This is a genomic window from Nocardia sp. NPDC004278 (genome assembly GCF_053602975.1).
Map to the genome: position 1 here is coordinate 1 of NZ_JBSGEQ010000025.1, position 57671 is coordinate 57671.

General features: G+C 66.3%; 45 protein-coding genes, 3 pseudogenes and 1 riboswitch (1 of these 49 running past the window's edge). Of the genes and pseudogenes, 27 read left to right on the forward strand and 21 right to left on the reverse strand.

Features of this window, described 5'->3' with window-relative positions; all coding sequences use genetic code 11:
* A partial coding sequence (locus tag ACWEO2_RS30830; protein ID WP_452408646.1) for a beta-ketoacyl synthase N-terminal-like domain-containing protein occupies window positions 1–1136 on the reverse strand: 1136 nt, incomplete at its 3' end.
* A gap of 1982 nt (window positions 1137–3118) precedes the next feature.
* Complete coding sequence (locus ACWEO2_RS30835) at window positions 3119–4051, reverse strand: helix-turn-helix domain-containing protein (protein WP_452408545.1); 933 nt, start codon at window positions 4049–4051, stop codon at window positions 3119–3121.
* A 214-nt stretch (window positions 4052–4265) separates the two neighbouring features.
* Between ACWEO2_RS30835 and ACWEO2_RS30840 the strand changes: the two genes are divergently transcribed.
* Complete coding sequence (locus ACWEO2_RS30840; RefSeq protein WP_452408546.1) at window positions 4266–5324, forward strand: serine hydrolase domain-containing protein; 1059 nt, start codon at window positions 4266–4268, stop codon at window positions 5322–5324.
* Window positions 5325–5617: 293 nt separating this feature from the next.
* Here the strand turns inward: ACWEO2_RS30840 and ACWEO2_RS30845 are convergent, their stop codons facing one another.
* Window positions 5618–6970 carry a TIGR03118 family protein gene (locus ACWEO2_RS30845; protein WP_452408547.1) on the reverse strand — a complete coding sequence of 451 codons (1353 nt, stop codon included), beginning with the start codon at window positions 6968–6970 and terminating at the stop codon, window positions 5618–5620.
* Window positions 6971–7760: 790 nt separating this feature from the next.
* Between ACWEO2_RS30845 and ACWEO2_RS30850 the strand changes: the two genes are divergently transcribed.
* From ACWEO2_RS30850 to ACWEO2_RS30865, 4 genes are all read left to right on the forward strand, one after another.
* A complete protein-coding gene (locus ACWEO2_RS30850; protein WP_452408548.1) occupies window positions 7761–8297 on the forward strand; it encodes a hypothetical protein in 537 nt (178 codons plus the stop codon).
* A complete protein-coding gene (locus ACWEO2_RS30855) occupies window positions 8294–8608 on the forward strand; it encodes a type VII secretion target (protein WP_452408549.1) in 315 nt (104 codons plus the stop codon). Before ACWEO2_RS30850 ends, ACWEO2_RS30855 begins: the two co-directional genes overlap by 4 nt.
* Window positions 8608–9450, forward strand: coding sequence for a hypothetical protein (locus ACWEO2_RS30860; RefSeq protein ID WP_355188156.1), 843 nt, complete (start codon window positions 8608–8610; stop codon window positions 9448–9450). The genes ACWEO2_RS30855 and ACWEO2_RS30860 overlap by 1 nt, the downstream gene beginning before the upstream one ends.
* A gap of 134 nt (window positions 9451–9584) precedes the next feature.
* Window positions 9585–9971: a hypothetical protein gene (locus ACWEO2_RS30865; protein WP_452408550.1), complete on the forward strand. Its 387-nt coding sequence runs from the start codon at window positions 9585–9587 to the stop codon at window positions 9969–9971.
* Window positions 9972–10024: 53 nt separating this feature from the next.
* Here ACWEO2_RS30865 and bioB read toward each other — a convergent pair whose 3' ends face one another.
* Together bioB and ACWEO2_RS30875 are read right to left on the reverse strand one after the other, a co-directional pair.
* Window positions 10025–11041 carry a biotin synthase BioB gene (gene bioB, locus ACWEO2_RS30870; protein WP_452408551.1) on the reverse strand — a complete coding sequence of 339 codons (1017 nt, stop codon included), beginning with the start codon at window positions 11039–11041 and terminating at the stop codon, window positions 10025–10027.
* Between the two features lie 323 nt (window positions 11042–11364).
* Entirely contained in the window at window positions 11365–11964 is a 600-nt protein-coding gene (locus tag ACWEO2_RS30875; RefSeq protein WP_452408552.1) for a TetR family transcriptional regulator, read from the reverse strand.
* 141 nt (window positions 11965–12105) lie between these two features.
* Between ACWEO2_RS30875 and ACWEO2_RS30880 the strand changes: the two genes are divergently transcribed.
* The 3 genes from ACWEO2_RS30880 (at window position 12106) to ACWEO2_RS30890 (ending at window position 14301) form a co-directional block, all read left to right on the forward strand.
* A complete protein-coding gene (locus ACWEO2_RS30880; RefSeq protein ID WP_452408553.1) occupies window positions 12106–12564 on the forward strand; it encodes a nuclear transport factor 2 family protein in 459 nt (152 codons plus the stop codon).
* Window positions 12565–13280: 716 nt separating this feature from the next.
* The gene (locus tag ACWEO2_RS30885; protein WP_452408554.1) at window positions 13281–13703 is read left to right on the forward strand and encodes an SRPBCC family protein; all 423 of its coding nucleotides are present in this window, start codon (window positions 13281–13283) and stop codon (window positions 13701–13703) included.
* A 46-nt stretch (window positions 13704–13749) separates the two neighbouring features.
* Window positions 13750–14301, forward strand: coding sequence for a MarR family winged helix-turn-helix transcriptional regulator (locus ACWEO2_RS30890; protein WP_452408555.1), 552 nt, complete (start codon window positions 13750–13752; stop codon window positions 14299–14301).
* On the opposite strand, the gene ACWEO2_RS30895 is transcribed toward ACWEO2_RS30890, so the two are convergent.
* Entirely contained in the window at window positions 14230–14958 is a 729-nt protein-coding gene (locus ACWEO2_RS30895) for a MerR family transcriptional regulator (protein WP_452408556.1), read from the reverse strand. The genes ACWEO2_RS30890 and ACWEO2_RS30895 overlap by 72 nt on opposite strands.
* Window positions 14959–15020: 62 nt before the next feature.
* Between ACWEO2_RS30895 and ACWEO2_RS30900 the strand changes: the two genes are divergently transcribed.
* From ACWEO2_RS30900 to ACWEO2_RS30915, 4 genes are all read left to right on the forward strand, one after another.
* On the forward strand, window positions 15021–15485 hold the full coding sequence (locus tag ACWEO2_RS30900) for a DUF6194 family protein (protein WP_452408557.1): 465 nt from the start codon (window positions 15021–15023) through the stop codon (window positions 15483–15485).
* Between the two features lie 131 nt (window positions 15486–15616).
* Complete coding sequence (locus ACWEO2_RS30905; protein WP_452408558.1) at window positions 15617–16150, forward strand: PadR family transcriptional regulator; 534 nt, start codon at window positions 15617–15619, stop codon at window positions 16148–16150.
* Window positions 16150–17559, forward strand: a complete 1410-nt coding sequence (locus tag ACWEO2_RS30910; RefSeq protein WP_452408559.1) for a DHA2 family efflux MFS transporter permease subunit — start codon at window positions 16150–16152, stop codon at window positions 17557–17559. The genes ACWEO2_RS30905 and ACWEO2_RS30910 overlap by 1 nt, the downstream gene beginning before the upstream one ends.
* A 117-nt stretch (window positions 17560–17676) precedes the next feature.
* Entirely contained in the window at window positions 17677–19134 is a 1458-nt protein-coding gene (locus tag ACWEO2_RS30915) for an aminotransferase class V-fold PLP-dependent enzyme (RefSeq protein WP_452408560.1), read from the forward strand.
* A 311-nt stretch (window positions 19135–19445) separates the two neighbouring features.
* On the opposite strand, the gene ACWEO2_RS30920 is transcribed toward ACWEO2_RS30915, so the two are convergent.
* Window positions 19446–19964, reverse strand: coding sequence for a DUF4232 domain-containing protein (locus ACWEO2_RS30920; RefSeq protein WP_452408561.1), 519 nt, complete (start codon window positions 19962–19964; stop codon window positions 19446–19448).
* A 464-nt stretch (window positions 19965–20428) separates the two neighbouring features.
* Here ACWEO2_RS30920 and ACWEO2_RS30925 point away from each other — a divergent pair, with 464 nt between their 5' ends.
* From ACWEO2_RS30925 to speB, 4 genes are read left to right on the forward strand one after another with little or no spacing between them, the layout of a single operon-like run.
* Window positions 20429–20686: a hypothetical protein gene (locus ACWEO2_RS30925; protein WP_452408651.1), complete on the forward strand. Its 258-nt coding sequence runs from the start codon at window positions 20429–20431 to the stop codon at window positions 20684–20686.
* Window positions 20687–20729: 43 nt separating this feature from the next.
* On the forward strand, window positions 20730–21095 hold the full coding sequence (locus tag ACWEO2_RS30930) for a hypothetical protein (protein ID WP_452408562.1): 366 nt from the start codon (window positions 20730–20732) through the stop codon (window positions 21093–21095).
* 33 nt (window positions 21096–21128) lie between these two features.
* Window positions 21129–21320 (forward strand): hypothetical protein, encoded by a 192-nt coding sequence (locus ACWEO2_RS30935; protein ID WP_452408563.1) that lies wholly within the window; start codon window positions 21129–21131, stop codon window positions 21318–21320.
* Window positions 21321–21339: 19 nt separating this feature from the next.
* Window positions 21340–22356 (forward strand): agmatinase, encoded by a 1017-nt coding sequence (gene speB / locus ACWEO2_RS30940; protein ID WP_452408564.1) that lies wholly within the window; start codon window positions 21340–21342, stop codon window positions 22354–22356.
* 10 nt (window positions 22357–22366) lie between these two features.
* Here the strand turns inward: speB and ACWEO2_RS30945 are convergent, their stop codons facing one another.
* From ACWEO2_RS30945 to gcvP, 7 genes are all read right to left on the reverse strand, one after another.
* A complete protein-coding gene (locus ACWEO2_RS30945) occupies window positions 22367–23335 on the reverse strand; it encodes a zinc-dependent alcohol dehydrogenase family protein (RefSeq protein ID WP_452408565.1) in 969 nt (322 codons plus the stop codon).
* A gap of 138 nt (window positions 23336–23473) precedes the next feature.
* On the reverse strand, window positions 23474–26533 hold the full coding sequence (locus ACWEO2_RS30950) for a protein kinase domain-containing protein (protein WP_452408566.1): 3060 nt from the start codon (window positions 26531–26533) through the stop codon (window positions 23474–23476).
* A 204-nt stretch (window positions 26534–26737) separates the two neighbouring features.
* Window positions 26738–28120 (reverse strand): L-serine ammonia-lyase, encoded by a 1383-nt coding sequence (locus ACWEO2_RS30955; RefSeq protein ID WP_452408567.1) that lies wholly within the window; start codon window positions 28118–28120, stop codon window positions 26738–26740.
* Between the two features lie 89 nt (window positions 28121–28209).
* Entirely contained in the window at window positions 28210–29478 is a 1269-nt protein-coding gene (gene glyA, locus ACWEO2_RS30960) for a serine hydroxymethyltransferase (RefSeq protein WP_452408568.1), read from the reverse strand.
* Window positions 29475–29879: a glycine cleavage system protein GcvH gene (gene gcvH / locus ACWEO2_RS30965; RefSeq protein WP_452408569.1), complete on the reverse strand. Its 405-nt coding sequence runs from the start codon at window positions 29877–29879 to the stop codon at window positions 29475–29477. The genes glyA and gcvH overlap by 4 nt, the downstream gene beginning before the upstream one ends.
* 81 nt (window positions 29880–29960) lie before the next feature.
* Window positions 29961–31130 (reverse strand): glycine cleavage system aminomethyltransferase GcvT, encoded by a 1170-nt coding sequence (gcvT, locus tag ACWEO2_RS30970; RefSeq protein WP_452408570.1) that lies wholly within the window; start codon window positions 31128–31130, stop codon window positions 29961–29963.
* The gene (gene gcvP, locus ACWEO2_RS30975) at window positions 31127–34096 is read right to left on the reverse strand and encodes an aminomethyl-transferring glycine dehydrogenase (protein ID WP_452408571.1); all 2970 of its coding nucleotides are present in this window, start codon (window positions 34094–34096) and stop codon (window positions 31127–31129) included. The genes gcvT and gcvP overlap by 4 nt, the downstream gene beginning before the upstream one ends.
* A gap of 123 nt (window positions 34097–34219) precedes the next feature.
* Window positions 34220–34327: riboswitch (glycine riboswitch) on the reverse strand.
* 359 nt (window positions 34328–34686) lie between these two features.
* On the opposite strand from gcvP, the pseudogene ACWEO2_RS30980 reads away from it, so the two are divergent.
* Window positions 34687–35166 (forward strand): annotated as a pseudogene (locus ACWEO2_RS30980) (radical SAM protein); the annotation flags it as partial.
* Between the two features lie 89 nt (window positions 35167–35255).
* Complete coding sequence (gene lpdA / locus ACWEO2_RS30985) at window positions 35256–36629, forward strand: dihydrolipoyl dehydrogenase (protein WP_452408572.1); 1374 nt, start codon at window positions 35256–35258, stop codon at window positions 36627–36629.
* Window positions 36630–36701: 72 nt separating this feature from the next.
* On the opposite strand, the gene ACWEO2_RS30990 is transcribed toward lpdA, so the two are convergent.
* The 5 genes from ACWEO2_RS30990 to ACWEO2_RS31010 form a co-directional block, all read right to left on the reverse strand.
* Window positions 36702–38240, reverse strand: a complete 1539-nt coding sequence (locus ACWEO2_RS30990) for a PucR family transcriptional regulator (protein ID WP_452408573.1) — start codon at window positions 38238–38240, stop codon at window positions 36702–36704.
* A gap of 204 nt (window positions 38241–38444) precedes the next feature.
* A complete protein-coding gene (locus ACWEO2_RS30995; RefSeq protein WP_452408574.1) occupies window positions 38445–39947 on the reverse strand; it encodes an aldehyde dehydrogenase family protein in 1503 nt (500 codons plus the stop codon).
* A 237-nt stretch (window positions 39948–40184) separates the two neighbouring features.
* Complete coding sequence (locus tag ACWEO2_RS31000; protein WP_452408575.1) at window positions 40185–41618, reverse strand: purine-cytosine permease family protein; 1434 nt, start codon at window positions 41616–41618, stop codon at window positions 40185–40187.
* A 66-nt stretch (window positions 41619–41684) separates the two neighbouring features.
* Window positions 41685–42077 (reverse strand): gluconate 2-dehydrogenase subunit 3 family protein, encoded by a 393-nt coding sequence (locus tag ACWEO2_RS31005; RefSeq protein ID WP_354952612.1) that lies wholly within the window; start codon window positions 42075–42077, stop codon window positions 41685–41687.
* A 10-nt stretch (window positions 42078–42087) separates the two neighbouring features.
* A complete protein-coding gene (locus tag ACWEO2_RS31010; RefSeq protein WP_452408576.1) occupies window positions 42088–43728 on the reverse strand; it encodes a GMC family oxidoreductase in 1641 nt (546 codons plus the stop codon).
* Window positions 43729–44090: 362 nt separating this feature from the next.
* On the opposite strand from ACWEO2_RS31010, the gene ACWEO2_RS31015 reads away from it, so the two are divergent.
* Window positions 44091–44387 carry a nitroreductase/quinone reductase family protein gene (locus tag ACWEO2_RS31015; RefSeq protein WP_452408577.1) on the forward strand — a complete coding sequence of 99 codons (297 nt, stop codon included), beginning with the start codon at window positions 44091–44093 and terminating at the stop codon, window positions 44385–44387.
* Between the two features lie 82 nt (window positions 44388–44469).
* On the opposite strand, the gene ACWEO2_RS31020 is transcribed toward ACWEO2_RS31015, so the two are convergent.
* Complete coding sequence (locus tag ACWEO2_RS31020; RefSeq protein WP_452408578.1) at window positions 44470–45393, reverse strand: AEC family transporter; 924 nt, start codon at window positions 45391–45393, stop codon at window positions 44470–44472.
* Window positions 45394–45419: 26 nt separating this feature from the next.
* Between ACWEO2_RS31020 and ACWEO2_RS31025 the strand changes: the two genes are divergently transcribed.
* Both ACWEO2_RS31025 and ACWEO2_RS31030 read left to right on the forward strand, forming a co-directional pair.
* Complete coding sequence (locus ACWEO2_RS31025) at window positions 45420–45974, forward strand: CGNR zinc finger domain-containing protein (protein ID WP_452408579.1); 555 nt, start codon at window positions 45420–45422, stop codon at window positions 45972–45974.
* A 438-nt stretch (window positions 45975–46412) separates the two neighbouring features.
* Window positions 46413–47360, forward strand: a pseudogene (locus tag ACWEO2_RS31030) (biotin carboxylase); the annotation flags it as partial.
* Window positions 47361–47483: 123 nt separating this feature from the next.
* On the opposite strand, the gene ACWEO2_RS31035 reads toward ACWEO2_RS31030, so the two are convergent.
* On the reverse strand, window positions 47484–50084 hold the full coding sequence (locus tag ACWEO2_RS31035) for an AAA family ATPase (protein ID WP_452408580.1): 2601 nt from the start codon (window positions 50082–50084) through the stop codon (window positions 47484–47486).
* Window positions 50085–50195: 111 nt separating this feature from the next.
* Between ACWEO2_RS31035 and ACWEO2_RS31040 the strand changes: the two genes are divergently transcribed.
* The 6 genes and pseudogenes from ACWEO2_RS31040 to ACWEO2_RS31065 all read left to right on the forward strand — a co-directional run.
* Window positions 50196–51533 carry an MFS transporter gene (locus tag ACWEO2_RS31040; RefSeq protein ID WP_452408581.1) on the forward strand — a complete coding sequence of 446 codons (1338 nt, stop codon included), beginning with the start codon at window positions 50196–50198 and terminating at the stop codon, window positions 51531–51533.
* Window positions 51458–52795, forward strand: a complete 1338-nt coding sequence (locus tag ACWEO2_RS31045; RefSeq protein WP_452408582.1) for a carotenoid oxygenase family protein — start codon at window positions 51458–51460, stop codon at window positions 52793–52795. Before ACWEO2_RS31040 ends, ACWEO2_RS31045 begins: the two co-directional genes overlap by 76 nt.
* 28 nt (window positions 52796–52823) lie before the next feature.
* The gene (locus ACWEO2_RS31050; protein WP_452408583.1) at window positions 52824–53261 is read left to right on the forward strand and encodes an ester cyclase; all 438 of its coding nucleotides are present in this window, start codon (window positions 52824–52826) and stop codon (window positions 53259–53261) included.
* 943 nt (window positions 53262–54204) lie between these two features.
* Window positions 54205–55476, forward strand: coding sequence for an SGNH/GDSL hydrolase family protein (locus tag ACWEO2_RS31055; RefSeq protein ID WP_452408584.1), 1272 nt, complete (start codon window positions 54205–54207; stop codon window positions 55474–55476).
* A gap of 526 nt (window positions 55477–56002) precedes the next feature.
* A complete protein-coding gene (locus tag ACWEO2_RS31060) occupies window positions 56003–56452 on the forward strand; it encodes a hypothetical protein (protein ID WP_452408585.1) in 450 nt (149 codons plus the stop codon).
* Window positions 56453–56461: 9 nt separating this feature from the next.
* Window positions 56462–57671: pseudogene (locus ACWEO2_RS31065) on the forward strand (HAD-IC family P-type ATPase); its annotated part runs 3065 nt beyond the window's last position; the annotation flags it as partial.

Genomic DNA, 57671 nt, shown 5'->3' on the forward strand with positions numbered 1-57671 from the left:
CCCGCAGCCGCCTGCGAATGCCCGATATTCGACTTCAACGAACCGATCCGCAACGGCTCCGCACGGCCCTGCCCATACGCCGCGATCAACGCCTGTGCCTCGATCGGATCACCCAGCGTCGTACCGGTGCCGTGCGCCTCGACCGCGTCCACATCCGCCGGACTCAAGCCCGCGGCCTGCAATGCTGCCGCGATCACGCGCTCCTGTGACGGACCGTTCGGCGCCGACAACCCATTCGAAGCGCCGTCCTGATTCACCGCCGAACCCCGGATCACGGCAAGCACGTTGTGTCCCAACCGCTTCGCATCCGAGAGCCGCTCCAACACCAGCACACCGACACCCTCGGCCCAGCCCACACCATCGGCCGACGCCGAAAACGCCTTACACCGCCCATCCCGCGACAACCCACGCTGCCGGGAGAACTCGATGAACAGGAACGGGGTCGACATCACCGTCACCCCACCCGCCAGCACCAGCGACGTTTCCCCGCGCCGCAGCGCCTGACAGGCCAGATGGATCGCGACCAGCGACGACGAACATGCCGTATCCACCGTCACCGCAGGGCCTTCCAGACCCAACGTGTACGACACCCGGCCCGAGACGACACTGCCCGCCGAACCGGTACCGGCGTAGCCCTCGGCCACCGGACCCGCCGCTCTGGCCGTGTGCTCGTAGTCCGCGTACATCACTCCGGCCATGACGCCGGTGTCGCTGCCCCGCAGTGTCGCCGGATCGATTCCCGCGTCCTCCAACGCTTCCCACGACGCCTCCAGCAGCAACCGCTGCTGCGGATCCATCGCCGACGCCTCACGCGGACCGATACCGAAGAACCCGGCATCGAAATCCCCGACACCGCGCAGGAAGCCGCCCTCGCGCGTGTAAACCTTCCCGAACCGGTCGGGGTCGGGATCGAACAGCCCTGCCACGTCCCAACCCCGGTCCAGCGGAAACTCACCGACGGCATCCGCACCCGAGGCGACCAGATCCCACAGCTGTTCCGGCGATTCGATACCGCCCGGGTAGCGACAGCTCATGCCCACGATGGCAATCGGCTCGTCGATCTTCTCCCGCAGCTGCGTCAGATCGTCGCGCGTCGTCATGAGCTCGACAGTGACCTTTTTCAGGTACTCCAACATGCGATCGGATGAATCGCCAGTGCTTTTGTCCACGTGTCACATCCAGGTATTTCGGGGTTGACGAAGGAGCCCGGTGTCGCGAGCGGCGACACGGGCGCAGTGCGCTACCGTCAGGTTTCGGTCAGGGGTCGGTGCGGACGCGGCGACTCAACGAGTCGGCCAGCGAGAGCCAGTTCGCTGCGTAATGTCTCGTCAGCTCGGCCACCGCGGGCGCGCAGCGTGTCGGCAGACTTTCGGCCATCGATAGCCGGTCGACCGTGTCGGGTCCAGAGAACTCTCGTGTCGAGGATTCACTCCCGCAGACCGGACGGTGCCCGATACGCGACGCCCTTCGGTAGCGAGCTCTGTTACTTCCGACAGTCCGTGGTGGACGACGGCTCGAAAGCGCGTCTCAGCAGGCACGCGGTGCTCGATGGCTACCGAAACGTAGTCCATGCGAACGCTTCCCTCTACCGCGGTGAAAGGTAAGCCCGCGACGACACCGTCGGTATCAGCACACTCGACACCCGCGACCAGCGGCATACATCCCCCGCCCCGACACTGAAATCAGTACTCACTCGACATCTCTTCTCGCTAGGCCGGCCCTCGAATTGCTTCGAGTAGCCGCCGAGCAACTCGCTCAGCCAGTAGCCTGCCAGCCTTGTCGGGTTCTCGCAACCGATGGGCGATCTTTTTGTTGACGCTTCTTCTATCGGCTATATTTGGCGGGAAGATGGCCGTTGGGCAGGCCGAAAGATCTGCCGTCGTCAACCCGGAAACAGCGTCGCGCTCACACCAGGCATCAGCATCGTCGATGCAAATCCGGTTGCACTGCCAATCGTTGCAACATGAATGCACGCCGAAACGTCACTCGTCACCAGGAAGAACAGCGATCCACTCTAGGCGGCGTTGTTACCAGGCATTATCCGTCGAATCGGCGTCCATCGCCCTCTTTCGGCGCATTCTATACAACCGTTTCCGACGAACGGATGAACCTCCAGATCCAGCGCCTGGCGGGTCGAATATAATGTCGCGGTGGGAACGACCGCCACCGATGAACGCGATATTAACGCAAACATCACGATACTTTTGGAATTGTAACCGTGAGATGATCGAGCAGATCTGCAGTCATTCCGAAACGGCAATTCCATCTTGCTATCCCAGCGAATCGATAGCATATCGCCATCACCATTATTCGCCTGGTTGCCGGAACAGTACTCCGAGTACCTATTTCTGGCCCCGGCACGAATTTGATAGACTTTCGCGAACCAACTGGGGACCTCGGGCGCAGGTGCACCGATGAGCTGTCGACCGTTGTTGTATTCGGCGGCCGAGACGGGGTGATGGACGATTCCGCTCGGAGAGGGCCGGATCAGGCTCGAGACGGCGTCACGGCAGGGTCCGCGGCCTCTCATGGCGGGACGGTTTCGGACCAGTAGGCGGAGTTGTGATCATGCGGCCCCAAGCTCTGGCGGGATTCGGTGTGCGTGTGGAGGTTTCGGCCCGTGGGTGTCGAGCTTCGACCGGTATACCGGAGGCTATGACGTGGCATGTATCGAAACATCCGCCATACGAGACCGGAATATCCGCATATTCGCCAAGGCTGTGCTCGACATGGTGTGCCTCGCGCCGCCGAACCCCACTCGGAATCGCCGACGCGCTGGCCACCGGCCCCCGCGACTCACCGGTTTCGGAATCCGCCGGCCCGGCAGATGCGTTCGCGCACTGGTGAGGCCGAGGAATCCGGCTGAACGCGACTTTCCCATAGCCAGTACTTCCGGTGCTGGGCAGTCATCGCTACACCCCCACCGGCCGCGAATCCGCTATGCCCTGGTGTGGAATCCGGCCGATTCATTCGCCGCGCGATACCGCGAGATCGCCGCAGACCTGGTGGCTGCGGATCCACCACACACCCATCCGGTATTGCCTCGTGGACAGCGAGTGCGTCAGCGGCGAACGGCACCCAGACCAATCCGTCGCCCCCAGGACCTCGTCACCGCGGTCTACGACGTGTTCCCGCTGAGGCTTCGGCGCTGGGCCGTGGTGAGGCGATCGGTCCGTGCGACCACATAGTAGGCTCCGGCCTCGTTGCCGCGCACGGCGACTGGGTCCGCGAGGTCGGGGTGGCGGCGGGCGTCGTGCAGCGCCGAAGTCACCCGGTCGAGGGGCCAATCCAGCGCGGCGGCAAGCCGCTCCGGGGTGAGCGGCGTGCCCGCGTGCACGAGCGCGGCGATGACGGTGAGCGCGTGCTCGCCCGCCGCGGTATCGACGGGACCACCCGCGATATCGCGTCCGAGTCGGGCGAAGAACAGGCCCATATGTTCGAGTCGCACACCGACCGGCGTTGTCGCGCCGAAGATTTCGGCTCCGCGCTCGGCGGCCTGCGCCCACCGGTTGGTCGTGCGGGCGCTGTCGGACCATGCCTCGAACCACACCTCGTCGTCGACGACGTAGCGTTCGCGCCGCCCCTCCCGGGCACGGCGGATCACCCCGAGCCCGTCGAGGTAGGCGACGGCCTTCGAAATCGACGCGGGACTCACCCGCAACCGTTGGGCGAGTTCGGCCGCCGTTGCGCCGCCCGAATCGGTGGTGAACAGCAACGCCAGCACGCGGGCCGCCATCCGCGGTAGGCCGGAATCGACCATCAATGCCGCGAACTGTTCAGCGAATTCACGCACTGTCTCGTCGTCACGCCCGAAGGCTGCCTCCGAAAGTGGCTGCGGCGCAGTCGCTATGCGTCGGCGGGCTCGCCGTCGAGTGGCTCGCTGCGCAAGGTCGGCCCGGTAGCCGCCCGGTCCACCGTTGCGCGCCACTTCGCGGGTGACGGTCGACGTGGGTCTGCCCATCCGCCGGGCGATCTCGGCGTAATCGAGTCCGGCCGCGAGTCCGGAGGCGATATGCCTGCGGTCCTGCTCGGTCAGCCTGCCTCCGGGCATCGGTGCGTCCTTCCTTCCGGATCGGGGTCGGGTTCAGTGTGCGTTAACCCTCCCAGTCATTGCAACGAGTCGTTGCGTTTCTGGTCACCGCTATTGCAATGATTCGCGAATGATCACAGGTGAAAGGGTGTAAAGCCACTCGCGCACACTTGATGACCTGGGAAACGCGACGTAGCTTTCGTGACGGCGCGCAGACGAACGAGAAGGAATGGATATGACGAAAACGAAGGCTCCCATCGCCATCCAAGACATGCTCGATCGGGCGGTGACCGAAGGCGGTGTGCCCGGGATCCTCATAGAGGTACGCGACGGTGAACGGCAATGGTTCGGCACAGCGGGTGTCGCCGACACCGCCACCGGGCGACCGCGCCTGCCGCAGCACCGGTTTCGTATCGGCAGCACCACCAAAACCTTCGTGGCCACCATGCTGCTGCAGCTCGCGGGCGAGGGCCTCCTGAGCCTCGACGACACCGTGCACCGGTGGCTGCCGAATGTGGTGCGAGGCAACAGCAATGACGGTGACGCGATCACCGTCCGGCAGTTGCTGAACCACACCAGCGGCCTGTTCAACTACACCGACGACCGAGAAGCGTTGAACCGCTACGAAACCCACTCCCCGGCGGTACTCGTCGATATCGCTGTCGCGCACCCGCCCACCTTCACGGTGGGCATGGATTGGGGTTATAGCAACACCAACTACATCCTTGCCGGACTGCTCATCGAGGCGGCGACCGGCGCATCCTTACACGACGAGCTCCGTCGCCGCATCATCGAGCCGCTTGCCCTCACCGCGACCTCCCTGCCCCACGGCAGCGACCCCGCCATCGAGGGACCCCACTCCCGCCACTACACAAAGCTGTTCGACTCGAGCCCCGACGCCGCGATCCACGACGCGACCGAGCTGGATGTCTCCATGTTCGGCGCGGCGGGCGGCATGATCTCCACCGTCGGTGACCTGCACCGCTTCTTCGCGGCACTGCTCGGCGGCCAGCTCCTCCGCCCCGCCGAACAGGCCCAGATGTTCCGAACCGTCCCCACCAAGAATTGGATCGCGCACACCGGCTACGGCCTCGGCATCTCCTCGGTGACCCTGCCCTCCGGCGTCACGTTATGGGGTATGGGTGGCGCGCTGTTCGGTTCGTGGACGTACACATACGGCACCCGCGAGGGCCGCCACGTCCTCGTCGCCAATGTCAACGCCGACTGGGCTCACGGCGACTGGCACGATCCGATCGGGGTGTTCACCGATCTGCTCCAGGCCGAATTCGACTGACCCTGCAAATGCGGGCCTACTCGGCGTTGCGGGCCTGACCGCCGCCGCCGCTGGATACACGAGTCAGCAGTACTCCAGTACCGGCCCCTGGCAGCACCAGACCCGAATTTCCTGGCCGGGCGCGGGGGCGGTGTCGGATCAGTTCGTCGCTGCCGTGGTGCACGTACCGCAGGTGCAAAGGCTGCCACCGCTGGTGGACCCATGAACAGACCCGCCACGTTGGTGCTGCCGGAGCGGCTGATGCTGGCCCCGAGCCGGAATCGACTCGGGGCCATACATATTGACGGGGCGGACTACTTCAGACGGAGGCTGCCGAACAGGCCGTTCTTCTCGTCATCCGGGCCGGCGGTGAAGTAGAGGGCGTCGGCGTCGCCGAGGCTCTCGCCGTTGCCGAACATCAGGCCCCACAGGCCGTCGATCTCGGCGGGCTTGCCGTCGGCGTCGCGCAGGTAGTCGACGAATTTGCCGGAGGTGTCGTCGAGGGCGAGGATGTGGCCCGCGCCGCCGAAGTTGCCGATCAGGAGCTTGCCGCTGAGCGGGCCGAAGCCGGGTGGGGCGATGGTGACGGCCCAGGGGGCGTTGAGGCGGCCGTCGGCGTCGAAGGTTCGGATCAGCTTGCCGTCCTTGTCGAACTCGGCGACCTGGCCCTTCTCGGCCTTGTTGGCGGCCTTCTTCTCCTGATCCTTGTCGAGCTTGTCCTCTTCGCCCGCGCGGATCTTGGTCTTGTTGTTCTCATCGGCCTGGGTGACGGCGTAGGTGATGAAGACGCGGTTGCCGATGGTGGCCACGTTGAACGGGGCCGGGTCGCCGATCTTGACCTTCTTACCCTTCGATGCGTCGGCCGGGTCGACAGCGTCACCGGTGGCGAAGGGGTTGACGAAACCGGTGGTGGGCACCAGCTTCCAGTCCTTGTCGAAGGTGCGCACCTGCGGGTCGGAGCCGAAGTCGGCGGCCAGCAGCTTGGCGCCGGACGGGTCCAGGGCGATGCCCTTGAACTTCATGCCCTGTGCGGTGCCGTCGAATTCGAGGATGGCCGGGCCGTCGTGGCGCACGATCTCACCGCCCGCGCCCTGCTCGGTCCAGGCGGAGATCTTTCCCGAGTCGGCGGCGAAGATGAATCGCGAAGAGCCGGTGAGCTTCTGCTCCTTGCCATCGACCGTGACGGGCTGGTCCTTCACCACGAAGATGTCGGAGGTGATGGGCGCGGGGTTGAAGACAACGCCGGTGGTCTTGCCTTCGCTGTCGTCGCCGTCCTCGTCCGGAATGGAGTCCGCACCGGGGATCTTCACCAGCTTGAGCGGATCCTGGAACATCTTCTGGTACTTGGCATCCGGCGACTTGGTGACGTCACCGACGAACTGGTAGGAGTTGCCGCCCGCGCCGACCCAGAAGTGGCCGCCGGCGCCCTTCGGACGATCGGCGATGCCCCAGGCGTTGATGAAATCGGGAAAGGTGAACTGCGCCTTGTCCGCCGCCTTGTTGGAGGCGATATTTATCTGGGCGAAGTGATTGCCGTCGAGCGCCTTGACGTCGTCATCGTCCGACTTCGTATTGCTGCACGCCGCCGCGACCACCAGCGCCGCGCCGAGAGCCGACACACGCAGCAGTGTCTTACGCGTCGGCATGCTGCCAAAGCGTCCGTTCATCACAGGTCCTTCCGGCTAAACGCCCAGATGCGGCGTTAGGTGATGCTAACCATAGCCGGAAGCATCCAAAGTGTTATCAGGGGACACTAAGTTGCCGGTGATAGGTGCGTGAACACTAGGGCGGACACGAAGGTGCCGGGGCTCGGTCGCCGCAGCTGGTCTGCCCCAGTAACTGCGGCAATTCGCAGGCCGGCCCATGATCCGTGAACCCCGCCCTGGCCGTGTCGTCCGGCGGTGCCGTCAGGGTTGCTGCACCGCCAGACGGTGGCTGGTCATCGTTGGCACATCCGCATCTGGGTCGCATGCTGGGGCTCGGCACCCGCATCGGAGCGGACCGGCCTTGCATAGTGATTCTTGCTGCCCCTGCGCGAATCGCGCCTATTGCGAAATCCTTTGCCGTATACGCGAGATCTGCTGTCCCACAGCCGGTTTGTTTACAGAGCTTTCTCAGCGGCCGGTGGGCATAGCCGGCGAACTCGAGGTCTACCACACTACGGTTGCCCGTGGCGTGCCGAACCGTAGTTCAGCACCCCGGCCCGGCTGAATGCGGAGCTCCGCTCGTTGTGTGATGAACCCGGATCTGAGGGTGGAGGTTCGAAATGGAATCCGTTGCGTCCGTTGGAGCGTCCGGTTAGGGTCAGGAGTCCGCGAAACGCGGGCATACACTGCCCGTCGGGGGGTCCGCGCGTCAGGTTTGTCAGGTCTGCGGGTTGGGTAACTGCCGCGGGTCCGGTAACTGCAAGGAAGCGAACACATGTCTCATCATGTGATCGGGGCGGGGCTATTCGAGATGACTCTTGATGATGGGCGCCTTCCCGTTCAAGTCCAAGTCAGCGGGAATCTGTGGAGCCGACTCGATCCGAGCGAGGTCTCGGCCGCCGCGATGACGGGATACTGGGTGGCGGCGCTCTACCACGACGCCCCCATCACCCGCACCGGCAACTACACCGCACTCACCGCGCGCCTGCCACGGCGCGCGGAGCTGATCACCCTGCTGAACGCCAGGTCGCTCGCCGAGTACGAGGCACTGGAACGAGTGCTGTACTGGCACGAGGAATTCACGGCACACGGACCCGTAACCGACTTCGGATTCCCCTCGATGTCGGTCACCGCGGGACTCGGCCGCATCTCGGCGATCACCATCGATCCGCGCTGGGCGGCGAGGACCGAGCCGTCCTATATCGGGTACGACATCATCGCCTGCGCCGACCGGATTCGGCAGTGGCGGCCAAAGGTCCCGGACGAAGGTTCGTGGGCCCACCGCACCGATGACGAACTGGCCCAAGAGGTTCGCGAGTACTACGCATCTCTGACGAGGAACCGATGACGAACTTCCAGGTCGATCTGGCTCAACTGCGTGACACGGCGAAGGCGTGGTCGACGGCGAGCGACGATCTTACGACTGCCGTCACCAAGGCGCAGGAACTGCACGACTGCAATAAAGAAATCAGCTGGTCGGTGTTTCAGGCCGTATGGGACGCACAGGTTTCCGCCGCGCAATTCCTGCACGACAGACTGACCGAAGGCGGCGCTGAGGCCAAGTCCATCAGCAATGTGCTGAACCATATTGCCACCGTGTACGAAAATCACGACCAGGGCTGGGCGAGTCAAATAAGCAACAACGGCGGGGGAAACTGATGGGTGATAAAACACTCGATGAAATCAGTACGGTCCTGGACGATTTCTCCAAGCAAATCGAAAAGCTGAAGAACCAGCCGGCCGCGGTGGACGCCGCGTTCGACGAACTGGCATCCGATGCCGCCGCAGCGGAAGGCGGCGCCCTGTTCGGGGTCATCGGTGCCGCTGTGGGGTACGCGTACGGTTCGATGACCGGCGACGATTTCACCGGCTACATGAGCGAGCACAAGCAGGAGATCAAGGACAAGATCCAGGAACTGCTGGACAAGCTGGCGAAGGCTATTGAAGCGCTGAGAGCTCCCATCGCCCTGCTCAATACCAGCGGTGACTGGCTGAAACTGAAGTCACAGATCGGCGCCGCGCAGAACGAAGAGGTCGTCAACGGCAACCTCAGCGGGTATTGGAAGGGCAGCTCCGCGCTGAAGTACGCCGGAGCGCGCACGGTCCAGGACACGGCCATGGACACCGCGAAGTCGATCTGCGACACCCTCAACAAAAGCCTTGTTGCAGTATCCAATGCGGCGTGGACCTACTACACCGATGTCGTCAAACAGCTGGTCAGCTTTCTGACGAGTTTCGGCGCCGCGGTCGCCAAGATCGCCAGCGTCGTCTCTTTCACCGAGGGCGTGTCCAGCGCGATCGATCTCCTCAAGACGGTCATCGACAATGTGGTGACCTACATGCAGACGCTGACAACGGCATTGAAGACCGAACAGGACGCCATCAACAATATTTCCTCCGCCACGGACAACGCGAAAGGTTTCCTCGGAAACAAGTGGCCGCAAAGCGCATCGACAAAGTTCGACTCGGACTCCGAAGGAGACTCATGGCAGGCAGAATAGGGGTGCGGCTCGTACTGACCGGATCGTCGGTGGTCGCGCTCTCGAGTTGCAGCCTGCTCCCCAACTCGATTACCCACCGGGAGCCGGAAAGTACGCACACCATGCAAGACCTGTGCAACTTTCCAAAGGAGTTCGTGACCAACACGTTTCACGCTCAAAAGCTGGAGGTCAGGCCGGAGGGACCAGGTTCGCCACCCATGGACCGGAAACTCGGTCACGGCGACCTGTGCTGGCTTACCAACGTTTCCCCGGTTGTAGTCACTGCGGTTGGCATGGATTACTCGCGGACGCCCGAACACTCGAACCCTGGTACAACCAGAACGTGGACAATCGATGGTGTTCCCGTTCAGGAAGTACCATCTGATCAACATTCGTCCACCAGCACCGCAGGACCTTCTATAACGTTGAAGGCCACCATCGATCGATGGACAGGCACATTCATATTCAATTCCGACAACGAATCGACCATCAAGGCAGCAGCCGAGATGCTGGTGAATATGGTTCGCACACTGAAGAATTGATTGAGGTACCCGCGAGAAGCTGGCCCGAGCCGCACTATCGAAGGGGCATCGTTTCAGGCGTTGGCTGGCAGGTCCGTTCCGGCGCCCCGTCGACGGAGTGCCACGAGGTCGTGGCGAGGCTGTGGGAGTGTCTGCTCGTTTGCGCCTTCGACGGTGAATCCGGCATCGGTGATCATCTGGCGGTCGTCGACGCCGGGCTGGCCTTCGCTGGTCAGGTAGTCGCCCAGAAAGATCGAGTTGGCGAGGTGCAGCGCCAACGGCTGCAGGCTGCGGAGGTGGATCTCGCGACCGCCGGCAAGACGTACCTCGACGTCTGGGAAGAAGAACCGGAACAGCGCGAGGATGCGGATACAGCGCTCCGGACTAAGGTCCCACCGGTTGCCCAGTGGGGTTCCCTCGAACGGAATCAGAAAATTCACCGGCACCGAGTCCGGGTCGAGTTCGCGCAGCGCGATCGCCACATCGACGATGTCCTCATCGGATTCGCCCATGCCGAAGATCGCCCCCGAGCACGCAGACAATCCGGCCGCGCTGGCGCGCGCGAGTGTGTCCACGCGATCAGCGAAGGTGTGGGTCGTGCAGATTTCGGAGTAGCGGGCTTCAGCAGTGTTGAGGTTGTGGCTGTAGGCGTGTGCGCCCGCCGCCGCAAGCCGTTCGGCCTGCCCCTCGTTCAGCAAGCCGAGGCATGCACAGATCTCGACGTTCGGATAGTCGGCTTTGATTGCGGCGATGGTGTTTTCGATCCGAGTGATGTCGCGCTCGCCGGGTCCCCGCCCGCTGGCGACGAGGCAGACACGTTTCGCGCCCGCGCGTATCGCGTGGTCGGCGATCTGCGCTGCCTTGTCCGGTGAAATCCATGAGTACTCGAGTACCTCCGATTCCGAACCGAGGCGCTGGGAGCAGTAGCCGCAATCTTCGGGACACAAACCGCTTTTCATGTTCACGATCGTGTTCAGCTTGACTCGCATCCCGAAGAACTCACGCCGCACCCGTGAACCCGCGGCGATCACGTCGATCAGTGGTTCCGAACCCGCCAGCAGCGCCAGCGCCTCCGCCCGCGTGGGAGCCACACCGTTCGTCGTAGGTGATGTGCCGCCACTCGGTTCCGAGTTCGGCGACCACGGGCCGCCGGGGCCGGTGGGTGGCGCAGGAGCCGTCCAGCCAGACCGCGGGCCTACCGTGCCCACCAACGTCGGTAACAGTCAGCGCGGTGTTGTGCGCTGAGAGCTGCGGCACTTGCTAAGCCATTGTCGACCCCGGTCGTGGTTGGAGCATCCACTGAGACAGGGGTTTTCGTGCTGAGGAGGATCGTTGGTGGTCTGTTCATCAGATGACCGCCTGACCGTTTGGCTCGATCCGATGGAGCAGTCCGGAAGCAGCCGAAGATCTGGTATCAGCGGTCGACTGCTTCAGACAGGTAGGACATGGCTTTGCCGCATGCATCGGCAAGGGTGCCTGTCTGGTGCCCCTGCAGCCACCAAGTCGCTGCGATCCTGAGAGTGTCGCTGACGGCATGGGCGATGACCCGCGCCCGCAATTCGGCATCACGGGTCTGTTCGGTTCCCGCCAACAAGGCATCGACGAACTGCTGCTGATCGCTGCCCCACATCAGGCGAAACATTCGGGCCTGCAAGGCAGGCACCGATTGGATCAAGCGGTACGAGCGTGCGGTGCGTTCGGGATCGCCTGCGATCAGGCCGGCGAGCATTGCTCGTGTGATGAACTCGGCGTCGGATTCCCCCGGATGCCGCTGGGACAGGGCGGCGGCAGATGCAGCGCGCCCGTCGGGATTGCCGAGGATCACATCTTCCTTGGCGGGGAAGTAGCGGTAGAAGGTGCGCGGTGCGACGTCGGCCGCGGCGGCGATTTCTTCGACAGTGACTGCGTCGTAGCCCTTTTCCTCGAACAACCGTAGTGCGCAGTCCGCGATCGTGTCCTGCGTACGCCTGCGCTTGCGGGCTCTCAGGCTGGTCTCGCCGTCATCTGCCACCACGGAACCAGGGTAGCAATCTGTGGCATACGCGCAAAAAGGCACAGCTGCCTTTTGTCATTCTTGCCAAATGACACATCTGCCACATACTCTGCTTGTGTCCGACCCACCGCCGGGTCGAGCCCTGATAACAGAGAGAATCCGATGAACCACACCGAAACCCTTCGCCGACACTTCCGTGCCTACAGCGACCACGACCTCGAAACCCTGCTGGCGACACTGGCCGATAACGTGACCGTGCGGTTCCCGACCAGCCCCGAGCCCATCCGCGGCAAAGAGCAGCTGCGACCGGTGTGGGCGAGGGTGCTCGACACGGTGATCCCGGACGTACAGCAGACCGTCCAGCGCATCGTTGTCGAAGGCGACACCGCCGCAACGGAATTCACCGAGACCGGCACCGTGGTCATACCCGAGGGAGCCGCTGCTCAACTGGAGCCGGGCGGGCGACCCTATAGCCTGGACATGGTTTCGTTCTATCATTTCGACGACGAGGGCCGAATCGACCGGATCCGGTCCTACTGGGATACCGCCGATTTCGCCACCCAACTCGGCATCGACATCGCCATCATCCGCGCTCTACAGGCAAGCGCGCACAGCGCCTGATCTCCACGACTGGGGCGGCGGCCCACGGCAACGCTGCAGACGCCGCCGCGGCAGCAGGCCTGACAATCGCTGACCGGTGTCGTTAGTTCCGGGGCACTGTCAGCACGAATTCCGCGACAGAGGTCCTGTTGGGTACAGCTGCTGTCCCCTGCAGGACCTTTCGTATGCGATTACCGCACGTATGCGATTACCGCAGTCAACGGTTCCAAGGGAACTGCCGTCGGTGGGTGCGGTCGCGATCTGCGTGGGGATCAACTGCCATCTGCCGCCAGAGTTGTTCCTTCAGTGGACCTTTGGGGGATTTCGCTCGGGCCGGTCTGGTGTCGGTTCCGGCGCGGCGGCACGGCCTGCACGCGCCAGCTCGAAAACGGAAGGCGACATGACGATTCGATGGCGGGATCTCCAATGAGACTCCCACGCAGGCCTTTCGCTCAGAATTCGATCGAACTCTCCATGTCCGAGGAACTTGGGCCGACCGCTTGCAACCGCAGTCCCACTGCGAGAGGCGGACATCGGCGCGGATTCGTCTCTGCGACAAGGCAATTCCGCTCCCCTGCCATGTCTTCGACCGAGCATGCGCGTCGGCTGGGACCGCAAATACGACTGACCGACGCTGTCTCAGCGTGGGGTCGGTTGTGGCCCGATCGATGTCGCCCGGGAAGCCAATCCAAGATCAAGAGTTGACAGCCAAGATAATAAGCGCGCATACTAATTACATGACGCAGATCGCAGAAGCCACCGCCACCTCGACCGCCACCCCCGCCGCCTTCTTCGCCAAGTGGGCCGACATGGCCACCTGGCACGAGTGGAACCAGGACACCGAATGGGCCAAGCTCGACGGCAAGTTCGAGCAGGGCGCGACCGGCGTCATCAAGCCCAAGGGTGGTCCCAAGACCAAGTTCGTCGTCACCAAGCTCACCGACACCGAATTCATCGACTCGTCCAAGCTGATCGGCGCACGGCTGATCTTCGCCCACCAGGTCACCACCGACGGTGAGCGCACGACCGTCACCGTCCGTATCGCCATGGACGGTCCGCTGCGCGGGCTGTGGAACAAGATCATGGGCGGTAATCTCGCCAAGTCGCTGCCGGGCGATCTCGACGCGCTGGTCGCCGCCGCCGAGGCGGTGCTGGTATGAGCACCGAGTACCGGCTCGCCGTCGTCTCCCCCGTCATGGTCGGCCAATGGCGGCTTGGGAGATAGCTCGCAGCAGATTCGACCATGCCGATGAAAGCCTCGGTCTGTTGCTCTGGCGGGTGACCAACCGCTGGCGGGCCGCACACCGCGCAGCGCTGAGCCCTTTCGGTCTCACGCATGTCCAGTTCGTGCTGTTGGCCGCCCTGACCTGGCTCGCCGGCCGATCGGCCGGCAAGCCGGTCACCCAGCGCGACGTCGCCGACCACGCCGCCGCCGACCCCATGATGACCTCCCAGGTGCTGCGCACCCTGGAACAAAAGCGCCTCCTGGAACGCCGCGACCACCCCACCGACCGTCGCGCCAAATCCCTGATCCCCACCGAATCCGGTGCAGCCCTGGTCAACCGGGCCATCGGCGCGGTCGAAGCTTGCGACCGCGACTTCTTCGGTCCTCTCGGCGACCGCACCCCAGGCTTCACCGAAGCGCTGCGTCAGCTACACGGCAGCGACACGAGCAATGACCGATGGTCAAATCATGCACTCGAAGCGCAGGGTGAGGAGGGTGTGCAGTTCGGCAGCGGCCGTGAGCAGGGCACGTGAGCGGGATTCGATGTTCGCGTCGCGGGTGGCCAGGCGGGTCAGCACGTCGCTCCAGCGCCGGGCGTCCCGCAGTTCGGGCAGCAGCAGGCGGAGGGCGGGGATGCCGTAACCGGCGCGGCGGAGCTGGTAGATGACGCGCGCATCCCGGACGTCGGCGGGTGCGTAGGTGCGGGCGTCGCGGGTTTCGCCGCGGCCAGGGGTCACCAAACCCTCTGCGTCCCAGTGTCGCAATGTCGAGGGGCGGATGCCGAGGGCGTCGGCCAATTCGGAGATGGTCATCGAATCCGAGACGCGCACATCGGTGATCGGTTCTTCCCTGATGTTGCGCACCGCGGCCCGGGTGGCCTCGAGGTCGCGGCGCTCGGTGTCGAGTGTGGCGTGCGCGGCATCCAGGAGCGCCAGCATGACGGCGGGCGGGTCCCGGTGTGCCGCGCGCACAATGATTTTGGCCTCGACCGGCCCGACGCCCATCGCGAGAGCGTGATAGGCCCGCGCCGACACGATATGAATCTGGTGGTAGACCCGGTATCCGGTTGGGGTACGGGTCGTCGGCGGCAATACCTCGTCACGTTCGAGATTGCGGATCTGCTGGACCGAATACCCCGACAGGCGTGCGACATCGGCGGTGCGCAACGACCCGGAGTTGGGACTTCCCACTGGCTCACCTCGGCATTCGATGTCCAACCCTCCACCAGCACTTCAATACGACGATAGAACTCATGGAAATCGACGAGATCATCGAGTTCATCGAATCCCTGGGCGGCGTCCTGACACTGGCCCCCGGCCCGGGCAGCGGCTTCCCGGAGATCGCCTGGGGCGACAAGTTCTTCTACTACGCCCCGGATGGCCAGGTCCCCACCCGAACCCAGCCCTTCGCGACCATCGTGACCGGGAACTACCCCGACGACACGACCTCGAACCTGGACCGCCCCGGCGTCTTCCGCCTCAACATCAACCCCGGCCGCGACGCCTTCACCCGCCAACTCGGCCACACCCCGCGCGACACCGCCGACCACCCCACCGACGCGAGCAAACCCGACACCTGGATCCCGCACCCCATTTACGCCAGCGCCGGCTGGCTAGCGGTGGTCAACCCGGCGAGTGGAACCGAAGCGATGGCCAAAGAACTCCTGACGACCGCCCACGCTCGTGCCCGAGCCGCCTATGACCGCCGCGCCGACTGACCGGTGTAGGTGGCCACACCGTCGATTCGGGGGTTTGCACCGCTGACCACAGTTGTTGTCGTCCAGTGGAATTGGCTCTCTGTTGGCCACAACCCTATTCGTCCATTAGAACCTAGGTTAAACTGGACTATGTGTCGTATGTAGAGATCCTGGTATTGCGTCACCTCATGCGCGGGTCCGCACACGGGTACGAGCTGCGCAAGCACGTGGAGGCCAACACCGGGGTGGTGTTGAACAACAACGCGTTGTATCCGGCGTTGCGGCGATTCGAGGATGCCGGTGCGGTGACCAAGACCTCGCAACAGCAGCCGGGCCGGCCGCCGCGGCACGTCTACACGATCACCGCGGTCGGGCGGGAGTTGTTGGGCGACATGCTGGCGGAGTTGCCACCCGGGGATGCCGGGGACGACGCGGAGTTCCTGACCCGACTGTCGCAGTTCGCGATGCTCGACCCGAGCGACCGGGTGGCGGTGCTCGACGCACGTCACGCTGCGGTGCAGCAGCGCGCAGAGTTGCTGGCCGGGTTGGCGGAGCGGGGAGCGGGTGAGACATGGGGAGCTCGGGTGACCGTTGAACTGTTGCGCCGCTGCCAGGCCGAATGCGAGTGGCTCGACCAGCTTCGGACGCAGGCGATGTCGGCACCGGTCGTGCCGGAGGGCGAGTAATGTCCGCCGCCTCACCGGCGCCGGTCACGGCTGCATCGACCCCGCGGCTCGGGCCGGTCGTGCAGTACGCGCTGCTGGCCGGACCGTTGTTGTCGATGGTCGATTCCAGCATCGTCAACGTCGCGGTCGCGCCGATCGCGACAGAACTGCACGCACCTCTGCCGACGGTCGGGTGGACGATCACCGGGTATCTGCTCGCGATCGGCACCGGGCTGGCCGCAACGTCGTTTCCGGCGCGGCGATTCGGCACGCTGACCGTGTACCGGGCGAGTCTGATCGGGTTCACGCTCGCCTCGCTCGCGTGCACCTTCGCGCCGACGATCGAGCTGCTGATCGGGGCGCGGGTATGTCAAGGCATCCTTGGTGCGCCGCTGGTGCCGCTGGCAATGAGCATGCTGCTCGGCTCCGGCGACCCGACACGCTCGATGTCGCCGGCCGCCGGGATCATGTTGTTCCTCGGTCCGGCGCTGGGTCCCAGTATCGGCGGCGCCCTGATCGGGAGTCTCGGCTGGCGCGCTATCTTCGCGATCAACATTCCGATCGCCGCGTTTGCGGTGGCCGCGACGTGGCGGATTCCGGCCGGGCTGGCGCCGGGCCGCAGCGTCGGCGTCAGGTTCGACCCGCTCGGGCTCGGGTTGCTCGCCGCCGGGTTGACGTTGCTGCTCTACGGCATCAGCGGGCTCGGCACGCACTCGTGGTCGGAGCCCGCTATGTGGGTGCCTGGGGTCGGCGGTGCGATTCTGCTCGCGGTGTATGTGTGGTGGGCCGGTCGCCGTGAGTATCCCGCGCTCGATCTCGCGCTGGCCCGGCACGGTCGCGCGGTGCTGGCGTTGCTGTTGTGTGTCGCCGCGTCGGTCATCACCTACACCGCGGTGTTCCTGCTGCCGGTGTTCCTGCAAACCGCACAGGGGTATTCAGCGCTGGCCACCGGGGTGGCGATGCTGCCCCAAGGAATCGTCACCGGCATCGCCACCGTCGTCGGGCAACGGGTGCTCACGCGAGTCAGCGTCCGCGTCACCGTCCTCGGCGGATTCATCGTGCTCGCCGTCGCCAGCGTCGCGCTGCTGGGGATCGACACGCACACCCCGATCGCGGTCACCGCCGCCATCCTCGCCGCCCGTGCCGCTGCGATCGGACTGGTCATCACCCCCCTGCTGACCGTGATGCTGGCACCGATGCGCAGCGAGGAGCTCGCCGACGCCAACACGCTGTTCAACATCTGCCAACGCATCGCCGGCTCGTTCGGCGTCGGCGCCGTCGCCGTGCTCTACGCCACCACCGCCGCCCACCAGGGTCCGGTCACCGCACTGCATCACACCGCGCTTGTGCTCATCGGGCTCGCCGGCCTCGCTGCCATCGGCGCCGCACCACTACCGTCGATCCGCAACACGTCCATCACCGACCGCTGACCGGTCACGACGGTAATCGCGGGGTCGGCCGAAATCCGGGTACTTGCCCGCCGGGCATCGACTGCTCGATCATGATGGTGGGGAATCTATTTCGACGACACGCGATGTGGACCGAGTATGACCGTTACACAACACAGGGATGTGAGCTTCGAAAGGTTCTCGAGGTCGTACCCCGCCTATCAGGGGACACGACATCTCGATCGCATCCGCGCTGACGACTTCCGTCAACTCGATGAGCAGGGCCTGATCTATCTGGACTACACGGGAAGTGGCCTCCCCAGCCGATCACAGCTTCGCGCGTATCAGCGTGCCATGGGCAACGAGATCTGGGGAAATCCGCACTCTGCGAGCGTTCCGTCACGGCGATCCACCGAAGCGATCAGGCGCGCTCGCCAGGCGACACTGCGATTCGTGAACGCCGATCCCGACGAGTATTCGGTTATCTTCACGGCGAATGCCACGGGCGCTCTTCGGCTCGTCGGTGAATCGTTTCCGTTCCAGCCGGGAGCCCGTCTGGCGCTACTCCGCGACAATCACAATTCTGTGCTCGGTATCCGCGAGTACGCACGTGCTCGTGGAGCGACAACGGAAACGATTGGCCTCCGGTCAGATCTCCGCGCCGATCTCTCTGCCGTGGTCGACGCGTTGGACCAGGCTGAGAAGGCGCCCGCGCTATTTGCGTATCCAGCGCAGAGCAACTTCTCCGGTGTCCAACATCCACTCGAATGGATACCCGAAGCCCATGCCCGCGGCTGGCAGGTACTTCTCGACGCTGCTGCATACGCGGCGATCTCAGATCTGGATCTCACCAGGTACAAGCCCGACTTCGTACCGTTGTCCTACTACAAGATCGTCGGCTGGCCGACCGGGCTCGGATGCCTGATCGCCAGGAACGACGCGCTTACGCAGCTGCGCCGTCCTTGGTTCTCCGGCGGCACCGTCGTCGCCTCGAGTGCGCTGGGTGGCTGGCACGCGAGCGCCGAACCCCCCGATAGTTTCGAGGACGGGACACCTGATTTTCTGGGTGCACTCGGTGTGACGATCGGCCTGGACTACGTGCAACAGACTCTCGATCGCAACGCGGTCAGAACACGCGTGCAGTGTCTGATGGAATTCCTGCTCGGTGAGATGTCGAGGCTGCGCCACAGCAATGGCATGCCTGTGTGTGCACTGTACGGCCCCACCGACACCCGGGGAAGAGGCCCGACGATCGCGTTCAACCTGCTGGATATGGACGGCAACATCGTCGACGAGCGGGTGGCCGAAGACCGCGCGGTAGCGCGTGGGATCGCCTTGCGTGCTGGCTGTTTCTGCAACCCGGGAGTCGGCGAGACGATATTCGAACTCGAGCCAGCAGACCTGATTCGGGTCGGCACGATGCGGGCGGACCTGCATACGGTCGAAGATTACCGACGAGCCATCGGTTTACCCACCGGCGGTGCATTGCGCATCTCGCTGGGCCCGGTCAGCAACTTCGACGACATCATCGGATTCTGTCGCTATCTTCGGTCGTGGCGTGACCACCGCACTGCCGACGAGCATCTCGGGGAGTTTCCGGATCGAGAACGATGCTGACGCGTCCGGTGGACTGAGCGGTGTCGGCACGTCACCGATGAGCGGGATTCCCTCGCCCACTGGTCAGCCCGCCTGTGGAAACCGGCCGCCAATGCGATGGTGCCGGCCGGTTCCGTGGACGTGTTGGAGCAGCAGCTACAAGACGGCTTCCAGCGGTAGGTCGCTGCCGCGCCAGGTGGCGGCAGCGACCGGCAGGCGACGGGGCCTTACCGGGGTCCTGTGCCGAGCCGGTTCGCGAAAGAGCTGCCGGGTCGCCCTGCGACGATGAACCGCCGCGCCGACCGGGTCGGCGCGGCGGCAGAACGGGTGATTCAGGACGCGGGTTGCAGCGGGCCGATGTAGGTGCCCGGGTGGGTGGCGCCGTCCTGGCGCTGCACGCTCACGCCCGCTGGCCACGGCGCCTGCAGCTGGGTGGTGGTATCCGGCGGGGTGACGACGATCGTCGCCGGGACCCAGCCGTCCTGGCTTCCCGGCAGGTAGGTGAGCACGCTGCTCACCGCGGCGCCCGGTTCCACCGTCAGTGGTGCGGGATCCGCGGCCTGGCGGGGCAGCTGGTAGGTCGGCCCGAAGGTCGGATCCGCCGGGCCTACGAGGTCGATGCCCGGGAATCCCTGCACCGAACAGCTTTGCGTGGAGGTGTTGGTCATAACGACCTCCAGCCGACTCTGGCCGGGCGAGTCGGACGGCCGCTCGCGGGTGCTCAGGTTCAGCGCCTCCGCGGCACATGGCGCCGGCGCGGCCGAGCTGGTTGCCGCCGGGATCATCACCGCCGCCACGGATGCCATTGCGGCGCCGGCCGTTCCGGCGACCCGCCACTTGGTTGACGTCATGGTTCCTTTCGAAATGCGATACACCACCGGGCTATTTGAACAGATATTTCGCCCGAACGGGTGGGGTTGCGCTCGAGGGAGTCGTCCACCACAGCGCCCGAATCTACTTGAACCGCCACAGTTTCAGGGCAGCTTCGATCCGTGACAGGGATGGAGGCTGCTGCATGCCGAGGCAATGGGAAACTAACCGGGTAGGCGACGGTCTCCGGCGACAGTGGATAGCTGCGTCGGCACCGGAGTACCCGTCGAGCCGCAGGTGCGGGATCGCCACTAGCCCGGCGATAGTGACCACCGTGCTCGCAATCTGCCTCATTCCACGGCAACATGCGTTGTGCGATCGCTCAAAGCGTGCGCACCGGATTTGCGCGTTAGCTGACTCGTCAGAGCGCGCCCGGATGGGTGATCCTGGGTCGGAGCTTGCATCCATCGGACGTCAAGCCTCCGCCCCGATCCAGGAGCACCAGATGTCAAGTACCGGCCACCTCATCGACGATGCGCCGCTCACGAAGTTCCACAAGAAGCTGACGCTCTCCTCGTCCGGCGGGCCGTTCATCGGCGGCTTTGCGCTTTCTATTGGAACTCGTCGCCGAGCTGACGATCGTCGCGGCCAAGTCGCGACCGCAGGTGTAGTCCATCAGCGCGGCACGCAGACCTCTTTTTCAGGCCATGACCACTATTCGAGACAGAAGGGTGCACACGGTGGGAGATATCGGAAGCATTGAATCCAGGTCGCACATGGCGTTGGACCTGGTGAGGTGAAGCGCGATGGGGAACGAACTGCGGCCCGGCTACCTCGATCCCGCGATGTTGACCCATGTGAACACCAATATCGGTGATTGCTACGCCGATCCCGGCCACCTGACATCGGCGGAGGCGATGAACGGCCTCACCCTGCATCTGCGTTGCTCGTCAAGATGCGTGGTCTTGGCGAGGATCAGGCAGGTACTGGGCATCGGCGACCTCGACCTGTCGCGACTTGTGCTGCCGACACGAATGGGGTTCGACGAACTCAGAGGGGTGGTCGAGCGCTATGCCGACGTTACGGCCGATGCGAATCGCCAGCACATTGACCAGACAGCCCGGTTCGGTCTGGCACGAAAACTAATGCGGGGCAACTCGCCTCAGCACTGAGATAGGGGCAGCTTCGGCGCGAGCGGTGTCCTGGTGATCAGCGCGATCGTCACCACGGTCTGGCTCCTCGTCTCGATCTTCATGGCGTCGGAAACCCGTGTGGCCTCGCTCAGCGAGACCGCCGCCAGTCAGATCCCGCGGTCGCGCCGTGCCGGTCCCTGCCACGGTTCGCGCCGCCTGAATCGCGCCAACCCTCGACCCGCCAGCATCCGCTGCCAGCCCTGATACCGGAGTGAGAAGAACAATGAACCAGTCCAAGAATCGCTTGATCGGCGCCGTCCCCGCCACCGAGGTTCCCCGCTATGCGGGGAAGAGCACCTTCGCCCGCATAGCCGACATCCACGAGGTGCACGACTATGACATCGCCATCCTCGGAGTGCCGTTCGACGGGGGCACCTCGTACCGGCCCGGCGCCCGGTTCGGCCCGCTGGCTGTCCGACAGGCCGCCCGGGCACTGCGCCCCGGCTACCACGTCGAACTCGGTCTCGCGCCGCTCGAAGAGGTCCAGGTCGTCGACGCCGGCGACATCACGGTCACCCCGTACGACATCGCCGCGGCCTGCAAACAGATCGAAGACCATGCCAGCGAGATCCTCCGCGGTGGGGACCGCAAGATCGTCTCGATCGGTGGCGACCACACCATCGCCCTGCCGAATCTTCGTGCGCTGCACGCCAAGCACGGCCCGGTCGCCCTGCTGCACTTCGACGCCCACCTCGACACCTGGGACACCTACTTCAACCAGCCGGTAACCCACGGGACGATCTTCCGCCGGGCGTTCGAGGAAGGGCTGCTCGTCGAGGATCACTCCATTCACGTCGGTATCCGCGGCCCGATCTACGACCAGGCGGACCTGAACGACGACGCGCGGATGGGATTCCGGATCATCCGGGCCGGCGACCTGGACGTCATCGGCATCGAGGCAGCCGTCGACGTCGTGCGCCGGCGCATCGGTGACGCCCCGGTGTACGTCTCCATCGACATCGACGTGCTCGACCCGGCGTTCGCACCGGGCACCGGCACACCCGAGGCCGGCGGGCTCACCTCGCGCGAACTACTGCGGATGCTGCGCCAGCTGACCGGTCTGAACATCATCGGCGCCGATGTCGTCGAGGTCGCCCCCGCCTACGACCACGCCGAAATAACCTGCGTTGCAGCCGCGACGCTGGTGTTCGACCTGGTCTCGCTGATGGTGTCCGGCTCGGCCGCGAAGGCCCTCTCCGCCGCCGCCGAGTCACTCGAGGAGTCCGCGCGCTCGAGCTAGCTCGTCGCCTTCATCGCCCCGCCACTTTCAGCAGGATCTTGCCGCCACGGAGGAGATGTTGCACCGCGTCCTGGATGTGCTCGAGGGGGTACACGCCCGCCACGGGGACAACGAGGGCACCGTCGGCCACCAGCGGTGCCGCCTCACGAATGACAGGCACCACCTTGTCGCGGTAGTCGAAGTCGCCGATAAAGAATCCGCGGACGGTGAGGTGCTTGCCGACCAGTGCCGAGGTGTCGACCCACATGGGTTCGTTCCTGGCCCAGGAATAGCTGACCAACCATCCACCGTCGGACAGCAATTCGAGCAGCCGCGCCACCCCCGGACCACCGACGGCTTCCACTGCCAGCGCCACTCGCGCGTCGCCGATCACTGCTCGAACATCGCCGACCGCATCGGGGTCGTCGACGTGGACCACGTCGGCCCCGGCCTTTGTGAGCTCGGCGAACGTTGCGTCGTCACGGGCCAGGTTGATCGTCTTCAGTCCACGAAGTTCGGCCAGCGCGATCAATGACCGTCCCACACCGGAGTTCGCGGCGTTCTGAACCACCCAATCACCGGGCTGCAGGGGGGTGCATTCACTGAGCATCAACCCTGCCGTCGGGGGGTTGCTGCCCAGCATCGAGTACTGCTCGATGTTGCCGCCGGCGGGGAGTGCGAACAGGCCATCGGCGGGCACGACGAGCCGCTCACGCCACGCACCGGCATACAGGGGTATCACGACCAGATCGCCGACTTGAAGTCCATCGACCTCGGCGCCAGTGGCAAGCACGCGGGCGACCCCCTCTGCACCTGGTATGTGGGGCAGGGGTGGTCGCGCCAGCATGCCGGTGACAACCAGTAGGTCGTGTTTGTTCAACGGCGAGATCTCAACGCCCAACAGAACCTCATGCGGACCCGGTGGCGGCGGCTCCTCGACGTCGACGACGCGGAGCACCTGCGCGGGGTCGCCGAACTGTTCAATCTGGATGGCGCGCATATCAATTCCTCTCCATCGAAGGTGGGGCCGCTGTGTGAGCGGCTGCCTACCGAGCTAGGAGGAAGCAACACCGGTGGGCGCGTCAAACCGGCGCGTCCACCTTCCCTCCGTCCTCCGCTGATCGGGGCGGGCGGAACCTCAGTCCCGCTCCCCGAGAGCAACGGAAATGCTCTTCTGCAGAGACGTCCGACTGCCCCGACGCAGCAGCCGATCGGACGACGACTCCCCCAGTTCGGCGCGGATACGAGCGCTGGTCTCGTCATGCCCTTCGCGCATACCGCCATAGCCGAGCATCGACGTCTCCCCCGACGCCCAACTGGCGGCCGCGGCCCCCTGCATCCGCGCGGCCAGTTCGGCGTCGCCGCGCTGGACCGCAATCCAGGACATCACCTCGAACACCCAGGCGTACAGGATCCGATCGCCGAATCCCCTTGCGAGCCGCAGACACTCGCGTTGACGATCGATGGCACCCGAAAGGTCCCCCGCCAGGAAGGCATCGTATCCACGCACGAAGGTGAGGTACGCGAGGGTCCACTTGTCGCCGGCCGCCGTGCACAGCGCCTCCGCCTCACGCCAGAGCTGGGCACCGTGGGTGTCGCCGCCCGGCGGCAGACCTGTCAGCAGCCCGGCGATGGCGACCGCGAGCCCCTCGGCGTCGCCGGAGTCGCGTTGGCACTGCACCGCCTCCTGGTAGTGCACCCGGGCGAGCTCGAGTTCGCCACCACAGACCGCGGCGAATCCCAGCGCGGCCGCGGCGTAACCCTGGTCGCCGCGATCGCCGCGTGCGATCGCGAGCTCGCGCGCCCGAGTGGCCCGATCGAGCGCCGTCGTCCGATCACCCTGCAGCATCACCACAACCGACGAACTCCACTGTGCCCGTGATCGATTCGCCTCGTCCATCGAGGCGGACTCGAGCGCCGCCGACAACCAGCGCCGCGCCTCCGACAGGCTGCAGCTGGCCAGCCAATAGAAGTGCAGCGACGTCACGATCTCGATACCGGCCAGGGATAGCTGCCCGTCGCTGCGGCTGTACGAAAGGGCCGCACGGAAGTTCTCCCGCTCGTCGTGGACCGCGTCGTACACCGCCTGCTGACCGGGGCCGAACCACCCCCGCCGGAACTCCGCGGCCAGGCGCCGGTATCGGGCGACGAATCGTTGCACGCACGCCGGCCGCAGGTCGGTCTCGGTCAGGCGCTCGCGCCCGAAGTCGCGCAGCGTCACCAGCATCCAGTAGCGACGGACACCACTGACGGTGCCGGACAACAACATCGACTTGTCCACCAGCGACGCCAGAATCAACCGGACATCCCGTTCCTGGTATCCGGGACCCGCGCAGACCTCTGCCGCAGCCGCAGCGGTGAAACGTCCTGTGAATACCGATATCATGGCCCACACGTCGCGTTCCCGGGCGGTGAGCAGGTCGTAGCTCCATTCCACCAGCGCCTGCAGCGAGCCGTGCCGCGGAACAGGCCGGCCGGTAGCCGCGAACATCCGGAACCGGTCGGCGAGCATCGCCAGCATCTCCTCCAGTCCGTACGCGCGCAGCCGGGCGGCCGCCAACTCGATGGCCAGCGGTATCCCGTCGAGTTGCTCGCACAACCGGGCCACCGCGACGCGGTTGTCGTCGGTCAGCGCGAAATCCGGTTCGGCCGCCCGAGCGCGCTCGGCGAACAGGGCGATCGCCTCGGATTCGGCCCCCTCCTCTTCGTCGGCGGCCGGATCGGGCAGCGAGAGCGGCATGACCGGATAGACATGTTCACCATTGACGCCCAGAACCCGTTGACTGGTCACCAGCACGCGCAATCCGCCAAGCGACCGCAGCAACTCCTCGACCAGCGGGCCGCACGACTCGACCAGGTGCTCGCAGCTGTCCAGCACGATCAGGGCGTCGCGATCGCCCCACGCGTCCGAGAGTCGGTCGACCAGGGCCCGGATCGGGTTGCGCCCGCCGGTCGGTTCGTCGCCGAGCCGCAGGTCGTCGGCGATCTTGTCGATGAGCAGTTCCGGTTCGAGCACGGTTCCCAACTCGACGAGCCAGGTGTTCGCGTGCAGCGGTGACGCCGCTGCCGCCTCCAACGCGAGCCGAGTCTTCCCCACCCCACCCGGGCCGGTGAGCGTGACCAGACGCGCCGTCGTCAACAGTGCGCCGACATCGGCAAGCGCGGCCCGCCGTCCGACAAAGCTGGTCAACTGCAACGGCAAGCGCGGAGGTCGCGCGGTCCAGCCGGACGGGGAGCGCTCCCGCGCCGCCCTCGGCGCGGACGTGTCCCGCGATCCCGTCGTACCGGGCAGGGCCATCTCGTCGATCGGCAGGCCGCTGCGCAGCTCGACCTCGCGCACCAGGTTTCCGAACTCCGCAGCGGTGTGCGGGCGATCGACCGGGTCGCGCGCCATCGCGTTTTCGATCAGCTCGCACGCGACCCCGGGCACTCCCTGCTGGCGCAGGTCGGGGAGGTGATTCGCGACGATCCGCAGGAACTGCGCGACAGCCTGCTCCCCCTTGCGTCGTTCGAAGGCGGCATGACCGGAGACAAGGCAGAACAGTGTGGCACCGAGCGCGTAGACGTCCGACTCGATGCTCGGCGGCCCGCCCTCGAGCACCTCGGGGGCGGTGAACGCCAGAGTGCCGGTCACGGCACGGGCGGTGGTCTCGAAACCACCGGTGGTGCGGGCGATGCCGAAGTCGGTGAGCTGCGGCTCGCCGTAGTCGGTCAGCAGGACGTTGGCCGGCTTCACGTCCCGGTGCAGAATCCCCGCACCGTGGGCCGTCTCGAGGGCGCCGGCCAGCTTTACGCCGACATGCAGGGCCTCCGACCAGGTCAGCGGCCCCTGTCGCTGGATTCTCGCCTCCAGCGAGCCTGCGCCGCAGAACGGCATCACGATAAAGGGCCGGCCGCCGACGGTGACTCCCACCTCGTAGACCGCGACGATGTTCGGGTGCCCGGAGAGCGTGCCCATCGCGTATTCCTCGCGCAGGAAGCGTTCTCGATTCTCGCGGTCGAGGGACGCCGACAGCACTTTGACCGCGACCGTTCGGCCGAGGGCACCCTGCCGACACCGAAGCACGACGCCGAAGCCGCCGCGGCCGACCTCGTGCGAATCCTCGAATCCGGCCGCGCTCAATTCAGCGGCAACTACCTCGATCGGATCGAATCCGGCGAGGTCCGCCTCGGTCGCCGGTGGATCCGCATCAGCCACGGCACGCTCTCTCCTCGAACACCTGTGTCACTGCCTGCTGAGTGTTCTCCAGACTACCCGCGGGCTGCGTCCCGAACAGGCGCTCGGCGCTTCTGCGTCAATCCTGTTTTGCCGCATCGAGGTCGGCCCGGAACTCGGCCTCGCGTGCCAGATGAGCGGGCCGATGCCGCAGCAGCGCCCACGCGCTGCCGAGGACGCCCCCGATCAGCATTCGACGACGTTGACCGAGACGTTGACGGCGAGCCCGCCCATCGACGTCTCCTTGTACTTCGAGCTCATGTCCAGCCCGGTCGCGCGCATCGTCTCGATCACCTGGTCGAGGCTGACATGATGAGTTCCGTCCCCGCGCAACGCCATTCGGGCGGCATTTATGGCCTTGCCCGCCGAGATCGCGTTCCGTTCGATGCACGGGATCTGGACGAGCCCGCCGATGGGGTCGCACGTCAGGCCCAGGCTGTGCTCCATGGCGATCTCCGCGGCATTCTCCACCTGCGCCGGCGTGCCGCCGAGGATCTCCGCGAGCCCCGCCGCCGCCATCGAGGCGGCGGACCCAACCTCACCCTGGCACCCGACCTCGGCGCCCGAAATCGAGGCGCGCTCCTTGTAGAGGGACCCGACCGCACCCGCCGCCAGCAGGAAACGAATAGCCGTGCCGTCCGGATCGGACTTGCCCATGGGCGTGTAGTGGGTGGCGTAGTGCAACACCGCAGGAATGATCCCGGCCGCACCGTTCGTGGGAGCGGTGACGATCCGTCCCCCGGAGGCGTTCTCCTCGTTGACCGCCAGGGCCACCAGGTTGACCCAGTCCTCGGCAAAGGCGGGGTCCCGGTTGGGATCCTCGCGACGTAGACGTTCGTACCAGTCGCGGGCGCGGCGCCGCACGCGCAGTCCACCCGGCAGGTAACCCACCCGCGAAATACCTAGCTCGAAGCACTCCACCAGCACGTCCCTGATGTGCAGCAACCGGGTGCGCACCTCGGACTCGGGCCGGGCCGCACGTTCGTGCTCGAGCATCACCTCGCCGATCGAGATCCCGTGGCGCTCAGTGATCTCCAGCAACTCCTTCGCGGAACCGAACGAGAGCGCCGACGGGTTCGCCTGCGCCGGCGCCTCCGTCTCGAACTCGGTGACCACGAAGCCGCCGCCGATGGAGTAGTAGGTTTCCCGCAGCACTTCCTGCCCGCCGGCGTCGGTCGCGGCGACGGTCATCGCGTTCGGATGAAAGTCCCGAACGGTCAACGGATGCAGCACGATCTCGTCTTCGGCGAGATCGATCTCCCGGACGCCGCCCAGCATGATCCGACGGGTCTCCCGCAACGTCGCGAGGCGACGGTCCTTCTCCCGTGTCTCGATGGTCTCCGGCCGGTACCCCTCCAGCCCGAGCAGGATTGCGGAGAAGGTGCCGTGGCCGGCGCCGGTGGCCGCGAGCGATCCGTAGAGGTCGACGCGGACACGGGCGACGGCATCGAGCACACCGAGGGAAGCGAGGGCCTCGGCGAACCTCCCGCCCGCCCGCATCGGGCCGACGGTGTGTGAACTGGACGGACCGATGCCGACTGTGAAGAGGTCGAACACGCTGATGGTCATGAGTCGAGGACCTTCCGGATCATCACAGCGGATGCCGCAGCGCAGCGAGAAGCGGATGTAAGGGCCGCGACGGACAGCGCAGCCATGCGCTACAGCTCCGGGTAGAGGGGGTACTTGTCGGCGAGTGTGCGCACGTCGGTCGCCAGCGCCGACACGTCCGCCTCCGGCGCCGCGATCAACGCCTGGGCGATGAGGTCGGCGACCTTCTCGAAGTCCCCGGCGTCGAAACCCCTGGCAGCCAGGGCCGGCGTGCCGATTCGCAGCCCCGAGGTCACCATCGGCGGACGCGGATCGAACGGCACCGCGTTGCGATTGACCGTGATTCCGATCGCGTCGAGGCGATCCTCCGCCTGCTGGCCGTCGATCTGCGCGTCCCGCAGGTCGACCAGAACCAGGTGCACGTCGGTCCCGCCGGTCAGCACGGAGATGCCGGCGCCCTTCACGTCCGGTCGACTCAACCGCTCCGCTAGGAGCTTGGCGCCGTCGAGGCAACGCTGCTGCCGCTCGGCGAACTCGGGCTGGGCCGCCATCTTGAATGCGGTCGCCTTGCCTGCGATGACGTGCTCGAGCGGCCCACCCTGCTGGCCGGGGAACACCGCCGAGTTGATCTTCTTCGCGATGTCGGCCTCGTTGGTGAGGATGATGCCGCCACGCGGTCCGCCGAGCGTCTTGTGGGTCGTCGAGGTGACCACGTGCGCGTGCGGGACCGGTGACGGGTGCAGCCCGGCCGCGACGAGCCCGGCGAAGTGGGCCATGTCCACCATCAGGTAGGCGCCGACCTCGTCCGCGATCTCGCGGAAGCGGGCGAAGTCCAGATGCCGGGGGTAGGCCGACCAGCCGGCGATGATCAGCTGCGGCTTGTGCTCGCGTGCCGCCCGAGCCACCTCGTCCATGTCGATGAGGTAGTCGCGTTCCGAGACCCCGTACGCCGCAACGTTGTACAGCTTCCCGGAGAAGTTCAGCCGCATGCCGTGCGTGAGGTGTCCACCGTCGGCGAGGGACAGGCCGAGGATGGTATCGCCCGGCTTTATCAGCGCGTGCATCACCGACGCATTCGCCGTGGCTCCGGAGTGCGGCTGCACGTTGGCGAACTTCGCGCCGAAGAGTGCCTTGATTCGCTCGATGGCGAGCTGCTCGATCCCGTCGACGTGCTCGCACCCGCCGTAGTACCGGCGCCCCGGGTAGCCCTCGGCGTACTTGTTGGTCAGCACCGAACCCTGCGCCTGCATGACGGCAATCGGAGCGTGGTTCTCGGAGGCGATCATCTCGAGCCCGGTGCGCTGACGCTCGAGTTCCCTACCGATGAGTGCGGCGACTTCAGGGTCGAAATCCAGGAGGGTCTGGTCCAGGACGCTCATGCCACGACTCCGTTCTTCTCCGCGTACTGGGCGGCGGTCAGCAGGTCACCGGCGGCGGAGGGCTGCACGGCGAACAGCCAACCCTCCCCGTAGGGGTCGGCGGTGACCAGACTCGGGTCGTCGACAACGGCGCTGTTGACCAGGGTCACACGGCCGCTGACCGGCGGGTACAGCTCGGAGACGGTCTTGGTGGACTCGACCTCACCGCAGCTCTCGCCGGCGACTATGGTGGCGCCGACCTCGGGCAGGTCCACGAAGACAAGTTCGCCGAGCGAGTTGACGGCGATCGAGGTGATGCCGACTCGGACGGGGTAGTCGGGGAGGTCGGCTCCAGGTGCGATGGCCACCCACTCGTGGTCGTCGGTGTAGCTGCGGTCGGCGGGCAGATCGGATGAGGACATGGTTGTACCTTCTCGAGGGTTGTCGTTGGTGACTGGGTAGGTCAATGGTGTTCGGGCGCTGCGTGTTCGAGCGCTCCGGCTTCAGGAGCGGCGATAGAAGGGCGAGGGGGTGACTACGAAGGGTTCCTTCTTGCCGCGGACGTCGACGGTCAGCTCCGTCCCGGACTCCTGCAGAGCCGCATCTACGAAGGCGAGCGCGACCGGGTAGCCGAGGGTCGGCGAGAGCGCACCAGAGGTGACGACACCGACTGCCGTCTCGCCCGCCGCGTCGTACACGGTGTAGTCGGCGCGGGCCGCTCGTCGGCTGGTGCCCTTCAGCCCCACCAGCACCCGCTCGATGGGCCGCTCCGAAAGTTCCTGCAGCGCACCGCGTCCCACGAATTCCTTGCCCAACCGAACCACCTTGCCGAGTCCGGCCTCGTAGGGGTTGGTGTCCAGGGTCAGCTCGTGACCGTAAAGCGCCATGCCCGCCTCGAGCCGCAGGGTGTCGCGGCAGGCGAGACCGGCCGGCGCACCGCCACGGTCCGCGGTCGCGTCGAGCAGTGCCCGCCACAGCTGCACCGCCTGCTCGTTGGGCACATACAGCTCGAAGCCGTCCTCGCCGGTGTACCCGGTGCGGGCGAGCAGCACGTCGATGCCGGCGACCGACGCGGGGGTGACCGCGTAGTACCTCAGGTCCGCCACGACTGCGACCTGCTCGTCCGGCACCAGTGCCTGCACGATGTCCTGGGCGGCCGGACCCTGCACGGCGATCAGCGCGGTCCGCGCCGACTGGTCGTCGACCTCGGCATCGAATCCCGCACCGCGCGAGACGAGTTCACGTGCCACGGTCGGTGCGTTGGACGCGTTGGCCACGACCAGGAAGTGCTCGTCGGCGAGCCGATAGACGACCAGGTCGTCGATCACTCCGCCGTCGGCGTTGCACAGCAGCGAGTACTTGGCCCGCCCGATGCCGATCTTGGAGAGTTCGCCGACAAGCGCGTAGTCGAGCAGCGCACCGGCGGCGGGGCCGGTGATCGCGATCTCGCCCATGTGCGAAAGGTCGAAGAGCCCGGCAGTGCTGCGCACGGCCCGATGCTCGCTGAGCTCGCTGCCGTACTTGAGTGGCATCTGCCAGCCGGCGAAGTCGGTGAAGCTTGCTTCGAGGTCGGCGTGCTCTTCGAGCAGCGGAGATACAGGGGATGTCGAGACGGACGAAACGGTGCTCGAGCCGGTGGCTGTGTCGGATGCTCGCTCGCTACGCTCGCTCATGCGAAAGCCTCCTCGCGGATGTCGGCGTTCGCCGAGGTGCCGGTGTCGTTGTGGTTGGTCGGGGTTTCAAAGGCCTCGGGCGCCGGGCAGGAGCAGACGAGGTTGCGGTCCCCGTGTACCCCGTCGATCCGACGTACCGGTGGCCAGTACTTCGCGGCGCGCAGGGAGGCGACGGGGAAGGCGGCCATGTGGCGGGGGTAGGGCAGGGTCCACTCATCGGCAGTGACCTGCTCCGCAGTGTGCGGCGCCTGGCGCAGCGGGCTGCGCTCCAGCGGCCACACCCCGTCGCTGACCAGGTCGATCTCCTGCCGGATCGCGACCATCGCCTCGATGAACCGGTCCAGCTCGGCCAGATCCTCCGACTCCGTCGGTTCGACCATCAGGGTGCCGGTCACCGGGAAGGACAGGGTCGGCGCGTGGAATCCGTAGTCGATCAGTCGCTTTGCCACGTCCTCGGCGGTGACACCCGTCTCCTTGGTGATGGCGCGCAGGTCGAGGATGCACTCGTGCGCCACCAGACCCGACGGTCCGGTGTAGAGCACCGGGAAATGCGCGTCGAGCGACTTCGCGACGTAGTTGGCCGCCAGCACCGCGGTCTTGGTGGCGCCGGTCAGGCCGTCCGGGCCCATCAGCGCGAGGTATGCCCAGGTGATCGGCAAGATACCGGCCGAGCCGTAGTTCGCGGCCGAGACCGGCGCTCCTCCGTCGCCGCCGCCGAGTGGGTCCCCGGGCAGGAACGGGGCGAGATGCGCGCGCACCGCGACCGGTCCGACGCCGGGTCCGCCGCCGCCGTGCGGGATGCAGAAGGTCTTGTGCAGGTTCAGATGTGAGACGTCGCCACCGAATTTGCCCGGCTGGGCCAGGCCGACCAGCGCGTTGAGGTTCGCGCCGTCGATGTACACCTGACCGCCGGCCTGGTGCACCAGGTCGCAGACCGTGCGCACGTCGTTCTCGTATACGCCGTGAGTGGACGGGTAGGTGAGCATGATCGCGGCGACCTTGCCCTCGTGGACCGCAATCTTGGTGCGCAGATCGTCGATGTCGATGTTGCCGTTGGCCGCGGTGGCCACCACGACCACCTGCATCCCGGCCAGGACCGCCGAGGCAGCGTTCGTTCCATGTGCGGATTGCGGGATGAGACAGATGTTGCGGCCGCTCTCGCCGCGGGACTCGTGGTATCTGTGGATCGCCAATAGTCCGGCCAGCTCGCCCTGAGATCCGGCGTTGGGCTGCAACGAGACTCGATCGTATCCGGTGATCTCCCCGAGCCACCGCTCGAGGTCGCCGATCAGCTCCAGGTACCCGCCGGTCTGCTCGGAGGGCGCGTAGGGGTGGATGCCGGCGAATCCGGGCCAGCTGATGGGCTCCATCTCCACCGCGGAGTTCAGCTTCATCGTGCACGACCCCAGCGGGATCATGGTGCGGTCCAGGGCGAGGTCCTTGTCCGAGAGCTTCCGAAGGAACCGCAGCATCGCGGTTTCCGAACGGTGCTCGTGGAACACGGGGTGCTGCAAGAACTTCGAGGTGCGTTCGAGCTGGGTCGGCAGCCCGGCGACCGCGGTCGGCGTTGCCGTCACCATCGCGCCGAAGGCGGCCACGACGCGACGCACCACGTCGTCGGTGGTGCACTCGTTGCAGGAGATGCCGACGTGGTCGTCGTCCACCAGGCGCAAGTTGATGCCGTAGCGATCGGCGGTGGCGACGAACTCCCTTGCCTGACCCGGCACCCGGACCTGCACGGTGTCGAAGAAGCGGTCGTGCACGATCTGGTGGCCGGCCGCCCGCAGGCTCTCGGCAATCGTCACGGCCTGGCGGTGGACGCGGGTTGCGATGACGCGCAGACCCTCCGGACCGTGGTAGGCCGCGTACATGGCGGCCACGTTGGCGAGCAGTGCCTGCGCGGTGCAGATGTTGCTGGTCGCCTTGTCGCGGCGGATGTGCTGTTCGCGGGTCTGCAGCGCGAGCCGGTAGGCGGGCTGTCCGTCGACGTCGACGGAGACCCCGACCAGGCGGCCCGGGAGCATGCGCTCGAGCCCGGTGCGCACGGCCATGTAGCCGGCGTGCGGGCCGCCGAAGAACAGTGGCACGCCGAAGCGCTGCGCGGATCCGACCGCGATGTCGGCGCCCTGTTCTCCGGGCGGCGTCAAGATCGTCAACGAGAGCAGGTCAGCGGCCACCGTGGTCAGTGCCCCGCGCTCGCCCGCGGCCGCGATCAGCGGTGACAGGTCGCGCACGGCGCCGCTCGCGCCCGGCGCCTGGAACACCACACCGAATGCGTCGTCGTCCGGCAATTCACTGGAGAGATCCGCGATCAGCACCTCGATGCCGACCGACTTGGCACGCCCCTGGACGACCGCGAGGGTCTGCGGCAGGCAGTCCGCGTCGACGATCACCCGGTTCGCGGCGGACTTGGACTTGTTCGCCCGCCGCATGAGCAGCACGGCCTCCATCACGGCGGTGGCCTCGTCCAGCAGGGAGGCCCCAGCCACGGGGAGCGCGGTGAGATCCTCGATCAACGTCTGGAAGGTCAGCAACGCCTCGAGCCGACCCTGGGAGATCTCCGGCTGATAGGGCGTGTAGGCGGTGTACCAGGCCGGCGATTCGAGCAGGTTTCGCCGCAAAACCGCAGGTGTGACGGTGTCGTGGTAGCCGAGACCGATCATCTGGATACGGGTCTGATTGCGGTCGGCGAGGGCACGCAGGTCGGCCAGGACCTGCGGCTCGCTCCGGGCCGCCGGCAGGTCCATGGCCTGCTCGCTGCGGATCTGGTCCGGCACCACGGCGTCGATGAGCTCATCGAGCGTCTGGTAGCCGAGTGCTGCGAGCATGTGCTGTGCTGCCGAGGCGTCGGGACCGATATGACGCGAGGGAAAGTCGCTGGTAGAGGGCCCACCATTGGGGGCAATGCGGGTTTCAGCTGACACGAGGTGACTCCGGTTTCGCTCTGTCCGGACCGCACCGGACATCGACTAGGGGGCACCTCCCCGCTCTGTCCTGAAACCTGAGAGTTTGGGCATTGCCGCGCTAGGGCGTTGCTCTTCACCTTCGGTAAGTACCGGCCTGCGGCCGTTCCTGTTCTCCAGAGTTGCCTCGGCGCTGCGGTACTTGGGCCTGAGAGATTCCCGGGGAGGAAGTTGCTCCTACGGCGCCTCGGAGTTCAGAAGTCTGAAACTCGGAGGTTCTCCCGCTGCGCGTCATCGGCGTCTTCAGTTGTGACTTGCAGAACAGTACACACTCCCCCGAGGTTTGTCTGCCACCGACCTCTCGGGACCACTCGACCGCCGATCCCCCTTGCCAAAACGCATCAGCGTTTGGCATCCTCGGTCGGGAACTCGCTCAGCTGTGACCGCACACACCGAGCATTCGGCGTCCAGATACCAAGTCCCGCAAAGGTATCGAGGGCCTGCCTCCTCTTCCCCCTGCTGACACCGCTTCCTGCGAGCGCTGCTCGGCCATGAATGTGCGGGTCTGACATCACCGGCGACTTCGCGTCGCCGCACAGCAGCCGGATCCTTCCAGCGAGCTCTCGCCGGCTCCGGCTATCGAAGGAGTTCCCATCAGCGCCTCACCCCACCCCTCCCCCCTCGCCCCGGACGGGCGTCGACTGCTTCGGCTCGAGGTTCGCACCGACCGGACTCCGGTCGAACGCAAGCCGCCGTGGATGAAGGTGCGGATGCACACCGGACCCGAATACCGAGCGCTCGCCGCCCTCGTCGAACGCGAGCACCTGCACACCGTCTGCCAGGAGGCGGGGTGCCCCAACATCTTCGAGTGCTGGGAGGACCGCGAGGCGACCTTCCTCATCGGCGGCGACCAGTGCACGCGGCGTTGCGACTTCTGCCAGATCGACACGGGCAAACCCGCCGACCTCGACCTCGACGAGCCGCGACGGGTCGCCGAGTCGGTCAGCGCGATGGGCCTCCGGTACGCAACGGTGACCGGCGTCGCTCGCGACGATCTACCGGACGGCGGCTCCTGGCTGTATGCCGAAACGGTGCGCCAGATTCGCCGGCAGAGCCCGGGCACCGGCGTAGAACCCGAGGTGATGGCCGCCGCCGATTCCCGGTAGATCCACGAAATGCCTTCAGCCACACAGCTTTCACATTCCACACCAGGAGTATTCACATGACCTCACGATCCGCAGACGTGGTCGTTCTCGGCGGCGGTTCCGGCGGGTACGCCGCCGCCATCCGCTCGGCCGAACTCGGCCGCTCGGTCATCCTCGTCGAGGAGAACGAGCTCGGTGGCACCTGCCTGCACCGCGGGTGCATTCCCACCAAGGCGTTACTGCATGCCGCCGAGGTGGCCGACAACGCCCGCACCGCTTCGCAATTCGGCGTCGATGTGTCGTTCGGCGGCATCGACGCCGAGAAGGTGCTCAGCTACAAGGACACCATCGTCACCCGGTTACACAAGGGCCTGCAGGGCCTGATCGATTCGTACGGCATCCGCGTGGTCAACGGCCGCGGCCGGTTCGTTGCACCGAACGGCGTCGAGGTCGACGGCGAGTTGATCACCGGCACCGACGTGATCCTCGCGACCGGGTCGCACCCCAAGTCGCTGCCCGGGATCAGCATCGGCGGCCGAGTGATCACCAGCGACCAGGCCCTGACCCTGCCCGAGGTCCCCGCCAAGGCCGTAATCCTCGGCGGCGGCGTCATCGGTGTCGAGTTCGCCAGTGTCTGGGCGTCCTTCGGCGCCTCGGTGACGATCGTCGAGGCGCTGCCGCGGTTGGTCCCGAACGAGGACGAGGCCCTCTCGAAGTACCTCGAACGGGCCTTCCGGCGGCGCAAGATCACCGCCAAGACGGGCGCCCGGGTGACCGAGGTGGCGCGGGACGAGGCCGGCGTGCGCGTCATCCTCGGGTCCGGCGACGTCCTCGATGCCGACGTCGTGCTGGTTGCGGTGGGTCGAGGTCCGAACACCGCGGCGACGGGCTACGAGGAGGCGGGCATCGTCCTCGACCGCGGCTTCGTCACCACCGACGAGCGACTGCGCACCACGCTGCCGAACGTGTACGCGGTCGGCGACATCGTGCCCGGACTCCAGTTGGCCCACCGCGGATTCCAGCAGGGCATCTTCGTCGCCGAGGAGATCGCGGGCCTGAGCCCCGACCCGATCAACGAGACCGGCATCCCCCGCGTGACGTACTCACACCCCGAGGTGGCGTCGGTCGGCCTGACCGAGGCCGCGGCACGGGAGGCGTTCGGCGAGGAGATCAAGACCGTCACCTACGACCTCGCGGGCAACGGCAAGAGCCAGATTCTCAAGACATCGGGAGCAGTCAAACTCGTGGTAGCGCCGGATGATTCGGTGATCGGCGTGCACATGGTCGGCGATCGGGTCGGCGAGCTGATCGGCGAGGCACAGATGCTCTACAACCTGAAGGCGAATGCGGGCGAGGCCGCGAAATTCGTGCATGCTCATCCCACGCAGGGCGAGGCGCTGGGCGAGGCGCTGCTGGCCGTCTCCGGCAAGCCCCTGCACGTACACGGGTAGCCCTACCACCCTGGTGATTGTCGCGGCGTGGCTGAGTGGTGGCCTCGGATCGCGGTGGATGATCCGCGCGGGTTACTTCAGATGTCTACTCGGACTTGTCTCGGTCCTTGGAATTGAGAGCAACTCGGCTGCCCGCACGGCCAGCCATAGCTCTGTCAGTGAGTTCGTGTCCGCCACGTCGCGGTCGGTGAGCGCCTCCACCTTCCGGATTCGGTACATCACCGTCTGCCGGTGGATGTGCATGGCCTGTGCGGTCCGTTGCCACGACCGCTGGTGCTGCAGAAACATGTCGAGGGTTTCGACGAGTTGCGACTGGTGCTTCTCGTCGTAGTCCAGGACCGGCCGCAGGATGCGGTCGAGCAGGGTCTGTGCGTCGGCCACGTCGGACAGGCCGATCCAGGGTACGGCGCTGCCGTACCGAGACACGACGATTCCCCGGCGTTCCGCGATCGACAACGCCCAGGAAGCCTCCCGGGCCGCATCCTGAAACCTGCTGAGCGAACCGATTTTCCCGCTTACTCCGATCCGGGCGGTCGGGCCGAGCGCCCGGATGAGCACGGCGTCGGTGTCGGTGCCATCGGGTACCAGAACATGGGCTGTGTCCATGCGGAGCCGGCACAGATAGGGCAGTGACCGCCGCCACAACGAATTGTGCAGGTCCAGCATGCGATTCGTGTCGTCGCTGTGGGCGGCGACCAGCACCGCGGACGCCGGATCCAGGCCGAGTTCGGCGAGCTGATCGGCGACAGCGGGAATGTCCATCCGCCCTTCGAGCATCTGAGTGAGTAATCCCGACTTGTAACGCCGCTCGTGTTCGAGCATGAGCCGTGTTTGGGAGAGTTCGATCGCTACGACGGTGGCCGCATGCTGGAGTTGGATCGGGTCGACGCTGACCTTCGGATCGCTGAGCGCGACCAATGCGGCCCCCGCGTGCCGCGGGATGTCGGTGAGCATGGCCGCACGGTCACCGATGGACGGAAGGCCGTATGCTCCTCCGGCCACGTTCTTCGACGAGTCCGACAATGCCGCGATGGCGTCGCTGACCGTCGGATCCAGCGGCGGCGAGTCCGGGAACCACGGCTCACCGGTCGCGCGTTCGCATACCTGGATCTCACATCCCAGCTCGCGTGCCAGCGCAGACAGTAGGGCTGCTGGGTCGGCGCCATGAGCGGTGCGGCGGCGGATCAGGTCATACATCCGGACCGTGCGACTCAGCCGCTGCGACTGGTCGAGGAGGGTGGCCTCCGCGACGGCCCGCGAGATGGCGACGAAGGGCAGCGGATACCGGATCCACAACACCGGAAACCCCAGTTCGTCACTGACCGTCGAAACCGCCTTGGTAAGCGGCGGGCAGTACATGTTCTCGCCGATGCCGAGGCCGGCCACTCCTTTCGCGGCAAGCTGTCGCACTAGGTCGGCCTGCGCTTTCGCTGATTTCGGAAACGACATACCGTTGGTCATCAGGAACTCGCCGCCGGTCACCCAGCGCCAGGGTTCGGGGAGATCGGTGACATGTGTCCACGTGACCTCACGTCCGAGACCTGCCGCTCCGGAGTGCACATCGAGTTGGAGGTGCGGGATCTCCGCGAGCTCGCCGATAGTGATTGCCACGATCACATCTTAAGCACCGGTGACCAAGCCGTTTGTGCGATCGAATAGAACAGATCGTCATTTTTGCGTCTTTGCTACTCGCGCCCAGGCGCGGGTGGAGCGGTGTTCCGGCAGTGCCGGGGACACCGCTCCACCTTTCTGTGGACTGAGTCTCAGCGCCGTCTCGTTGGTGTCACCTCGGGCTCCGATGCTCGTATCCAGGGCTCATGCGCCGTGGTTGATCATGACGTGTTTGGTCCGGGAGAAGTCGTCGAGCGCGTAGAGCGAGAGGTCGCGCCCGTAGCCCGATCCCTTGAACCCACCCCAGGGCACCTCGCATGCGAACACGAGGTGCGAGTTGACCCAGACGGTGCCGAAGTCGAGCCGCTTGGGCACGTCGAGGGAGAGGCCCGCGTCCCGGGTCCACACCGATGCCGCGAGGCCGTACGGTGTCTCGTTGGCCCTGGCGACCGCTTCGTCGGTGGTGCTGAACGATTCGACCGTGACAACGGGGCCGAAGATTTCCTGCTGGGTAATCGGCGCGCCGGCCGGCACCTCGCTGAACACGGTCGGTTCGATGAAGTAGCCGGGGCCGTCCAGGACCGCGCCGCCGATGGCCGCGTGCAGGCCGGCTGCCCTTGCCTCGGCCAGCGAGTCCCGTACGCGCTCGAAGTGTGGGCGGGAAACCATGGGACCGATTTCGACGTCGTCCCCGGCGGCCGGCGCGCCGACTACCAGCCTGCCGACTTCCCGAACCAGGAGTTCGGTGAACTCTTCCGCCACCGATTCGTGCACCAGCACCCGGCAGGCTGCACCGCAGTCCTGGCCCGCATTCCAGAATCCGGCGTTACGCACTCCGGCCGCGGCCGCACCGAGGTCGGCGTCGGCGAAGACGACGACGGGTGCTTTGCCACCGAGTTCGAGGTGAACGCGTTTGACGGAACGTGAGGCGGTTTCCGCGACTGCCTGGCCGCTGAGAACACTTCCCGTCACCGCGACAAGTGCGATGTCGGGGTGTTCGGCCAGGCGCTGCCCCACTGTCCGGCCTCGGCCGGTCACGATATTGACGATCCCGTCGGGGATGTGTCCGGCGACGAGCTCGACCAGCTTCAGTATCGACAGCGGGGTCTGTTCGGATGGCTTGAGCACCACGCTGTTTCCGGCGGCCAGAATGGGGGCGATCTTCCATGCGGCCATCAGCAGCGGATAGTTCCAGGGTGTGATCACCCCGACCACTCCAACCGGTTCGCGGAGAATGACCGAGGTATGTCCCCGCGCGTAGTCTCCACCGGCCAGGGAAGTCATCGTCCGCCCCGCCCCCGCCATGAACCGGAAGGTGTCGATGGTGTTGGAGATATCGTCCTCGGCGACGCTGCGGGGCTTGCCGGTATTCGTGGACTCGAGCACTGCGAGTACTTCGCGGTTGGCTTCTACGATGTCCGCGATCCGAGAGAGCACCTCGGATCGCTCCTTCGGTGTGGTGCAGCCCCACGATCGCTGCGCCTCGACGGCCGCCGCCACGGCCGAATCGACATCCTGGACGGTTCCTGCCGGGACGGATCCGAGGACATTTTCCGTTGTCGGATCGAGGACGTCGATGACCTCGGTGGACGAGCTCGGGACAAACGATCCGCCGATGAAGTGGCCCGCGGGCGGCACATCAGCGACCGGGATCTGATCCGGAGCGGGACGCCGCACGGTGAATTGCCCAATTTCAGTTGATGCCATGATCATTCGCCTGTACTTTCTGCGCCCGGTCCGGCGCCTGTAGGTAGGTTTTTCGTTTCGGTCACGCAGCGGTGGGGTGGTTCATGCCGGTTGCGTGATCGATTCCAGGTCTGGTTCCGGAAGCAACATTGGTGCAGGGCGGGTGGTCTTCCGGAACACGCGCGCGGCCATGTAATACAGGGGACCGACGACGACCAGGCCGACGAGCACTGCGGGTGAAGCCGTGTCGTGGGTTCCCTACCACTGCTCCACCGCCGAGGCGACAGGTGCGGCGGAACGATTGCTGCGGCGGGCAAAAGCCGTTGCGGTGAAGTAATAAAGCGGTGAGACGACAGCCAATCCGACAATGAACGAGATATCTGTATTGCCGAGCATTTTGGCGATCGGTCCGATGAAGTCGGTTCCGATGATCATGAACGGGAGTTGTACAGCGACACCGATGAGGTAGCAGCCGACCGCAGGCCAGTTGACCCGGCCATAGCGACCGCCGTCGCGCTTGTAAAAGTCCTCGACGACGTAGTCCCCATGCCGGACCAGGTAGTAGTCCACCAGATTCACGGCGGTCCACGGGACCAGCGAACCCAGCAGCAGAACCAGGAAGTTGTTGTAGGTGGCGACAAAGTCGCTGCCCGCGGTGAGCGCGACGCTCACGGCCAGCGCGCATAGTCCGGTGGCGATCAGAGCACGTTCGCGGCCGCGTGGATTGAAGCGCGGCAAGATCGTCTGCACAATCGTGATCGTGCTCAGCGTGCCGCAGTACAGGTTCATCGCGTTCGTAGCGGCGACTCCGATGCTGAAGACCACAACCACCACGACGCTGATCCCTGCGGTGGCCTGGGTCAGGGCGACAACCGGGTCGGTGTCGGGGAGCAGCAATCCGACGCCTGCCCCGAGGAACATCGGCAGGATCGAGCCGATGCTGGTGCCCCAGTAGCTCATCCAGAATGCCGGCCGCGAGCCCGTCTTTGCCGGCAGGTAGCGCGAATAGTCGGAAACATATGGGGCATAGGCGATCTGCCACACCGCACACGCCCCGAAGGTACTCAGGAAGCCGGCCAGCGTCGCGGTGCCCGTGCTGAAGAAGTCGGTGGGCACGGGGTGGACAATGAACGCCCAGACGAACGCCATCAGCAGAACCAGCCCCGACGCCCACGTCATGATGCGTGCGTAGGCGTGGATCAGGGTGTAACCCCAGATGGCCGCGCAGACGCTGATCGCCGCGAGCACCGCGATGCCGGCCTTATCGTTCAGGAAGGGTATGGCTGACGCGAGGGACTCCCCGCCGAAGACGAGAATCGAGATGAAGAACCCGAGGTACATGAAGACGACGACTGCGACGATGAGAATCGATCCCAGCGAACCGAATTGGCCCTTGGTCTGCACCATCTGTGGAACGCCCAGTCGCGGCCCCTGAGCAGAGTGCAGCGCCATGAAGATCGCACCGAAGAGGTTTCCTGCGATGACCGCCAGCGCGGCTGACCAGGCGGGCTGCCCGAAGAGGGTCGTCGACAACGCCCCGGTGACGACCGCCAGGATCATGATGTTGGTTCCGAACCAGATCGTGAACATGTCCCGGTTGCGCCCGTGGCGCTGGTCGGCCGGGATCGGTTGGATGGTGGCCGATTCGATCGTGGAGACGGATTCTTCACGCCCGCTGTGATTTTCACTCACTGCTGTTGCCTTTCGCTGGACCCGGGGCAGGTTTGGAGATTGTGGTTTCGGCCGCGACGGGCTTGATCAGCGGATGACGAAGCCGCGCTCGACAACGTCGGCGAGAAGATCGACGTAGGAATCCATGTCCTCGCGGGCCGGACGCGGTGCCGCGGCATACGGCATGGCGGCCTTCACGGCGGGACTGAGGAAGTACGCGCCCGCCGTCAGCACCGTCAGCGCCTCGAACTGGTCGGGCCGGTGCGCCGCGAGCTCATCGAGAGCGGCTTCGGGGTCCTTGCCGGTGCACGAGGCAACGGCGGCGGCGAATGCTTCTGCGATATCAGGCCGGTAGCCGAGAACCTGGTCGAGCAACGCATCGGGTACTCCGGCGGCGCTCGCCGAGGGCATGGAGCCGGACGCGGGAATCAGTGTGTCGGCGAGAAGCGCGAAGGTGCGGCGCTGGTCGGAGTCGAGCATCATGTTGTCCTTAGAACGCGGTCTGGATGCTGTGGCGGGTGTCGGCGAGGTGCCGCATCGAGCGCAGGGCAATCGCCATGATGGTCGCGGTCGGGTTCACACCCGTGGAGGTGACGAAGACGCTGCCGTCGATGATGAACAAGTTGGGTACGTCGTGTGCCCGACCCCACTGATCGACGACCGAGGTGGCGGGGTCGGTGCCCATGGTGGCCGTCCCGAGCAGATGCCAGGCGCTGTGGCGTACCACTGGGATCGGGTGGACTTCGACAGCCCCGGCGGCCTGATGCGCCTCGATCGCCCGCTCCACGTTGAATTTGAGCATTCGCTCACAGTTCTCACCGATGGTGTAGCGGATTTTCGCGGCCGGGATCCCGTCGGAGTCTGTGACGTCTGGGTCGAGCACGACCGTGTTGTGCTCGTCGGGCAAGTCTTCGGTGGTGATCCCCCATTCGGTGTAGCGCCCGAACGTGCGCTCGAGGCGGCTGTGGAACGCGGGTCCGAAACCCCCACGCCAGTCCTGCCCCCGCTCCCAGAGGGTGTGGGCGAGCGGGCCACCGGTCGGCATCAGGTTCCACTTCGCTCCCCGCACGAATCCGCGGTCGGTGTCGGTCTCGTAGAACTGCATCGACTGCAGCGCCTGTCCTGCCGGGCCGAGCCAGGTTTCGAGCTCTTCGTCGTAGGCGCCGTATACCGAGGCATACGGGTGCGTCATCAGACGCTTGCCCACCAGCCCGGAGGAGTTGGCGAGGCCGTTGGGGAAGAGCGACGAGGTCGAGTTCAGCAGCAGGCGCGGTGTGCCTACACCGTTCGCGGCCATCACGGTCACCCGGGCCGCTTGGTGTTGCAGGTTCCCGTCGCGGTCGATGTACTCGGCGCCGGTGACAAGGCCGCGGTCGTTCACGGTGAGCTGGCTGACCCGGGCACCGGTGATCAGCACCGCACCCAGTGCGATCGCGTCACGCCAGTGGGTGAGGTCGGTGCTGGCCTTGGCTCCGGTCGGGCATCCGGATTCACATGCGCCGTAGCGCAGACAGGCCGGGCGGTTCTTGAAGTTGCGCGACGCGATGGCATTCGGTGCCGGCCACCAGTGCCAGCCCAGCTTGTCCATCCCTTTGGCCGCGACAACACCGTATTTGCCGATCGGCAGCGGCGGCAGCGGAAAGGTGTGCGGATCCGGATAGGCGGGGTCGCCTTCCAGCCCGGACGCGCCGATATGGTGGGTGACCTCGTCGTAGAACGGTCGCAGATCCGCATAGGTGAACGGCCAGTCCTCGGCCACGCCGTCGAGTGTCTTGACCCGGAAGTCCGACGGCATCGCGCGAACCCAGTGCCCAGAGAACATGATCGTGCTGCCGCCGACGCCGTTGAACATCAGCGGTTCGACCGGGCTCTCGGTGGCGTCGACCGGATAGTCGGCCGGGTTCTGGCGCACATTCGGGCTGGAGTTCCACTGCTTCAGGCGGGTGAGCTCCCAGGACGGTTTGTCGCCGGTGAAGTCGTCGGGCAGGTTCCAGTCTCCCTGCTCCAGACACACGACCTTTAGGCCTTTGCTGGCCAACTCGAGTGCTGCCACCCCGCCAGCTGCCCCGGCGCCCACGATGAGGACGTCGACTCCTTCGGCGGTGTCGTAGTCGATGTGCTGTGTGTTCATCGGCTGTGCTCCTGGTCAGCTCAGGCCCAGCCGAAGCCGGTCGCGCCCATGGGTCCTTCCCCGGATCGGGGTGTCACGAGCAATGATGCGTGGGTCACACTTCGCCGGCTAGCGTCGATCCGCAACAAACCGGCGAACCTGTCTTGTGCATCCGCACAATGAGACGAAATGCGCAATTAACGCGACGTCGTGGCACGGGCCACCGCGGTGCCCCTTCGCCCCTCGACCCAACCGGCGGGCCAGGTGTGGGGCCGCGGATCGGCCCCCGAAACGCCGCCGGCGGACCTTCCCGCTCTCGAAGACACGCTCACAATTCCGCTGTTCGGCAGCGAAGACCACCCGGGGTTGGTCAGTGGCGATCCATGAACACCAGGGTGCGAGCCGCGAACGCATGGGGTCGCGGTGGATCGCTGCAGTCCAGGGCGAAATGGCTGGTGCGCGCGCCCATCTGGCTCTACCGGACCGGGCTCGGATTCCTTTTCGGCACGCGGATTCTGATGTTGCAACACATCGGGCGCACATCCGGCGATCGCCGATTCGCCGTGCTCGAAGTCGTCGACCGGCCCGCGCCGGGCGAGTTCGTCATCGTCTCCAGGTTCGGCACGAAAGCCCAGCGGTATCGCAATATCCAGGCACATCCACACGTCCGGATCTCCTGAGTGGCTGCACTGACAATCTCTGCTGGTGGCCGCAGTCGCCCCAGGCGGTCGCCGACGGTGAAGGCAGGGAGGGCGTCGCGGCTCAGACTACTCCGACGACAGTGAGCACGGCGGGCAGGGTTGCGGTGGCGAGGATGGTTTGCACACCGGTGATGGAGGCCATGAGCCGTGAGTCGCCGCCCATCCGGGTGGCGAGAATGTAGGCGGAGGGTGCGGTCGGCAGGGCGCAGATGATGACGACACTCGCCAGAGCGGCGCCGGTGACACCCACCGTGCGCGCGATCGCGCCAGCGGCCAGCGGCAACGCCACCAGTTTCAGTATCGAGGCCATCCCGATGTCGAGCGCGTCGCGTAGCCGGAATCGCAGGGTGAGCGCCGCGCCCGCGGCCAGCGTCCCGCACAGCAGTGCCGGAGAGGCGAGCATGTCGACCGGCGCGGCCGCCACCACCGGGAGACCGATACCCAGCAGGTTGAGCGCCAGGCCACCAACGCAACCCAGGATGAGCGGGTTGGCGGCCAGTTCCCGCCAGGGCCCGCCCCGGTGCGTCGGTGACTCCTCGTTGCCGTAGATCGACAGCGTGGTCACCGAGATGACGTTCACCAGCGGAACCACCACCGCAGCAGCGATCGCGAACGTCGCCACTCCGTCCGCGCCGTGCAGCGTCGAGGCGAACACCAGCCCGATGTAGGTGTTGATGCGGATGCTGCCCTGGACCAGCGACGTCAGTTGCGGACCGTCGGCCCGCAGCACCCGTCGCAGCGCGATCACCAGCAGTCCGGTGCCGAGGATCGGGACAGCGAGCCCGACAGCCAGCAGGGCGAGCGAGACCGATGTCAGGTCGGTGCGCGCGATGGAGCCGACGAACAGCGCCGGGGTGAAGACCCAGTAGCTCATCCACTCCAGGCCACGCCAGAATCCGGGATCGGTCACTGCCCAGCGGCGCAGGACCGCGCCGAGTACGAGAACGAGAACGACGGGAACGATCGCGGTGGTCACTAGATACACACCGTCCACCCTGTTGTAATGGCTCTATGCAGTTCAACCATGACAATATGACGGGGGTCTACCTGGCCGCCGACATCGTCAACCTGCGCGCGAGGACGGACTGGTCGCTCGACGCCCTGGAGGCGGTGCTCCGGCACCACGACATCCGGCGGCCGGAGCTGTCGCCCGCCGCGGTCACCGCGCTGCGCCGCTGGGCGGTCCGGCTGCGAGCCGTCTTCGCGGCACCCGACGCCGAGACGCGCTGCCACGCGATCAACGGACTGCTCGTCGACGGCGCCGCGGGCGTCTACCTGACCACGCACGACGGATTGCGTCCGCACCTGCACTTCACCCCGGACGAGGACGATGTGGTCGGCCGGATCATGTCGGTTACCTCGGGGAGCCTCGCCATCTTCACGGTCGAGGCCGAGGGCAATCGGCTCGGCGCCTGCGGGCGATCGGGATGCCTACGCGTGTTCGTCGACACGAGCCGCAACGGTCGCCGCGCCTACTGCTCGACCCGTTGCAGCAATGCCGACGCCGTGGACCGGCACCGCCGTCGAGCCCGCCACAGCACAATGCACCCGGCTCCCGCTGAATAATGCTCTAAGAAGGTACAACACTGACATTCCCGGCTGGGTAGGCCGCTGCTCCGGTATCGACCAGACGCACTGCCTGGACCATCACCCACAGCTCGAGACGTCGAGCGGGGCGATCGCCTTCGCCGCAGCAACAGCGAAACGGCGGCGGACATGATCGCCGATCTCGCGTTCAGAACACGGCGGCGTAGTCGCGGGTGTGGGCGGCGAGTTCATCCGCGAGGACATAGCGCGATAGTGGTAGTCCAGCGGTTGCGGAGGAGGGCACTCCGCACTTCCACACGGCTATGGGCAGGTGCAGACTTGTGGAGTGGAGGTATGTGAGACCACCACCGTCGCGCTGACCGCAGCATCCCTGCCCCTGCCGCGGTCCCTGCGCCAGGCCCAGGCGTCGATGTCACCGCGGCTGACGTGACCGTGCACGCCGGTGGGCCTGAGCCCGAGCCGCTCGTCGTCGAGGCCGCTTATGGCGACGCCGGCACGGAGACGTTCTTTCTGCGCGGTCAGCGCGACTGGGACCATTACGCCGGTGACCTGGTCGAGCAGGAAGTCAAAGTCATGAAGCGCATCCGCAATGTCGAGGTGTGCCTCGAGGGCACCGTGACCCGGCACGGCACCGTGGTCGGCACCGCGATGACGAGTCTCGTCGGTTACCCAGAGCTGACTCCGTACAAGGGCGGCTGGTGCGGCAATGACATCTGGCGCGGGGTGCTGCCGCCCGAACAGACGCACACCGTGCGAGAGATGGTGCGAAAGCTGGGCGATGTCCTGCGCCGCGAGGGGTACTGCGGCTACTTCGAGGTGGATCTCTTGCACGACCTGGACTCGGACGAGTTCTACCTCGGCGAGGTGAACCCGCGCGTGAGCGGGATAAGCACGATGACGAACTTGACCACCGAGGCCTACGCCGATATGCCGCTGTTCCTTTTCCACCTGCTCGAGTACATGGACGTGGGCTACGAGCTCGACGTCGAGGAGATCAACGCGCGCTGGGAGCGGGGCTATGGCGAAGATGAGGTCTGGGGTCAGCTGATGATCACGGAGACCTCGCCGGATCTCGAGCTCTTGACCGCGGCCCCACGCACAGGTGTGTGGCACCTCGACGACGACGGGCGCATCTCCTTTGCGCGCTGGGGCAACGACTGGGACTCGCTGATCGACGAGTCCGAGGCCTTCTACATGCGTGTCGCGGCGCCTGGCGACTTGCGCTGCAAGGGCGCCCAACTCGGCGTGCTCGTCACCCGCGGGCACCTGCAGACCAACGACTACCAGCTCACCGAGCACGCCCGGCGCTGGATCGAAGGCATCAAGGCGCAGTTCGCCTCAACACCCCTGGCGCCGGGTGCGGCGGCCACGCCGATCGTCTCGCGGCTCGTTGCACGAGCGTGAGCAGCGAGCTGCTCGACAAACCCGGCATCGAACGCGAGCGTCTGATCCAGGCGTTCCTGATGCTCGTGACGATCACCGTCGCGGCGCGCCGCGCACTGCGGCGCTTGGGCACAACAGGACCGATCAACGGATGTCGCGCAGTTGCCGGCGGGAGGTGATGCCGAGTTTGCGGAAGATGTTGCGGAGGTGGGCTTCCACGGTGCGTGGGCTGAGGAACAGGGTGGCCGCGATCTCCTTGGACGTGGCGCCGTCTGCGGCCAGGCGCGCGATGTGTACTTCCTGCATGGTGAGCGCGTCGGATGCCTGCGCGGTGCGGCGGCGGGCGTGTTCGCCGGTGGCGCGGAGCTCACCCGCGGCCCGGGCGGCGAAGGCCTCCGCGCCGAAGTCGGATAGCAACTCGTGGGCATGGCGCAATTCGGTCCGGGCGTCGCGGCGGCGTCCCTTGCGGCGCAACCACTCGCCGTACACCAGGTGGGCGCGACCGGACCAGATCCGCATCGGGCATGACTCCAGCAGCGCGACGGCTTCCTGGTGGGCGTCCTCGTCCTCGTACACCATGGCTCGCGCCCAGGCTTCGACGCCTTGTCCCCACGACTGCTCGCCAGCGCGTTCGGTCACTGCCGCGAGCGCGGACCGGGCCACCGCCGCCTCGCCACAGCGCACCGCCGCCTCCACCAGTTCGGGCAGCGTCTGGCCGGCCAGGCCGAGATCGCCCGTCGCGACGGCCTGTTCGGCGGCCCGCAGCGCCGTGGGATAGTCGGCGAGACCGTTGTGCAGGACGGCGGTGGCGTGCTGCACGCTGAGGGTCAGATGCGGTCCCACCGAGGCGAACAGCACTTCGGCCTCGGCGCGGCGGCCGCGCAGCCCGGCCAGCTGGACGCGCGGGTAGACCAGTGGAGCGGCGGAGGTGGCCTCCGCGATCGCCTCCTCCTCGGAGATCAGCTCCTGGGCCGGGCCGAGATCGCCGGCGTGCACGGCGACAGTGGCAAGCATGGCCAGCCCGATCCGCAGCATGTGCAGCGAACCCGAACTGCGGCCGGACACGGCGGTCCGTGAGGCGATAGCACGTATCGCGTCGGGATCCCACAGTTCGAGGGCGAGCAGAAAGCCGAGTGTGGGCCAACGACTCCAGACCTCGTCGCGGTGGTTCGAAACGAGCGGACGCAGCAGCTTCGCGGCGGCGGCGTGCCCCTCAGTGGTCAAGGCCGCCATGCCGTCGAGGACGATATCGACACTGCCGGGCCGTGCCGGGGCGCGCGGCGTGGCCGCCGCGGCCGCGATCACGCTCTCGAGGTCGCCGGTCAGCGCGGCCGTCTCGATCGCGTCCACATAGCAGGCGCGGGCACGATCCGGTTCGTGCACAGCCAATTTCGCTGCGGCGCGGAGCAGACGGACGGTGGGACGGTCGTCACCCCGGTAGCGCGCGAAGGAGATTCGGCCGCGCAGCAGGTCGATGCGGGGATCGTCGGGAGCGAGGGTCGACAGCAGCTCATCGGCGGCCTCGAAATCCCCCGCGGACAGTTTGGCCTCGACCGCCGCCAGCACCCGTTCGGCCCGCAGTGCCGGATCGAATGTCAGTGCGGCCGAACGTTCCAGGAAGGCCGCCGCGGCCGCCACCCCGCCGCGAGCCTGCGCGCGCGCTGCCGAACGGGCCAGGGCGGCGGCCACGTCTTCGTCGGGGCCGACGCTGGCCTGGGCACGATGCCAGGCCACGCGGTCCGGATCGGCGACCGGATCGCTCACCCGCGCGAGTGCACCGTGCGCCCGCCGCCGCTCGCGATCGGTCGCGGCCCGGTAGACCGCGGAGCGGGCCAGGGGATGCACGAAGCGGATCCGGGTGCCGAATTCGACCAGTGGCACCTCGTCGTCGGCGGTCGTCTCGATGCCGAGCAGCTCCGCCGCCCGCCACAGCAGGCACGGATCGCCGACGGGTTCGGCGGCGGCGACGGTCAGCAGCAGCCGGACCCGGTCGGACAGCACCTCCAGACGAGCGCGATAGCTCCGTTCCGCGGCCGCCGGGGCGGGCAGATCGAAATCTCCAGTGAGACCGGCCAATTCGGTGGTTTCGGGCAGTTCCAACAGGGCCAGCGGGTTGCCACGCGCCTCGGCCAGAATGCGGTCGCGCACCCGATCGTCCAGCGGACCGCGCAGCGCGCGAGCCAGCAGGGCACGGGCCGCGATATCGCTGAGCCGCGGTATCGCCAACCGCGGCAACAGATTCAGATCACCCGCATCGTCGCGCGCGGCGAAGACCATCGCCACCCGTTCGGCATCCACGCGCCGGGCCACGAAGGCCAGTGCATGGGCCGAGGCGCGGTCCAGCCACTGCGCGTCATCGACGAGACACAGCACCGGCCCGTCGTACTCGAGCAGCAGCCCGAGCGTCGCCGCACCGACCAGGAACGGGTCGGGAGTTCCGACGTCCATACCGAACGCAATGCGCAACGCCCTGGCCTGCGCGGGCGGCAGCCTGTCCAGATGCGTCAGGGCCGCCGCGCACAGCTGATGCAGCGCCGAATACGGCAGTTCCGTCTCGAATTCGGCGCCGCAGGCCCGCATGATCACGAAATCGGCGGCCGCTGCACCGAGGTCGGCCAGCAAGGCGCTCTTGCCGATGCCCGGCTCGCCGTGCACCAGCAGGGCACCGCCCCGCGACCGCCTCGCCTGGTCCAGAAATGCACGCAGCCGCGCCGTCTCAGCCCGGCGCCCGATCAACGAATCCATACACCGTGCATCATGCCGGACAAATCGGTCGGCGGCACGGCGGAGTAGGTAGACGGAGTAGGTAGGAATCACCGACGCGAGCGAACCGCGGCGCCCACCAGGCTGACGGGCATGAGAACACGATGGCTGCCGCTGGCGGTGCTGGCTACCGCGCAGTTCCTCGTGGTGCTCAGCACCTCCATCGTGAACGTCTCCCTGCCGCAGATCCGCAGCGGTCTCGGCGCATCGGCGACCGGCCTGTCGTGGGTGGTCAACGCCTATGTGCTGGCGTTCGGAGCGCTATTGCTGCCGGGCGGGCGATTCGGCGACGCCTACGGTCTGCGCCGCGTATTCCTCGTCGGTGCGGGCATTTTCGCGGCTTCCGCAGCGGCCGCGGCGATCGCGCCCGACATTGCCGCCCTGATCGCGGCCCGATCGGTGCAGGGGCTCGGCGCGGCGCTCATGGCGCCGACAGCGCTGGCCCTGGTACTCACGCTGTACCGCGATTCCCGGGACAGCGGCGTGGCGTTGGGGGTTTGGGGTGCGGTATCCGGTGCGGGCGGCGCCGCGGGTGTATTGCTGGGCGGACTGCTCACCGATCGCTTCGGCTGGCGGTCGGTCTTCTTCCTGGTCGTTCCCGTCGCGTTGGCCGTGCTGCTGACGACGTGGCGGTTGGTCGAGCCGAGGCCCGCGGTCGGTGGGCGACCGGATGTTCCGAGTGTGGTCACCGCCACCGTCGGGCTCGTCGCCCTCACCTACGGGCTGTCGGGCCACTGGACGGCGCTGGCCGCGGGACTGATCCTGTTGGTGGCCTTCGCCTTTCGGCAGCGGCGCGTGGCCGACCCGCTGCTGCCGCCGCGGATGGCGCCGGTCGCGTGGCCGAACGTCGCGATGGCGCTGCTCGGCGCCGTCTGGCTGGGATTGTTCTACTACCTGCCGCTGTATCAGCAGCACACCCTGGGCTACACGCCGTTACGCGCCGGGCTGACCCAACTTCCGCTGGCGCTGATGATCACCGTCTCCTCGTGGGTGGCGGGCCGGCTTCCGGGCCGCGCCACGCTGCCGGTCGGCCTGCTCATGCTCGCAACCGGTCTGGCCTGGCTGGCCCGGACGCCATCCGCCGCAAGCTTTCTCATCGATCTGCTCGGTCCCACCCTGCTCATCGGGGCCGGAATGGGCGTGGCCTTCGTCCGGATCACCGCGTCGGCCGCCGCCGGAGTTCCGGCCACCGACAGCGGGCTGGCGGGCGGCTTGGTGAATGCGAGCCGCCAGCTCGGCGGCGCCGCCGGCCTGTCCTTCCTGACCGTTCTGCCCACCTTCGGCGCGGTCTTCCTGACCTGTGCCGCCATCACTGTGCTCACCCTCATCACCGTCACCGGAAAGGCGATATCGATATGGCACAACCACCCAGGCCCTATGTCACCGGGCACTACGCACCGACCCCCGACGAGCTCACCGCATTCGAGCTGACTGTCCACGGAACACTGCCCGACGACCTGGACGGCCGTTACTTCCGCAACGGTCACAATCCCAAACCGGGTGTGACACCGACCCATTGGTTCCGCGGTGCGGGGATGCTGCACGGCATCCGGCTGTCCGGCGGGCGCGCGCAGTGGTACCGCAACCGCTGGGTGAAGACGCCCTATCTGGACGGAGTTCCGTTCACGGGCACCGAACTCGAGGTCAGCGCCGCCGCGACCAACATCATCTTCCACGGCGGACGCTATCTGGCGCTGCAGGAGGCCAACCTGCCCTGGGAAGTCACCAGCGAACTGGACACGGTCGGCGTCTACGACTTCGGCGGGAAGCTGACCAGTTCGATGACCGCGCATCCCAAGGTGGATCCGTTCACGGGAGAGCTGCACTTCTTCTCCTACAGCCCGTTCCCGCCCTATCTGATCTACTACATCGCGGACGCGTCCGGCGAGATCATCCGGGCGACCACGATCGACGGCGCGGGGCCCTCGCTCATGCACGATTTCGCGATCACCCGTGAGCATGCCGTATTTCTGCATTCCCCGGTCGTCTTCGATCCCGCCGAGCACTCCGGAATCCCCTACCGCTGGCACGACGACGCGCCGCTCCGGATCGGCGTGCTGCCCAGGCACGGCTCGGGAGAGGTCAGCTGGTTCGACATCGACAGCCGGGCGGCCATCCTGCACGTCGCCAACTCCTATGTCGACGACCGTGGGCGCGTCGTGCTCGAATGCCCGCGCTTCGACCGCTCGGCCTGGGAAACCTCCTGGAAATGGTGGATCGCCGCCCCGGGCTACCCCGACACCCCCGGCGTCGGCACCACGCTCCATCGCTGGATTCTCGACCCCGCCACCGGCACCGCGACCGAGGAGGCGCTGGACGATCTGGTCGTCGAATTCCCCGCTATCAACGACGATCTGACCGGAGCGCCGAATCGCTACAGCTACGCGGTCGCTTTCCCAGGAGCCGGACTGACCGGCTATCACACGGTCAAATTCGACACCCGGACCGGCGAGCGACAGCTGTTCGCGCACGGACCGGCACGTATGCCCGGCGAGGCCGTCTTCGCGCCCGCCGCCGGGGCGACCCGCGAGGACGACGGCTATCTGCTCACCGTCGTCAGCGATATCGAGGCCGACGCGTCCCAGTTGCTCATCCTCGACGCCTCGGATCTGTCCGAGCCGATTGCCACCGTCGATCTCCCGCAGCGAGTGCCCGCCGGCATCCACGGGCACTGGATCCCGGCCCAGAGCTGAAACCACCACTCGACCAAGGATTTTCGTCATGGAATCAACGACCGGCAGCACTGTCGGGCAGCTGTTCTCCAGCTGGCTCACCATCTGGAACGGCGACTACAGCCCCGCCGACGACATCATCGCCCACAACTTCACCGTGCATGCCGCGCTGCTCGACGGTGGTGACGGCAGTGCGGTGCGAGGCCCGCAGGGATTGGTCGCGTGGATCGCACAGACTCGAGCCGCCTTCTCCGAGTTGGTGTTTCAGGTGGAGGTGGGTCCGATCGTGGACGGTGACCGCTGCGCGATCCGGTGGATCGCCACCGGAACCTACGGCGGCGGGTTCCCCGGCGCGACGGCAACGGTAGGTGCCGCGATCCGTTTCGCGGGCACCGACGTGCTGCGCGTCGAGAACGGCAAGTTCGCGGAGTACTGGATCAACTCCGATATCCACGTGCTGCTGGCCCAGCTCGGCGCCTCTACCTGAACTACTCCAGCCAGCTCCTTCGCTGGTAGCAACGATCCGCCTCCTCCTCGGGTGTCATACACGCCGTCGCGAATTCGGCACGGGAAGTGGTCATTCGAGGGTGTCGCGTCGCGCTTGGACCCGAGAGTGGTATCGAACGCGGCGACCGTCTCGGCGACGGATCTGTGCGCCTCGGCCAGGGCCTATGTCGAAGTGAGTTGAGCGGTGGTACCGCTGCTGAACTGCTCCCTGGAAGTTGGACTGAGACGATCAGTTCCAATCTCCGGGGAGCATTCTTATGTGTGCGGAAAGTTCGTTGTCCGAGCGACCGGCCCACACCACTCCTGCACTCCGACCAGGGATTTCAGCACCAACATGCTTCCTGGCGGCGACTACTCGGTCAGGCCGCAACCCAATCGATGTCACGCAAGGGCAACTGCTTCGGCCCGGCTGTGCATGACCGCGGAGACCCTGCGCAAGTGGATCCGTCAGGGCGCGGTCGACGCGGGTAGGCCTTCGGCACCGCGTGGCCGGGTCTCGAGGAGAATCGGAGGGCCTGGCACCCGGCCCGCACCGCAGACCCGGGCCCCCGACACGGCTGATGGCGCCTCCGGGCATAGCGATGCCGTGCTTCGCGGACATCAGCACAGTGCAGATGCTCCAGAAGTATTGGGGTGCTGAACTTCTGCGCCGACCGTTTGCTCCGTGCGGGATCCAGGAGATCACGGGTGCCGCGTCGGGTTGCGACTCGGCCGCGATCGACCTCGCCATCAGGCGGTGCTGCGATACGGCTCAGGACAGTGCATCCGGCCGCCGGCGCAAAACAGCACACCGCACATAAATGGGATTCAGGTTCCATTAGTTGCGTACTTCTGATACCGTCGAGCACCTTAATGGAACTCGCGACCCATTAACCTCGCCGAGGTTCTCGGATTGCGACCAATCACGAAGTCGAGGGATCGAGATGGTGCAGAAATCACTCAGCGTTGCTGGGGCGCTGGCAGCCGTCGCGGCGGTGGCGGCGGCGACTCTGTCGGCATGCGGCGCCGACCACAGCGGCTCGATATCGAACGGTATGGAGCAGTCATGGTCAGCGGCCTGGTCGGCGGCGATGCAGCGGCCATCGGCCGGATTCGGCCCGAACTGGTCCGAAGAGGGATTCTCTGGACAGACCATCCGTCAGGTCGTGCGAGTCACCAACGGTGGCGGCAACGCGAGGATCCGCTTATCCAACCGGTTCGGTGCGAGCCCACTCGAAGTAACCGGCGCGACCATCGCCCTTGCCGCCAACGGTGCGGCGACCCGGCCGGATTCGCTGCGGCCGTTGACGTTCGACTCATCCGAGCATGTCGTTATTCCTGCCGGTGCAGAAGTAGCAAGTGATGCAGCGGAATTGCGAGTAGCGCCGCTCGAGTCGGTAACGGTGACATTCTATTTCGCAGGCACCACCGGGCCTGCCACTTTCCACTCACAGGCGTGGACCGACACATACCGCTCGGCCGGAGATCACGTGACCGATACGGGCGCGACAGCTTTCGGCGAGCACACGAAATCCTGGTATTACCTGACCGATGTCGAGGTGTCGGATGGTCCGGTCCGGCGAGACACCGTCGTAGCGCTCGGCGATTCGATCACCGATGGTTTCGCCTCGACCACGGGTGCCAACCGCCGCTATACGGACGCACTCGCCGACCGACTGGCGCTCGCGGGCAAGCAGCGCGCCGTGCTGAACGAGGGCATCGGCGGGAACCTGGTGGTCAACGATTCCGCCTGGTACGGCGACCGTGCCGCTGCTCGGTTCGAGCGCGATGCTCTCGACAAGCCAGGAGTGCGCAGCGTGATCATCCTCGAAGGTGTCAACGACATCGGGTTCAGTGAGACCGATCAGCCAACGTACAAACCCAGCGCGGACGTCTCCGCCGATCAAGTCATCGCCGGATACCGTGCGCTGATCAAGAAGGCTCATGAACGCGGCATCAAGGTCGTCGGCGCGACGATGCTGCCATTCGGTGACTCGGACCACTACTCCACCCGGTCGGCCGCAAAGCGCCACGCAATCAACGATTGGATCCGCAATTCCGGTGCGTTCGACGGAATCGCGGATTTCGCCACGGTGATTGCCGATTCGGTCGACACGGAGAAGATCGCTCCGATCTACGACAGCGGCGACCACCTACACCCGAACGACGCGGGGTACCACGCCATGGCCGCGGCAGTCGATATCGACAGGTTGTGATGACCCCCGGCGCCCGTATCCGTCGGGGGCATCGTTCAACGCGGCCGAGGCGACGTGCGTCAAGGCCATGCTGATGGTCGAGGGCGCCGACAGAAAGGCCTGTTCCTCTGTTGCTGCGGATACCAGGCCAAGTCGTCGAAGTCGATCAATTCTGAAGAGGGACAGGTCTGTTCGTATTCGCTCCCACCGCTCCGTCGAGGAGTTCTACGTGAAAGTTCCTACCGAGGTTGCCAAACGGCTGGTTGCGCCGTTCCCTGACCGTTCCTGGAAGATTGCCGAGAATTGTCCGATCGGATTCCGCATCGTTGAGCGGCAGATCGCAACTACTCCGTCCGGCAGTAGTTCGGCGTCGGGATCATGTAGCAACATATCTGGATTGCGTGTTGCAAATCCCTGCTTATCAGCGCTGGAGAGGAAGGTCGGCCAAGCTGACACGTACTTGTTCGACGATCCGGTTGCATGACCCGATTCCGGGTAAACTCCGGTTTGCCCGGTGATGTCCGAAGGCGAACGCGATGGAGTGACGATGAACATTTCCGATGGCGTGGTGGACATGATTACCTGGACGGCCGACGCGACGACAGCTGCGGCCGGGGCCGTGAGCGGCGCCGCGGTCAATGGCGTGATCGGCGGCGTGCAGGGTGCCGCGGCCGGTGTGAAGAACGGGCTGAGCAGCGGCAGCCACTCAGCACCGGCGGCCGCGCTGACCGTCGCGGCGATCGGCGCCACGGGTTTGGTGGACTGGCCTGTGCTACTGACCGTCGGAGGCGTCGCACTGGTGGTCCGGCAGATCGGTCAGCGGTCGAGCAGGCGCTCGTCGCCCGACGGCGGCGGTCGTCCCGCACACCGCGAGCCGCACTCGCAACGGGACCGAGCGCCGCGCCGAGTCGACAAAGGTGGTACCCCAGCCCACAAGGGTGGTACCCCTGCGCAGAAGGCGGTGGCCCGGCCGCGACGCGCGTCGAGTACGCGTTAGCCGTCGCCGATGGACCTGAGCCGATTGATACGGACCTCCGGGTCACTGCCCCTACGCGCCCTCAATGCGGGTGTGCGGTCCGCTGCGGTCGTCACCGCGGTGGGCGTGGACCTCGTGACCTTGCCGGTGCGCACGATGCCCGCGGGCCGGGTGGTCGAGGCAATTACCGCTGTCACGTCGGAATTGCTCGGCGGTCAGCATGCCCGGCGCCGTTGGCGCGGCGAGGAACGATGCTGGATCGAAGTGCGGGGCCTCGCCGAGCGCGAGCCGGACCACGATGCGGGCCCGGCGGTACTCGCCGCCCTGCGCGCGCATCCCGCGGTGATCTCGGCGACGCTCAACTACCCGCTGTCGCGCGTTATCGCAGAGGTGGGCGACACGGCGTCCGTGGACGAGCTGTGTGACGTAGTGGCCGCTGCCGAAAATCGGCACCCCGGATTCGCTCACACACCGATCGACCTGCCCGCTGACGGCATCGTGCTGGCTGGCAACTTGGTCTCGGCGGCGGTGAATGCCGTCGGGCTGAGCGTCGCGCTGGCCGGGCGGGTGGTCGGTTTGGGGCGGCTACCGACGGGGCTCAACGCCGTTGTCGCGCTCGTCGATTACCAGCCTCGGCTGCGTCGCGCCGTCGAACAGCGCCTCGGCACCAACGCCGCTGATATCGCGATCGCGCTTGCCATGGCCGCCGCGAACACCGTCACCCAAGAACCGGCGTCACTGGGCGTCGACATGTTCATCCACCTCGCGAAAGCCGCCGAGACGCGCGCCGCGGCCACCATCTGGCAACGCCGCGAACCCGGGCTGGCGCCGCACGCAACGTGTGTCGACGGCGTCCGGTCCGATGATCGACCGGGGCCGCTGCCACCGGGGCCCGTTGAGCGCCACGGAAACCGCAGCGGACTGGCGCAGGCGGCCGCCGCACCGGCGACCGGCATTCTCACCGCCGACCTCGCCACCGCCGCCACCACCGTCATGGTTGCCACGCCCAAAGCGGCCCGCACCAGCCGCGAGTCGTTCGCCGCGACATTCGCCCGCGGCCTGGCCGACCAGCACGGCGTGCTGCCCTTGCGGCCCCAGGCGTTCCGGCGCCTCGACCGGATCGATGCCGTGGTGCTCGACCCTCGGGCATTGTGCTGCGACGAACTGCGGGTTGTGCGCATCCGCGATGTGCCCGAGCACGACCGGGTGGTGGTGTGGCAGTGGGCGCAGGACCAATTGG

What these genes read in the sequence shown, in the direction of transcription:
- ACWEO2_RS30880 (WP_452408553.1), top strand. Translation starts at nt 12,106, where the DNA reads ATGAACCACACCGAAACCCTTCGCCGACACTTCCGTGCCTACAGCGAC.
- ACWEO2_RS30915 (WP_452408560.1), top strand. Translation starts at nt 17,677, where the DNA reads ATGACCGTTACACAACACAGGGATGTGAGCTTCGAAAGGTTCTCGAGG.
- ACWEO2_RS30840 (WP_452408546.1), top strand. Translation starts at nt 4,266, where the DNA reads ATGACGAAAACGAAGGCTCCCATCGCCATCCAAGACATGCTCGATCGG.
- ACWEO2_RS30945 (WP_452408565.1), bottom strand. Translation starts at nt 23,335, where the DNA reads ATGCGCGCCATCCAGATTGAACAGTTCGGCGACCCCGCGCAGGTGCTC.
- gcvT (WP_452408570.1), bottom strand. Translation starts at nt 31,130, where the DNA reads ATGAGCGAGCGTAGCGAGCGAGCATCCGACACAGCCACCGGCTCGAGC.
- ACWEO2_RS30910 (WP_452408559.1), top strand. Translation starts at nt 16,150, where the DNA reads ATGTCCGCCGCCTCACCGGCGCCGGTCACGGCTGCATCGACCCCGCGG.
- glyA (WP_452408568.1), bottom strand. Translation starts at nt 29,478, where the DNA reads ATGAGCGTCCTGGACCAGACCCTCCTGGATTTCGACCCTGAAGTCGCC.
- ACWEO2_RS30855 (WP_452408549.1), top strand. Translation starts at nt 8,294, where the DNA reads ATGACGAACTTCCAGGTCGATCTGGCTCAACTGCGTGACACGGCGAAG.
- ACWEO2_RS31050 (WP_452408583.1), top strand. Translation starts at nt 52,824, where the DNA reads ATGGAATCAACGACCGGCAGCACTGTCGGGCAGCTGTTCTCCAGCTGG.
- ACWEO2_RS30930 (WP_452408562.1), top strand. Translation starts at nt 20,730, where the DNA reads ATGGGGAACGAACTGCGGCCCGGCTACCTCGATCCCGCGATGTTGACC.
- ACWEO2_RS30885 (WP_452408554.1), top strand. Translation starts at nt 13,281, where the DNA reads ATGACGCAGATCGCAGAAGCCACCGCCACCTCGACCGCCACCCCCGCC.
- ACWEO2_RS30920 (WP_452408561.1), bottom strand. Translation starts at nt 19,964, where the DNA reads ATGACGTCAACCAAGTGGCGGGTCGCCGGAACGGCCGGCGCCGCAATG.
- ACWEO2_RS31055 (WP_452408584.1), top strand. Translation starts at nt 54,205, where the DNA reads ATGGTGCAGAAATCACTCAGCGTTGCTGGGGCGCTGGCAGCCGTCGCG.
- ACWEO2_RS31035 (WP_452408580.1), bottom strand. Translation starts at nt 50,084, where the DNA reads ATGGATTCGTTGATCGGGCGCCGGGCTGAGACGGCGCGGCTGCGTGCA.
- ACWEO2_RS30890 (WP_452408555.1), top strand. Translation starts at nt 13,750, where the DNA reads ATGGCGGCTTGGGAGATAGCTCGCAGCAGATTCGACCATGCCGATGAA.
- speB (WP_452408564.1), top strand. Translation starts at nt 21,340, where the DNA reads ATGAACCAGTCCAAGAATCGCTTGATCGGCGCCGTCCCCGCCACCGAG.
- ACWEO2_RS30925 (WP_452408651.1), top strand. Translation starts at nt 20,429, where the DNA reads ATGTCAAGTACCGGCCACCTCATCGACGATGCGCCGCTCACGAAGTTC.
- ACWEO2_RS31025 (WP_452408579.1), top strand. Translation starts at nt 45,420, where the DNA reads ATGCAGTTCAACCATGACAATATGACGGGGGTCTACCTGGCCGCCGAC.
- ACWEO2_RS31040 (WP_452408581.1), top strand. Translation starts at nt 50,196, where the DNA reads ATGAGAACACGATGGCTGCCGCTGGCGGTGCTGGCTACCGCGCAGTTC.
- ACWEO2_RS30995 (WP_452408574.1), bottom strand. Translation starts at nt 39,947, where the DNA reads ATGGCATCAACTGAAATTGGGCAATTCACCGTGCGGCGTCCCGCTCCG.
- ACWEO2_RS30900 (WP_452408557.1), top strand. Translation starts at nt 15,021, where the DNA reads ATGGAAATCGACGAGATCATCGAGTTCATCGAATCCCTGGGCGGCGTC.
- ACWEO2_RS31010 (WP_452408576.1), bottom strand. Translation starts at nt 43,728, where the DNA reads ATGAACACACAGCACATCGACTACGACACCGCCGAAGGAGTCGACGTC.
- ACWEO2_RS31015 (WP_452408577.1), top strand. Translation starts at nt 44,091, where the DNA reads ATGAACACCAGGGTGCGAGCCGCGAACGCATGGGGTCGCGGTGGATCG.
- ACWEO2_RS30835 (WP_452408545.1), bottom strand. Translation starts at nt 4,051, where the DNA reads ATGCCCGGAGGCAGGCTGACCGAGCAGGACCGCAGGCATATCGCCTCC.
- gcvH (WP_452408569.1), bottom strand. Translation starts at nt 29,879, where the DNA reads ATGTCCTCATCCGATCTGCCCGCCGACCGCAGCTACACCGACGACCAC.
- ACWEO2_RS30845 (WP_452408547.1), bottom strand. Translation starts at nt 6,970, where the DNA reads ATGAACGGACGCTTTGGCAGCATGCCGACGCGTAAGACACTGCTGCGT.
- ACWEO2_RS31060 (WP_452408585.1), top strand. Translation starts at nt 56,003, where the DNA reads ATGAACATTTCCGATGGCGTGGTGGACATGATTACCTGGACGGCCGAC.
- ACWEO2_RS31005 (WP_354952612.1), bottom strand. Translation starts at nt 42,077, where the DNA reads ATGCTCGACTCCGACCAGCGCCGCACCTTCGCGCTTCTCGCCGACACA.
- ACWEO2_RS30860 (WP_355188156.1), top strand. Translation starts at nt 8,608, where the DNA reads ATGGGTGATAAAACACTCGATGAAATCAGTACGGTCCTGGACGATTTC.
- lpdA (WP_452408572.1), top strand. Translation starts at nt 35,256, where the DNA reads ATGACCTCACGATCCGCAGACGTGGTCGTTCTCGGCGGCGGTTCCGGC.
- ACWEO2_RS30850 (WP_452408548.1), top strand. Translation starts at nt 7,761, where the DNA reads ATGACTCTTGATGATGGGCGCCTTCCCGTTCAAGTCCAAGTCAGCGGG.
- ACWEO2_RS31045 (WP_452408582.1), top strand. Translation starts at nt 51,458, where the DNA reads ATGGCACAACCACCCAGGCCCTATGTCACCGGGCACTACGCACCGACC.
- gcvP (WP_452408571.1), bottom strand. Translation starts at nt 34,096, where the DNA reads ATGTCCGGTGCGGTCCGGACAGAGCGAAACCGGAGTCACCTCGTGTCA.
- ACWEO2_RS30955 (WP_452408567.1), bottom strand. Translation starts at nt 28,120, where the DNA reads ATGACCATCAGCGTGTTCGACCTCTTCACAGTCGGCATCGGTCCGTCC.